Origin of the sequence: Cupriavidus numazuensis (assembly GCF_905397435.1) — a bacterium.
Classification (GTDB): domain Bacteria; phylum Pseudomonadota; class Gammaproteobacteria; order Burkholderiales; family Burkholderiaceae; genus Cupriavidus; species Cupriavidus numazuensis.
Window position 1 is genome coordinate 57,672 of the sequence record NZ_CAJPVI010000029.1, and the last position, 57,120, is coordinate 114,791.

The following is a 57,120-nucleotide window of genomic DNA, read 5'->3' on the forward strand; positions in this document are numbered from 1 at the left end:
TGGTAGCCCCGTCGGCCATTCAGTGCCGGTTGGGGCTCGGTGACGTAGCCGTAGTTGAACGGGCCTGCCTTTGGCACCGTCGAGGCGAATCCGATGGGGATGGTGATGGCGCGATTGAAGTCGCTTCCTCCGCACTCGAGCAGCGCGACCGTGCCCACTTTGCTGTCTGCCAGCCGTCCTGCCACCGCGCACCCGGCGGATCCCGCGCCGACCACGATGTAGTCGTATTCCTGTTTCATATTGTTGTCTCCTTCATGCTGACGAGTGTCGTCGCGGGACACCCGCTTTGTTCTATTGGGCGGTGTAGCCGCCATCCACCAGCAAGCTGGTACCTGCCACGAACGATGCGTCGTCGCTGGCAAGGAACCGGATCGCCTGCGCAATCTCCTCGGCGCGGCCCAGCCGCCCAATGGGATGTGCGGCGATATAGTGCTCGCGTGTCGGCGTGCCCGACGGGCCCAGCATGGGCGTATCGATGAAGCCGGGGCAGACCGCGTTCACGCGAATACCTTCGCGCGCATGCGAGACACCAAGCGACCTTGTGATATTGACCACGCCCCCCTTCGACGCGGTGTAATGCGCCGCGTTGGGGGCGCCCACGTGTCCGAGAACCGAGGCGACATTGACGATCGCGCCACCCTGCCCCTGTTGCTGCATCCGCGCGATCGCGTGCTTGTTGCTGAGAAAGACGCCGGTCAGATTGATGTCGATGGTGCGCCGCCAGTGTTCGAGCGGCATCTCGGCTATGTTCATGCCGGGCGCACCGATGCCGGCGTTGGCGACCATGATGTCGAGCCGGCCGAATCGCTGCGCGGCGAGCGCCACCATCTTGATGACCTGTGCTTCGTCACTCACATCTGCACGGGCGAATGCCGTGTCGAAGCCCGCGTCGTTCAGTTCCTGCGACAACTGTGCACCGGCATCCGACACATCCGCAATGACGACTCTTGCGCCCTCGCGCACGAATTCGCGTACCGTCGCCTCGCCAATGCCGCTGGCGCCGCCCGTGACAATGGCAACCTTGCCTTGAAGTTTCATGTTCCCTCCTGATCGCCTGGCGCGTCCCGCGCCAGGCGTCGATTATTCGTGCCGATCCTGCTTGACCGTAGCGCTATTGCGCGAATCGGCCGCCGTCGATCACCATCTCGGCACCAGTGATGTAGCTCGATTCGTCCGACGCGAGGAAAACCAGCATGGCCGTGACGTCGCCCACGTTGCCAAGCCGCCCCATCGGCAACCCCTGTGCGATGGCGGTCTTGTCACGGCCGAGGGTCTGCGCAGCGTAGTCCGCCATGCCTGTGTCGATCAGGCCGGGATGCACCGAGTTGACGCGTACGTGCCGCGCCGCGTACTCGATAGCCACATCCTTCGTCATCGTGCGTACCGCACCTTTGCTCGCGCCATAGAGCGTGTGCCCGGCGGCGCCGATCAGGCCGGCGAGCGACGACATGTTGATCACCGAGCCGCCGCCCCTCGCCGCCATGCGCGGTACGATCTCGCGCATGCCGAGGAACACACCGGTCGAGTTGACGGCCATCACGAGATTCCACTCGTCCAGCATCGTCTCGGCGAGCGGGCGAATCATGAAAATTCCGGCGTTGTTGAGCAGGACTTCGACGCGACCGTGCTCGCACACGGCTTCATCCGCCACCGCTTTCCAGTCTGCCTCGCTGCGCACATCGAGCTTGCGAGCCGTGCTGCGGCCACCTGCCTCGCGCACGGCAGCCGCGGTCGCCGCCGCTGCTTCGAGGCTGACATCCGTCGCGACGACGATGGCGCCTTCCTGCGCGAAGCGCAGCGCAGCGTCGCGTCCAATGCCGTTTCCGCTTCCCGTGATCAACACCACCTTGTCCATGAGTCGCATGTGTGGCTCTCCTTCCAGTGTTCGTCGTGTGATGGCGCGTCAGCGCATCGCAAAGGCTTCGCGCAGCGTATCGGCGCAAGCCTCGTAGGCGTCGCGCGCCTGCGCCAGCGCGCCGGGCATCCAGAAGAAGCCGTGGATCATGCTGTCATATCGGACATGGCGAACCCGCACGCCGCTCGCGTCGAGACGCTCGGCATAGGCGGCGCCTTCATCGCGCAGCGGGTCGAAGCCAGCGGTAATCACAAGCGCCGGCGGAAGCCCTGACAGGCTGTGGGCACGTAGAGGGGATGCGTAGGGATCATGGCCATCATTGCCCTCCGGCAAGTACTGGCGCCAGAACCAACGCATGTCGTCGCGCGCCAGCAGATAGCCCTCGGCATTCTCGCGATAGGAGCTGGTGCCGAAGTCATGGTCCGTGACCGGGTAGATCAGGAGCTGGCAGCACAGCGCCACGCCGCCCCGGTCGCGGTGCATCAGCGCACTAACCGCTGCAAGGTTCCCGCCCGCGCTGTCACCGCCGACGGCGATGCGAGCGGGATCGGCATGGAGTTCGTCCGCATGGTCGTGCACCCAACGCACCGCGGCGAATGCGTCCTCGGCGGCAGTCGGGAATTTTTGCTCGGGCGCCTTGCGGTATTGCACCGAGGCGACGATGCAGTCCGCACGGTTCGACAGGTGTCGGCATGGGATGTCGACAGCGTCGAGGTCGCCAAGCACCCAGCCGCCGCCGTGGAAGTAGACCAGCACCGGCAAACGCTGCCGGCCATCACCGCCGACTGGCGTATAGATGCGAACCGGAATGCTGCCATCCGCGACGGGAATGAACCGGTCTTCCACGCGCGCCACATCCGGCGCCGGCCCGGCCAGCGGCTTGAGATTGAAAGTCGCGCGCGCATCCTGCAGATCGCGCTGGTGTACGGGCGGATTGCCTGAGGCCGCAATCAAGTCGAGGATAGCCCTGGCTTGAGGATCGAGTGCCATGTCCGGTGAATCAGAAGAATGGTGAATTCGCAGGGCCGGACAGGGTGTCCGGCCGCCCCCGCCCCATCAGGCCGCCTTGGCAGCTTGCGGCGTCAGGATGAAACCCTCGTATCCGCGCGCGCTGACGCCGTCGCAGTGCTTGCGGAATGCGCCCACGCCACCGAGATAGATCGGGAATGAACGCTGCTTGCCCGGGATATTCGCGCCGGTGTACCAGGATTCCCCCTGCGGAAGCAGCGTGGTGTCCGCGACCTCCTTGCAATGGCGGCTCCACTCGGCTTCGGCCTGCGAGTCGGCCTCGACCGCCATACATCCGCGTTGTTCCGCATGCCGGATGCAGTCGGAAATCCATTCGACATGCTGCTCGATGGAGATCACCATATTGCTCAGCACCGACGGACTCTCCGGCCCCGTGATCATGAAGAAGTTCGGGAAACCGGCCGTGGCAACGCCAAGATAGGTGCGGATGGCGGCGCCGTCCTGCCACTTCTCGCGCAGCGAAATGCCGTCGCGCCCGCGCAGGTCGATGCGGAACAGCGCGCCGGTCATGGCATCGTAGCCGGTGGCGAACACGATCATGTCCAGGGGATACTCTCGGCTGCCCGTCTTGACCCCCGCTGCGGTGATGCCCTCGATCGGGTCCGACTTGACGTCGACCAGCGTGACGTTGTCACGGTTGAACGTCTCGTAGTACCCCGAATCCAGCACCGGTCGCTTGCAGCCATACATGTAGCGCGGCAGCAGCAGTTCCGCGACGGCCGGATCCTTGACGGTGTCGCGGATCTTCTCGCGGATAAACTCGCCGGCCGTGGCATTCGCATCAGCATTGGTCAGCAGATCGCCATAGGCGGCCAGCAGGGTGCCGCCGTCCTGCCAGGCCTGCTCGTACCGCGCCGCGCGTCCATCCTCAGTGTCCTTCAGGGCCGAATCGCGCCGGACTTCCTTGGCAACCCCGTTCGAGGACTCGCGCATGTGCTGCCGGATCTGCGGGTACCTCTCGCGTGTTTCGTCGAGAAACTCCGCGGCATGCGCGCGATTCCCGGCAGGGGTCGAGTAGTGTGGCGTGCGCTGGAAAACGTAGAGATGTCCGGCTTCCTTCGCAATCTCCGGTATCGCCTGGATGCCGCTGGAGCCGGTGCCGATCACACCGACACGCTTGCCGCGAAAATCCACCGGCTCATGCGGCCACTGACCGGTATGGAGTTGCGGACCCTTGAACTGGTCCTGGCCACTGAACGGTGGCGTATTGGTGGATGACAGGCAGCCCGCGCCGGAGATCAGGTACCGCGCTGCCACGGTCTGTCCATTGTCGGCGTGCACGACCCAGCGCGCGGTGGCTTCGTCGTAGTGCGCTGCGGTAATCCGCGTGCGGAACTGGATGTCGCGCCGCAGTTCGAAGCGGTCCGCGACGTGATTCAGGTATCGCAGAATGGAGGGCTGGTCCGCATAGCGTGTCGTCCACGTCCATTCCTTCAACAACGCTTCCGAGAACGTGTAGTTGTAGTAAATGCTTTCGACATCGCACTTGGCGCCCGGGTACCGGTTCCAGTACCACACGCCGCCGACATCGTCACCCACCTCATAGACGCGCGCGCGCAGGCCTTGTTCGCGCAAACGGTGCAGCATGTAAAGGCCGGAGAAGCCGGCGCCGATGATCACCGCGTCGAAGGAATTTTCCGGGGCGAACGAGGTCGCCGGCCCGAGGTGGGTCGATGATTGCATTTGTCTCTTCCTGTAGGAGCTGGTCGCCCGATAGTGCCCGCGGTGGTCCCGACTATCGAGGTGCCAGAGAAGGCGTCGCGACTGCGGCGCGGCTTGGAAACAAGCATCGCATCTCGCCCCACGCCTGTCTAATTCAATTCATTCCCTGACTATTCCTGCCAGTCATGGCTTCGGGGAAAGGCGTCGGATTCTCTTCGAGACATCAGGGCCCGCAGTAGCCTGTACGCCGCACGACGGTAGGCACGTGCATGGGGGGGCCGGCGGGGCTTTTCGTTGGGGGCTTGGTTATCGCTCTTCGCTGGCGCGGCTGTTTCGCCGGCGTAGCCGGCGACCTCCTTTTGTCCGAGCGACAAAAGGAGGCAAAAGCGCGTTTACGTGGTCAATCGAGAGCCCAATGCCATTGTTGCATCAGAGGACCGCTAGACTGCCTGCCGCGTAGATGATTAGGATGGGACAGCGCGTACGAGCGAACCCGGATTACGGAGTGGTCCCTTCTAATATCGCTCTCACGGGGACGCCTACGGCTGCGCTACGCGCGGCTCGGAGTAAGACCGCTGAGGTCTAGTCCTAACTTCGCCTCAGTGACGAAGCCTCGGGCGCATTGCATGCGCGTAGAGGCAGGACATCAGGAACGGGAACTGAGATCGGGATTCGTGCGCCAGCCACGTTGATGAGCTTGCGTCCAGACGACGACGTGCGCGCAGCGCAGCCGAAGGCGTCCCACCACTGACCGTATTGGAACGCTGTACCCGAGTCCGTCTTGGGGATCGTCCAAAAGTCGTGCCGCGTCAGGCACAGGTTCTGACTCACATAGCGTTAGCAGGTTGGAACGGCCGACCACCATCGCAGGCGTCCAAAGCCGTTTGAACCACTGCCACCGTGGAATTGATGGCCAGCGGCAACGACGCGCTTTTTGGTTACTTTTTGTCGCTCGGACAAAAAGTGACTCGCCGGCTACGCCGGCGAAACCGCGCCGCCAGCCAAGAACGACACCCCCACAATACGTCGAAGAACCAAAAAAAATGAGACCACCACAAGGTGGTCCCCAAAGCGGTTCCCGAGCCAGTTGTCTTTTAGCCAGGGAACCCATGGAGCCCATACCCCCTACACCATCCGCATTTCCGGCAGCACCGCAAGCTCCTGCGTATCCATTTCAAGTCTCCGGCCACCTCATTGCTTCGGACGCACCTTCATCAGCCCGGTACGGACGGCCACGCAAACCTCTTCGTCGCGCTGGTTCAGGCCGACATGGCGGAACGTCACGATGCCGGAGTCGGTGCGGCTCTTCGACAGACGCGCATTCACGATCTCAGTGCGCACGCGGATGGTATCGCCATGGAAAGTCGGCTTCGGGAACTTGATCTCCTGGAAGCCCAGGTTGCCCAGCGTGGTGCCCAGCGTGGTCTCGTACACCGTGACACCTGCCACCAGCGCCAGCAGGAACATGCTGTTGACCAGGCGCTGGCCGTAGATCGAGTCCTTGCTGTATTCCGCATCGATGTGCAGCGGCGCGCAGTTGTAGGTCAGGGCCGAGAACAGCACGTTGTCGGTTTCGGTCACCGTGCGACGGATCGCGTGTTCGACCACGAGGCCTTCGGTGCAATCCTCGAAATAGAGTCCAGCCATTTGATGTCTCCGGGAAAAAGTCAGGCGTTGAAAGATCTGGCGAGCGCGACGATCTCGCGCGCGGTCTTGACGTGGGCGATGTCGATGTGTTCGCCGTCATAGATGCAGGAGGCACGGCCGGTCGCCTGCGCCTGGTCGAGCGCCACGATCATGCCTTCGTAATAGGCAACGGCCTCGGGCGATGGGGTGTAGACCTCGTTGATCGTCGCGACATTCGAGGGATGGAGCGCCAGTTCGCCGGTCATCCCGAGATTGCGGTCGAGCAGCGACGATTGCTTCTGTCCTTCGAGGTCTCTCACCTGCTGCCAGACGCCGCCGATCGACAGCTTGCCGGCGGCGCGTGCGGCCATCACCGCGCGCGACTTGAAGGTCAGGCTTTCACGGCCGCCCGGCGTCCACTCGTAACCCAGTGCGCGCGCTACATCCGCGTTCTTTGCGGTAGCACCGCAGATGGCGCCCACACGGTCGCGCTTCGCGATCTCGTAGGCCAGTTCGAGCGAGCGCGCAGTTTCGAGCAGCGGGATCACCTTCGTCGTGCCCGCTTCCACGCCGTTGCGGTACTCGGCCTCGGACAGCATCATCGAGACGCAGTCGACGTCCTCGGGCCCGCATGGCTTCGAGATCACGATGCCCTCGACGTGCGGGCTGACCACCGCAAGGATGTCCTCGAAGTCGTACAGATGCGGCGAACGGTTGATCCGCACGTAGATGCGCTGGTTCTGCGCGGCAAGCCACGCGAGCTTCGCGCGCACGATGCCGCGCGCCTCCACCTTCAGGTCGGGCGGTACGCTGTCTTCGAGATCCAGGATCAGGGCATCCGCCTTGGCAGCGATCGACTTCTCGATCCAGTCAGGCTTATTGCCGGGCACGAACAACAGCGATCGTGCCGGCTTCATTGCGCGGTGGCTCATATTTGTCTCCTTCGATGATTCCATTCGTTTCGGCGGGGATTACTTCGCATACCGACGGAAATCCGGCGGCCGCTTCTCCAGAAATGCGCGCACACCCTCACGCGATTCCTCGGTGTCGTACATGTAGGAGACCGTCTGCATCCCCATCCAGCTGATGCCGCGGATGCTCTCGCTGTCGGCGTTGAACGAGCGCTTGGCGATCGCCAGCGCGGACGGGCTGTGTTCGAGAATGCGGCTGCACCAGTCGGCAACTTCCGCATCGAGCTTGTCATCGGGCACCACGGCATTGACGAGGCCCATGGCCTGCGCTTCGCGCGCGGGATACCGCTTGCACAGGTACCAGATCTCGCGCGCCTTCTTCTCGCCGACGATGCGCGCGAGATAGGCCGTGCCGAACCCCGGATCCACCGAGCCAACGCGCGGACCGACCTGCCCGAACGTCGCCGATTCGCCGGCGATGGTGAGATCGCAGATCGTCGCCAGCACATTGCCGCCGCCGATCGCATAGCCCTGCACGCGGGCGATCACTGGCTTTGGCACGTCGCGAATGGCGGACTGCAGCGCTTCGATCTGCATGCCGATGGTGCCGCGCCCGCTGTACTGGCCGTTGTGCGCGCTCTGGTCACCGCCGGTGCAGAACGCCTTGTCGCCGGCGCCCGTGAGCACGATCACGCCGATGGCGCGGTCCCACCCCGAGCTGCTGATGGCGTCGATCAGTTCGTCCACCGTCTGCGAACGCATCGCGTTCATGACCTTCGGCCGGTTGATGGTGATGGTGGCGACACGTCCGGAGACTTCGAGGAGGATGTCTTCGTATGGTTGTTTCATGGCTTCTCCACGGCATGCGCAAGGCCGGCGGTCCGGGCCGACTGTGCGATGACGTCCAGTGCTTCGGGATTGGCGAGCGAGGACAGGTCGCCCGCATCCAGCCCCAGGCAGGCCGCGCGCACGGCGCGGCGCATGATCTTCATGTTGCGGGTCTTGGGCAGGTCGGCGACGAACAGGACAGTAGTGGGGCGGAACGCAGTGCCCAAGCCGGCCACAACCGAGTCCGACAACACCTTGCGCGTCGTCTCGTCCGGTGCGGTGCCCGGCATCGGCGTGACCACGAGGCCCACCGTCTCGCCCTTGACCGGATCCGGCATGCCGATGGCCGCCACCTCCGCCACCTTGCCGGTGGCCATCACCAGCGTCTCGATCTCCGACGGCCCGGTGCGCTTGCCTGCCACCTTGAGCGTGTCGTCCGAGCGGCCCAGCACATACCAGTAGCCATCCTCGTCGATCGCGGCACGGTCGCCATGCATCCATACGCCTGGCACGCGGCTCCAGTAGCTGTCGAGATAGCGTTGGCGGTCGTGCCACAGGCCACGTGTGAGACCGATCGATGATGAACGCAGGGCCAGTTCACCCGTACCCCCGGGTCCGACCGATTTGCCGTGCTCGTCGACAATATCCGCGCCCATGCCCGGCACCGGCCCGGCGAACGCGCACGGCTTGAGCGGATGGATCACGGTGCCCGTGACGATGCCGCCACCGACTTCCGTGCCGCCCGAATAGTTAATGATCGGTCGCGTCCCGCCGCAGACGCGCTCGAACATCCAGCGCCACGCATCAATGGTCCACGCTTCGCCGGTCGACAGCGCAAGGCGCAGTGCCGACAGATCGTATTTCTCGATGTCCGCGCCGCCCACCGACATGAAGCTGCGCACAATGGTCGGTGCAATGCCAAGTACCGTGACGCGATGCTGTTCCATCAGGCGCCAGAAGCGCCCCTTGTCGGGAAAGTCATGCGCGCCCTCGGCCATCACCATGGTGCCGCCGAGCAGCGTGGTGCCGTAGATCAGCATCGGGCCCACCAGCCAGCCCATGTCGCTCAGCCACATCAAGCGATCCCCGGCGCGCACGTCGGCGCACAAACCCATGTCGAGCGCGAGCTTGGCGATGAAGCCGCAATGCGAGTGCACGGTGCCCTTGGGCTTGCCAGTGGTGCCCGAGGTGTACATCAGCATCATCGGTGCCTCGGCCGGCATCTCGGTAGTGGGCGCGTCGTCGGGTTGCCCTTCAGTCAGTTCATGCCACCAGTGGTCGACGCCATCCTGCCAGGCTACGTCGATACCGCGATTCCTCAGCACCACCACGTGCTTGAGCGTCGGCACCTCCGCGCGCGCGGCATCCACGGTCTGCTTCATCGGACTGGCCTTGCCGCGCCGCGTGCTCGCATCTGCCGTCAGGACCGCAACGGCGCCGCTGTCGCGCAGGCGGCCCGCAACAGCATGGGCGCCGAACCCCGAGAACAGCGGCAGCACCACACCGCCGATCTTGGCGATGGCCAGCAGCGCCGCGGCGGCTTCGGGCACCATCGGCATATAGACGCCGATCACGTCACCGGGCTGGCAGCCGATCTGGCGCAATCCGGCGGCAAGGCGGCTCGTCTGGGCGTCGAGTTCGGCATAGGTCCAGCGGCGCACATCGCCGTCTTCGCCTTCCCACACCACCGCTTCCTGTTGGTCGCGCGCCGTGCCGCTGTAGCGGTCCAGGCAGTTGAGGACGGCGTTGGTCGTGCCGCCTTTGCACCACTTCGTCCACTCGACGCCTTCGCTGGTGTCCATGACCGCGTCGTAGGGCTGGTAGAAGCGCAGATCCATGTGGCGGATCAGCGCGTTCCAGAAGTCTTGAGGCTGCGCGGCGGCGAAATCCAGTAGTTGCCGGTATCCATCCGGGTCGGCGCGCTCGATGCCGACGCTGCGCATGAAGGCCGCCAGTGTGCTGGCCTGCGCGGCCTCCGGGTCCGGGCGCCATGCCACGTCGTACGATTGCCATGCTGCTTCCATCGATGTCTCCGCCTTGAGTTGTGCTTTCGCTCCGAACCGATGCTAGAGGCCCGGCCCGCTTGCGCTCAAGCGGTCACTGGCGAACACGCGCGTCGTGTTCTGCGAACACACCGGATGGAAGGCCGGTGTTCTCCAATGGGGAACACGGCGGTCACGATTTGCCACTTGAGCCGGAACCCGCCGGACTCCTAGCATTTCTGCACAACCGGCCCCCCCCAATACCCCGAGGCGCCGGCAAGAATGCAATTCAGGAGGCAACGTTGAACGAGAAGGCAGGTACCGGCCCGCTGGCCGGTCTGAAAATCATCGAACTGGGCGGCATCGGTCCAGGCCCCTTCTGCGCCATGCTGCTGGCCGATATGGGGGCGGACGTGTTGCGCCTCGACCGCATCGTGCCGTCCGACAGCGGCGTCCATATGGACCATCGCTTCAACCTGCTGCATCGCGGCCGCCGTTCCGTGGCCATCGACCTGAAGCGGCCGGAAGCCATCGATCTCGTGCACCGACTGACCGCTTCGGCGGATGCAGCGCTGGAGGGTTTCCGCCCCGGCGTAGCGGAGCGGCTCGGCATCGGACCAGAGGATCTGCTCGCTCGCAATCCGCGGCTCGTGTACGGCCGCATGACGGGGTGGGGACAAGACGGGCCGTTGGCGCAGGCGCCGGGCCATGACATGAACTACATCTCCCTGAGCGGTGCGCTGCATGCCATCGGCGAACGCGACGGTCCGCCGCTGCCACCGCTAAACCTCGTCGGGGACTTCGGCGGCGGGGCGATGTACCTCGCCTTCGGCATGGTCTGCGCCATGCTCGAAGCCACGCGGTCGGGACGCGGCCAGGTTGTCGATGCCGCCATGGTCGACGGCTCCGCCCATCTGATGACGCTGATCTATGGCATGTTCGCGGCCGGTGCCTGGACCGACCGGCGCGGCGATAACCGGCTCGACTCCGGCGCCCCGTGGTACAGCGTCTATGAAACGAGCGACGGCCGCCATGTTTCGCTCGCCTCGAACGAGGCACGCTTCTACAAGCAGACGCTGGAACTGCTCGGCCTCACCGGTGAAACGCTGCCCGACCAGCACGACAAGGAAGGCTGGCCCGTTCTGCGCGCGAAGTTCACGCAAGCGTTCCGCGAGAGAACGCGCGACGAATGGTGCGAACTCGTCAAGGGCACCGACGTATGCCTGGCCCCGGTGCTGTCGCTGGCGGAGGCCCCCCATCACCCGCACAACGTCGCGCGCGGCACGTTCGTCGAACTCGACGGCATCGTGCAGCCCGCTCCGGCGCCGCGCTTCAGCCGCACGCGCCCGGCGTTGCGTCGGGGGCCGGCAGTACCCGGCGCGCACACGGCGGAGGCGCTGTGCGACTGGGGCATCGATGCCGGCGAGACCCGTGCGCTGACCCAGGCAGGAGTCGTGCAATGAATGCGGAGTCGAACATGTCCACAAACGGCTTGCGCCCGCTGGACGGCGTACGTGTGCTGGCCGTCGAGAACTTCATCGCCGGGCCGTTCGCCTCCATGTGGCTCGCGGACGCGGGCGCAGAAGTCGTCAAGGTCGAGTCGCGCGAAGGCGGCGACTTTTCGCGTAGCACCAGCCCGGTCAAGGTCACGGAGGACGGGACCGTGCATGGCCTGTCCTTCCTGCGCTCGAACCGGAACAAGAAGAGCGTTACGCTGGATCTCAAGCATCCCGAAGGCCAGCGCATTTTCACGGAGCTGGCTGCCGAAGCCGATATCGTCGTCGAAAACCTGCGCCCCGGCGTGATGGACCGGCTGGGCGTCGGCTATGACGCGCTGCGGGAACGCAATCCACGCCTGATCTACGTCGCCATCTCGGGCTTCGGTCACACCGACGTGAAGCCGAGCCCCTATACGGACTATCCCGCGTTCGACATCGTCGGACAGGCGCTGAGCGGGCTCATGTACCGGCCGGAACGGCAGGGCGATCGCCCGACCTACCTCGGCTTCTCGCTGGCCGACCTGCAAGGCGGCATTCTCGCCGTGCAGGGCGCCTTGCTGGCCCTGTACCAGCGCGAACGCACCGGTCTCGGCAAGAAGGTGGACATCTCGCTCTACGACGCTTCGCTGATCCAGAACGAGATCTCCATTGCCATGTTCTCGGCGTTTCGCGCGCCGACGCCGCCCGGCGTGCATGCGGTGACCGCACCGTTCGGGACTTACCGCGCCAGTGACGGCTATATCGTCATCGCCGTGCTTGGCGAGCATATCTGGAAGCGGTTTTGCGACGTCATCGGCAAACCCGAACTGCCGGACGATCCGCGCTTTGCCGACGGCGTGTCCCGGCGCAAGAACAGCGATGCGCTCAACCCGCATGTCGACACGTGGCTCGGCACGCGTACCCGCGCCGATGCGGTGAAGGCGCTGCGCGACGGCGGCGTGCCGGCGTCGGTGGTCAACGATATTGCGGACGTGTTCGAGTGTCCGCACGTTGCCGCCCGCGACATGCTGATGACGCTGGACGATCCGGTCTGGGGACCGGTCCATGTCGCCGGCAATCCGATCAAGATGTCAGACGTGCCGGAGCCGGAGGCAGGCTTGCCGCCGCGGCTCGGGCAGCACACGGATGCGGTGCTGAGCCACTGGCTGCGCATGGACGCAGAACAGCTCGACGCGCTCCGGACACAGGCCGTCATCTGACCACGCCGTTGGTCTTCGCGGTCCGCCAGCGTGGCGCCGCGACGGACATTGATACGCCACTCCACAGGATGACCCCATGCCTCGCATTTTCACCTTGCTTGCCTCCATTTCCATCGCCCTGGGCACCATCGCGCCAGGCTCGGCCGCGGCCCAGGCTTTCAAGTCCACCATCCGCATCGTGGTGCCGCAGGCACCGGGTGGCGGCACCGACCTCGTTGCCAGAATCGTGGCACCTGGCTTGTCCAGCGAACTGAAACAAACGGTAATCGTCGAGAACCGCCCCGGCGCCAGCGGACAGGTCGGCACGCAGCTCGTGAAGAACGCACCACCGGACGGAACGACAATCCTGCTCGCGGTCGACCATTCGCTGATCATCGTGCCCCTGACGGTGCCCGGTGTCCGCTACAACGTGCAAAGCGACTTCGTGCCATTGGGGCAGGCGGTGCGCACCTACTGGACCCTGATCATTCCCCCGAACGCCGACTACAAGGACTTCAAGGGCTACGTCGCGGCGATCAGGAAGGAGCCGAATGCGCGCTCCTACGGCGTTCCGCTGGCGGGCGGTGCAACCAAGGCGATCGGCGAAGCGGTCGGCAAGTACGCCGGCGTCGGCCTGGTGGAAGTGCCGTTCCACGGCTCCGCACCGCTGTTGCAGAACGTGCTGGCAGGACAGGTGCCAGCCGGCATGACCGGCATGCCGGAAGCCATCGCCGCCCACCGTTCCGGCAAGGCGAGGGTCATCGCGGTGTCCGGCTCCGCGCGGACGCAGCTGCTGCCCGACGTCCCGACCTTCAAGGAACTCGGCGTCGATGGCCTGGAGTTCCGGACCTTCGTCGGGTTCTTCGCGCCGAAGGGCCTGCCGTCGGCCATGGCACAGCAGTTCAACGCCGCCCTGCGGAAAACGCTGGCCGACCCTGCAGTGCAGCAGAAGATCACGCAACTCGCCTTGCAACCTGCGCCGACCACGCTCGAGGAAGCCAGCCGCGAAGTCGGCGAGATGGCGGCCTTCTGGAAAACCGCGCTCGCGAGCCCACAATAAGCCGCAGGCCATACCAAGATTACAAAGACGATTACAAGGAGACTCCATGCTTACCCGTCGTTCGATGCTCTGCCTGCTACCGGCGCTTGCCGCGCCGTGGGCGCGAGAGGGATTCGCGCAAGCCTACCCGGTCCGACCCGTCCGCTTCGTCGTCCCGGTGGCACCGAGCTCGGCAACGGACCTCGTGGCACGCCAGGTCTCGGTATCGTTGAGCAAACTGTGGGGCCAATCGGTGGTCGTCGAAAATCGTCCGGGCGCCGGTGGCGCGATCGGCACCGACGTGGTGGCAAAGGCAGCACCCGACGGATATACCGTGCTCTTCACATTCTCCGCGCACTACACCAACCCGTGGCTGGAGAAGACGCCGTACGATCCTGTCAAGGATTTCGAGCCCGTCGCCCGGCTGGCAAGCACGGCGCTGGTCATGGTGACAGGTGCGGATTCCCCATACAAGACGGTGCGCGACGTCATTGCGGCGACGAAGCGCGAACCGCGTTCGGTCAGCTATGCCTCGGCGGGCGATGGCTCCGCGTCGCATATGAGCGGTGCGCTGCTGAATGCGATTGGCGGTATCCAGATGACGCATGCCCCCTACAAGAACGGTGCGCAGGCGATGGTCGAAACGGCCAGTGGTCAGGTGCAGGTCGCCTTTGCCGGGCAGGCGGCACTGCCGCTGATTCGCGCCGGAAAGCTGCGCGTGCTGGCCGTGACCAGCGCGCAACCGTCCGCATTGATGCCCGATGCGCCGCCGATGAACAAGGCGGCCGGCATCGAAGGCTACGACCTGACGTCGCCGGTGTGGGCCTTTGCGCCGAAGGGCACGCCTGCGGCGCTCATCGGCAAGCTGTCCGACGCGTTCGGCGTCATCGTGGCATCGCAGGAATTCAAGGCGTTCTGCACTGCCCAGGCGCTCGACCCGGGCTTCATGCCGGCCGCCGCAGTGCGCGCGGACGTCGCGGCCGAAGCGGAGAAGTGGCATCGTCTGGTCCAGCTGACCCGTGCGTGAGCCCGGCTCGTGAATCCGGCCCGCCCATGCGGGCCGATTGACCTCAAGTGGGGCCGGCGATACCCTCTCCTGCACGAGCGGCACGAGATCGCCCGAACTACAGGAGACACTCATGAGCACGCTGAGCGTGCACGGCCTGACCCGCCGGGCAGACCTTTTCACATTGCGGCTGTTCCTGACCGTCGTCGAGGAACGCCAGATCCGGCGCGCCGCCGTACGCGAGAACATCGCACCTTCCGCAGCCACGAAACGCATCCAGGATCTCGAAGACATTGCCGGCGTACAGCTTTTTGAACGCCAGCCTACCGGCATGGTCACCAGCGCCGCGGGCGAGGTGCTGGCGCGCCACCTGCGGCTGCTGTTCGAGAACCTCGATGATATGCGGCGCGAACTGCAGGAGTTCTCGGAGGGTGTACGCGGATACATCACGATCGCGGTCACCGGCTCCATCATCGTGCAGTACCTGGCGCGCGAGATCGGCGAGTTCTCGCGCAGTTTTCCGCTGGTCGAGTTCGATATCCAGCAGGATCTGAACACCAACGTGGTCAAGGGCGTGGTCGCCGGCGATGCCGACCTGGCCGTCTACGTCGCCAGCAGCGAGATCGACGAAAGCGGGCTCGACGTTCTTCCGTATCGTACGAACCGACTGGTCGCGCTGGTCCCGCGCGGCCATCCGCTTGCGGAATTGCCGGAAGTGCCGTTCGCCGACCTGATGCGAGAGCCGTTCATCGGCATTCCATCTTCTACCACGTTGATGGCGGATCTCTATCGCGGGGCGCGCGACCTGGGGCGGCCATTCCAGCCAAAGCTGACAGTCGGTACGGTCGAGGCGGCACGTGCGCTGGTGGAAGCCGGCATGGGCGTCACGGTTCAACCGGACTGCATGTTCCCCGTCGAATCCGTCCCGCAGGTAGCGGTCGTGCCGCTCGCCGACCCGTGGGCGGTGCGGCCCGTGCATATCGGCACGCGCACCGGCCGCCCGATGACGGCGGCCACGCGAGCGTTTATTCGCCAGCTCACCGAGCAGCCCGCGCCGTCTGCGGAAAGCTGAAGCCGGAAACAGGGGTCGCGGACGGCGAACCCTCCGGTCGCGGATGAACACTTGGCGGCCATGCGGCGTGCGGAATAACCTTTCAGCACGGACCTGTGCCGCGAAGGCACGGGATCGCTGACTTCGCGGAGACAACACCATGCAAACGCCTGCGTCCGGCCGCTACTTCGAAGAGTTCTCGGTCGGAGATGCTTACCTGCACGACATCGAGAGAACACTGAGCGAAGCCGACAACCTGCTGTTCAGCACGCTCACCCACAACGCGGAGCCATGGCACCTGGACGACCTGCACGGCCAGCATTCCATGTATGGCAGCCGCGTCGTCAACAGCATCTTCACGCTGATGTGGGCCTGCAGCGTCGGCATCGATCGCCTGACGCACGGCACGATGCTCGGCAACCTTGGCTTCAGCGACGTCCGGTTTACGCGCCCGGTGTTCTTTGGCGACACGCTGCGCGCGGAGAGCGAAATTCTCGACAAGCGAACGGCGGCACCTGATTCAGATGCGGGCATCATCGAGCTGGAAAGTCGGGCGTACAACCAGCGGCGGGAGATGGTGACCCGGTTTCGATGTGTGCGGCTGGTGCGGAGGGTACCGCGGTAAAGCTGCAACGGATCTCACGCCGGTGGTGATTGCAACGTATTGGGGCCGCACAAAAACCACGTGTGCAACTCCCCAATGCCTTTCGCGACGATCCTGCCACGCTCCTCGAACACGAATGAGTCCCCAAGCAGCCGATGCGTTGCATCCGTGACCTGTATGCGTCCGGCAACACCGTGCGATTCCATTCGGCTTGCAGTATTCACTGCGTCGCCCCACAAGTCATAGATGAACTTGTGCTTGCCGACGACGCCCGCCACCACAGGCCCGCTATTGATGCCGATGCGCATCTTGAGATCGTGGCCCCGTCGCAGATTAAAGCGGTCCAGCGCCCCCATCATGTCCATGGCCATGTAGGCGGCGCGAACTGCATGATCTGCTACGGGATCCGGCAGGCCGGCCGCAGCCATATAGGCGTCCCCGATCGTCTTGATCTTCTCGAGGTGATAGTGATCGGCGATGACATCGAAGTCCGTGAAGATCTCGTTGAGGACGCCAACCAGTTGCTCCGGACTCATGCCGCCGGAGAACTGAGTAAAAGCCACAATGTCCGCAAACAACACGGTGACATCGGAGAGGCTGTCAGCGATGATCTCCGGAACGCTGCCTGGCGCAAAGTCGGGGCGTGCCTTCAGTCGCTCTGCAATGGGATACGGCAGCAGATTGAGCAATAGCCGCTCCGAGACTTTCTGCTCGTGGAGCAGCTTGTCATACAGGCTTTGCAGTTCATCGCGTTGCTGGCGGATCAACGCATGGCTGGACCGCAGTTCCTCGTTTTTCCTCGCGATTTCTGCCTCTGCCCGCTTCTTCTCCGTAATGTTGCGGCCCTCCGGCAGCAGGAAAACAACCTCGCCATGTTGATCTCGAATGGGCAGCAGCGAGAAATCGACACTGATCGTCTCCCCGGGTGACGTACGCGAAAACACTTCGAGATCGCAACGGACAAATTCACCGTGGCTGGCACGTTGGATGGCCTCATGGACCGTTGTGCGGGTCTCCTGCGAAACACCCCACCAATTGGCCTCCCAGAATGGCGTCCCCCTGACTTCCTCCACCGAAATGCCGACACCCTCTGCGGCCGCGCGGTTGATCTCCAGGATCGTGCCATTGACATCGAGCAGGCCGACGAACTGGTACATGTCGTCGACCATCACGCGAGCGAACTTGTCGCGCAAGGTCTCCCGATCGTCGGTCGCGGAGAGCGTCACACCGCGCACGCGGAACTCTGTGGCCTCGGAAAACATCTGGCTATTGGCAGGCATGCTGCACCTCACGCGCAAGATGTGTGCAGAGTTGTGCTCCCCTGCACGTACATGAACCTGCACCATTTTAGGCGGCTCTGTGGCTTGGGGAGCACGGGTTCCTTGAGCGTCTGCTGCGAGTACGCTAAAGGTTCGCCTCCGGTCAGTCGAAAATGGCACGCACGGCGCCTATGCCTTGTATGTGCGCCTCGAACGTGTCTCCCGGCCGGACCGGGACCATTGGGCCGAGCGCGCCGGACAGCACGATATCGCCGGCCTTCAGGGGCGCGCCACGAGCCGCCATGGTCCGGGCGAGCCAGAGCAGCGCATGGAGCGGATGCCCCATGCATGCCGCGCCGCACCCCAGCGAGACGATTTCGCCCTGTCGCTCCGTGACCATGCCGCACAGGCGCAAGTCCACGTCCGCCAGCCTGTGCGGGACGGACCCGAGCACGAATGCCGATGAAGAAGCGTTGTCGGCAATCGTGTCGGCGATGCCGATGTCCCAGTCCCGGATACGACTGCCGACGATCTCGAGCGCCGGCAAGACGTGATCCACAGCCTGTTCCAGCTCCCGATGCGTGACCGCATCGCCCGTCACATCCCTGCCCATCACGAATGCAACCTCGGCCTCGATTCTCGGCTGGGAAAGCGCAGACCACTTCAAGGGTTCGTCGTGCGCGTAGGCCATGTCGTCCAGCAGGATGCCGAAGTCCGGCTGGTCGACGCCAAGCTGTTTCTGGACCGCAGCGGACGTCAGGCCGATCTTGCTGCCGATCTTCCTGGCGCCGGCCGCGATGCGGCGCTCGATATTGAGCTGCTGGATCGCGTAGGCCTCATCGATACCGAGGCCTTCGTACGTGCGCCGCAATGGCTCGATCCATGTCGATGTCGCTTCGGCATGGTGGAGCAAGCCCGCTGCGGCCTTGATGTCCGCGGTGTTCATCTCGTTTCTACCTTTTCAAGGAACCGGGTCACGGCCTCGAACGTCTCGGCACGCTTTTCGACCTGCGGAATATGTCCGCAATCGTCGATGATCGTGACCTCGCTGTCTGCGATCAGGTCCTGGAACTTGGCTGCATAGGCTGCCGATATAAGCTTGTCGTCCCGTCCCCAGACGATCTGTGTGGGCGCATGAACGCGATGAAGCCGCCTGGCCAGGCCCCGCTCCGGAATCGGCCAGACGAACGAACCCGTGCAACCGAGCGTCCATACGCGCGCGGCCATCGCCTTGGCCAAAGCTTCCGGCTCCTCAGGCAACGCCAGGAATGCGCGCGCTTCCTCGCTGTCCGGGTTCGCGAACAGCAGGGACGGCATGTCCGCCGCGGGCACCGCATTCCAGTTCACGACTGGCATGTCGTCGCGCCACAGCCCGATCGGATCCAGCAGCACCACCGCGCTGAACAGATCCGGGAAGGTCGCTGCCAGCTCGGCCGCGAGCATGCCGCCAAAGCTCTGGCCGATCACGATCGGGCGGTCCAGGCCAAGGCGTCTCACAGCTTCTTCGTATGCAAGAACAATGTCGTGCAGATCCTGGAATTGCCGGACGGCGTAAGGATCCTCGGGGCTGGTGCCCGGAAACTCGGGAGCATGGATGCGATGGGAGGCGGCCAGGTCGAGCAGGAAGTCGTCCACGACCAATCCGCCGGAGGGGTGCAGGTAAAGGACATCGCGGCCCTTGCCGAATACCTTGACGCGCAGGTTGACACGATCACCCCAGACAAGGACTTGCCGCTCGTCGACGGCAGTGTCACCAGGATTCTGGGTCTGGCTCCGTGCGCGGAGCGTGGTGGTTTGCTGGTTCATGATTGTTCTTCCACAGTTGGGTTATTCGGCTGCGCGCAGCGGCACGCCGCCAAGACGCTCGGGCCACCAGTGGTGCTGATATCCATCGCTGGCCCAGAGCTTTTTGAGATCCGGCATGATGTGCCGCGCGAACATGTCGATGTTGTATTGCGCCAGTTCCTTCGGCATCGACCCGAACTGCAGCATCGCGTGCAGATTGCCGATGCCGAACTCGCGCGCGAACTCCAGCAGTTGCGCTTTCACCGTGCTGACGCTGCCGCAGACGAGTGCGCCCGAGGCGACCAGGTCCTTGAAGGTCGCTGTGCGCATCCGCTCGTACATGCCGAAGTCCTTCGGGTCGCGGAAGATGAACTCCAGCCCGCGGATATCGATGCCGCCCGGAAGTGCAAGGCGATGCATGCCGATGCCACCCAGCGCCTTGCGGAAGAAGTACTCGGCATGTTTGGCGTACAGTCTCTCCGCCTCGGCGTCGGTCTCCGCCACGGCAATCGACTGCATGAAGCCAATGCGATACGGGTTCGGCGTCTTGCCGGCCTGCTCCTCGATCTCGCGGAAGCGATCGAAGATCCGCTTGCCGGTTTCTTTCGCGCCGAACCAGCCGAAGTAGTTGAAGCCGTAGTCGCGGTCGACGATGAACTTCATCGTGTTCGGGTTGCCGATCGCGGTGATCCACACCGGCGGGTGTGGCTTGTTTTGCAGCGGACGCGGCCAGATATTGACCTCCGCATGCTGCGAGAACCTGCCGTTCCAGGCGAACGGCTTGGGGTCCTGCCACGCGCGCAGAATCAATTCGAGGTTCTCGTCGAACCTGGGGCGGGTTTCAAGCGGCGGGACGCCGTTGTTCACGTTGGCATCGTAGGCAAGCCCGATCGGGAAGCCGCAGACCAGGCGTCCGCCCGACATGCAGTCAAGCATCGCCTGTTCTTCGGCGACCCGCAGCGGTTCGCGCGTCTTGCCCAGCGAGCGGCCGATGGGGTAGATCGCGGTTTCAATCCCTTCGGCCTCGGTGATGTAGGCGAGCGCCGCCTCGAACAGATCGGGGTTCGGCATCATGTCGTACGCGCTTTGGCCGTGCTCGGTGATGGCGAGGCCATCGAAGCCGGCCCTTGCCGCATACAGCATCTCGTCCATGGCATCGCGATAGGCCGAGCGCACGCCGGCAGGCGTGGTGAGCGAATAGGGGGTCGTCACGACCGATTCGAAGCGGTCCTCGAAATCGTCGGGCAAGGACCGATAAGGGACCTGCTGGAAGTAGTTGATCTTCATTTCCGTACCTCTCTTGCGTTGCTACGTTGTTGCGTTGCTGCCTTTCAGCAGATCACTGGAACAGCTTGACCACGCGGAGGGTCAAGCCAAAGTCCTGGTTGAAGCCACCGGTCGTCGCGAAGGCGTGATTCACCTCGCCGAGGACCTGCCATGTCTTGTTGAGGAAATGGGATGCGTACAGCCGCACCTGCTGATAGTCGGTGCGAAGCCCGTTTGGCTGTCCATCCACCTTCTGCTGTCCGCCCTTGACGATCGTGTAGCCAATGCCGGCACCGGTGGCCGGCGTCAATTGCTTGCTCAGCCATAGCTGGAGCTGGTAGGTGTTCTTTTGCGAAAACGTCTTGCCGGTGGCGGCCGCGCCATAGTCGTTGTTGTCGCCGTAGAAGATCACGTCGCCCGCGACGTCCAGTTGCCAGCCCGACTTGAACTGCTGCACGAAAACCGCCTGCAGGTTTTCGGTCCAGGTATTGCGGCCTACCGATACGGGCCGGAAGCGGTCGTAGGAGCCAAGCGGAAACGAGGTAATGGAGGCGAGGCCCAGGTATCTGCCGTTCTGTGGATCATTCAGCGGCCAGACCACGGCACCGAACATCGGGTCACCGGCGCGCACGCCGTTGGTACTGGCACTGGCGCCTGCGACCTCGCTGTTGACCGAGGCAAATGGCATCAGCATTTGCAGGTTGTACGAGAGCGAGCTGGTTTTCGGATACCAGACCGCGCGCAGCAAACCCGAGTTCAGGTTCAGGCTCGTATCGTTCTTGATATCGCCAACGCCGTCCACGTTCAGCTTTTCGCTGTGCGCATAGTTGTAGTAACCAACGCCGATGAATGAACCACCGGGCAACGGGATATAGTCGCCCGGCTCGATCGGCACTCCGTGGGCTGCGAGCGATGCCGCGGCCAGCGTGCTGGTGGCCAACGTCTTGTTGAAGATGTGGATGCTTTTGTTCATGTCTGTCTCATCCAGAGAGGGAGCGCTCCCTTGTGTTGCGTACGAATCGCCGTCGTCAAGAGGCGAGGAAGTCTGTGACCAGCTGGTTGAATCGCGCTGCTTTTTCGATTTGCACCCAATGCCCGCAGCCCGGGAACATGTGGAGTTCGGCGTTCGGAATGAGGCTGAACAATCGCTCGCTCGTGCTCGTCGGGATGACCCGGTCTTCGCGGCCGTGGACGATCAGCGTCGGCTGCTGCAGCGCGGACAGCTTCCCGTCGGGCACGGCCAGCGCTTCGATGCTTCGCTGGCGAGGCGCCGGGAACATCTGGCTGAACGTCTCCTGGTAGCCCGGCCTGACGCTGGCCTGGAAGCGGGACTCAGCGAGCGTGTCGCTGAGAAGACTGTGGTCGTAGGCAAAGGTCCGGAGCAGGTCGTGCATGTTCTGCCGGGAGGGCTGATAGCCCCAGACGGCATCAAGACCTGCAGTCAGTTCGAAAGGCACGCCCACGCTGCCCATCAGGACCATCTTTCGGACCCGCTCCGGATGGTTCGTTGCGAGCCACAGTGCAAGCGCGCCGCCGAAGGAATTGCCGATGACGTCGACTTCGGAGAGGTCAAGGGCATCCATGAAGCCGACCAGGTGCTGCAGCCACAGCTCCCGCCCATAGCGGGCGCTGTCGGGACGCTCGGTGTAGCCGAATCCCACGATGTCGGGTGCGATGGGCCGGCAGGATTGCGCCAGCGCCGGCAGCGTGAGCCGCCAGTTTGCCCAGGCCGTGACACCGGGGCCTGAGCCGTGAATCAGCAGCACGGGCCGGCCACTGCCTTCATCGTGGTAGTTGGTGACAATGCCGGCGGCCCGCACGGAGCGTCCGATTTCCGGATCCTTCGATGTTGCTGTTGCGTCTTGCATTTCGTCCTCTTCAAGGCGAAGTTGTCCCTTGCGACGCACGCACGGTGCTCGCTACGGGTGGGTGATGCTGGGATGGCGCAGTGCTGACTGACGCCGGCTAAGCCTCAGCCCTTCAGGAAAGGGCTCGCGTCAGGCGCACCGTGAACGGGGCGCGCGTCAGGTATAGACCTCGATGAAATCGGGCCTGGGTTCTCCGTGGTGGAAGAAGATGCCGCGCCAGAGTTCTTCGGCATGCCAGGTGATCGTCGGCATGTCGGGCTGGGCGTAGTAACCGAGGCTCGCGAACATCTCGTTGCGGTTCCCCGAGGGATCGAAGAAGTAGGTGGTCTGTCCCCGCGTGATGCCGTGGCGCTGCGGCGTGACGTCCATCTTCACGCGATGCTTGCCGAGGATGTCCGTCGCGCGAAGCAGGTCGTGCCAGCTGTCGAGGTAGAAGGCGATATGGTGCAAACCCGCGACCGGTCCGCCAGCCATCGCCAGGTCGTGGGGCTTGTTGCCGCGGAACAGCCATGCCGCCGCCTGCACGGAGTGATCAGGGCCTGCGAGAACCTGCTCCGCGAGATAGAAGTCCAGCGCCTCCTTCAGGAAGCGTACGTTGTCGGCCACCGTATTGACGCCGGCGTCGAGGTCGACCGGGCACATCAGCATCACGTGGTCCAGCCAATGCACGCCCGCGCCCTGCAAGCCGTCTGGCCATGGCTCCGGATCGATGGTTCCGACACTCTTGCCCCGGAATTCCTTCTCGGCGTAGAGGACCATCAGGTGCCCGCTCGGCAGTGCGAAGCTGATGGTCCGGCCGCAGCCCTCCAGATCTCCGGCAGCATGCCGCGACACCGCAATCCCCCACGCTTCAACGCGCGCGGCGAGCGTCTCGAGATCGGCCTCGTGATGCACCTTGTAGGCGATGTGCTCCACGCCGGCGCGATCCGACTCGGTCAGCTTGAGCGAATAGAGATCCCATTCGTCCCAGCCTTTCAGGTAGACCGACCCGTTGTCGTCGACGTAGCTTTGCAGCAGGCCGAGTACCTTCGTGTAGTGATGGATGGCGCGGTCGATGTCGAGGACGCGCAGGGCCACATGGCCGATTCGCAGAATGCCCATTTGTTGTCTCCTGGTGTTCTTCGCCACAGTCAGTGGCGTGCGGGAGCGACGCGCCGTCCGGCGTCGCCCAGTAGTTCGATGACGAGATTCGATTGCGGGTACACCTGGCACGCGAGCACGTCGTTGCGCTGCCTCGATGCCGGATCCACATGCGCGCGGCTCATGGCGCCGCACGCATAGCTTCCCGAGACGATCCGCACCTTGCACACCCCGCAACCGCCGCCATGGCAGCCGGAGCGGATGGCGAGCGACCCCGATGCGAGGGCCGACCGCAGCAACGGCCGGTCGGACGAACAAGCGAAGGCTTCACCCGTGTCGGCAATCAGCGCCTGATGCGTGTGCTTGCCGGTTTGCTGGCAGCCCGGCAATGCCCGAGCGTCCGTCGCGTGCGGATTCCACACGACAGGGATGCGCACGAACCCGGCCCGTTCCTCCTCGATGCCGAGGCGATGCAGGTTCTCCATCAGGCGGCCGAAGCGCCGGCTGCTCTCACGCCGCTCCCCCTGGCAGCAGATCGCCTTCTTCAGGCAGGCAGTCGAGAGCAGCGCCGATGCTTCGGTGACTTCGATTGCGATGCCGTCCAGCGCAGCACGCATGTGCGGCAACGCGCTCGGCGGATGGTGAACCAGGATCGCGCACTGGCGGATATCCGACGGTTCGGCGGTCGTGATCCGCCACTGCTTGTCCACTACCAGATACATCGCTGTCTCCTGCGCCATGCATCGCCGGTCTTGGCCCGGCGTGCGTTCTTTTTTTGACTGATGATTTCATCAGTTGTGATTGAATAATCAGAACAGACCGGCGTCAAAGGGGGTTTACCCTCATCCCCGAAGGTTGTTACTGATGAATTCATCAACTATGATTTATTCATCAGGCTACGGTGAAAGCGCGGGCCTGTAGACCGGACAGCGGCGACAGGAGACGAAAAATGGTTGTGGCGAAAGAGTTTCGGGAGGCGATGGCGCGCCTCGGTGCGGCGGTGAATGTGATCACCACTGACGGCCCTGCGGGCAGGGGCGGATTCACGGCGTCGGCGGTATGCAGCGTGACGGATAGCCCGCCCACGCTTCTGGTCTGCATGAATCAGGGCAGCTTCCAGTACGAACGGTTTGCATCCAACGGCGTCCTGTGCGTCAACGTGCTGGGGGCCGAGCAGGAACATCTGTCCCGCCTGTTCAGCGGGCAGTTGGAGGCGGGCATTGACGAGCGTTTCGCCCAGACGCCGTACGGGTCACTGGCGACAGGGTCGCCCGCCGTGGCGGGCAGCACGGTGTCGTTCGACTGTGAGATCGATCGCGTCGAGACCGTGGGAACGCATGGCGTCTTTCTGTGCCGGGTGGTCGGCATCAGCAAGGGGGCGCAGGCGGCTGGGCTGCTCTATTTCAACCGCGAATACCACCGGGTATGCAGCGCTCAGGCGCAGGGCCATGACACCAATGGTTCCCGGGCAAGCTGATTGGCAGCCTGACCAGGCGTCCCGTGACCCGGTGCGACGGCCGCGACATGGCCGATCAGGCTCTCCTGCCAATACAATGGGAGATCCTCTTCGCCAGAAAACGCATCTTCTGCGGTCCCCGCTTTGCTGAGGGACCGCCGATCCGGACAAACTGAGATGGACCAACCGAGAAAACAACAAGCATCGTCGCGCGGAGACGCTGGCAAGGAAAAGGCAGCTGGAAAGACAGCAACACGCGGACGCAAGCCCAAAGCGATGCGTGCCGATGTGCCGGTTGCTCCGGATGCCCCCTTGACGCGTGGGGCGCGTTCACGCCTCGCCACGCGAGGCAAGCTGATCGAGGCTGCGCATTCCCTGATGGCGGAAAAGGGCTTCGAGCAATGCACCATCGAAGAGATCACGCGGCGGGCCGATGTGGGCTTCGGCAGCTTCTATAACCACTTCGAATCCAAGGACGATATCGCCCGGGCGGTATATTCCGCGCGCGCCGGGGAGATCGGGCTCATTACCGACGAGATCTCCAGCCGGGAGCCCGACAAGGCGGTGGCGATCAGCTACGTCCAGCGAATGTTCCTCACCAGGGCGGTGCATGACCCGGTGTGGGGACGCTTCATCGTCCGGGCCCAGGATTCGCAGCGGCAAATGAACGAGACATTCGTGGTACGCGCCGCCGATGACATCGGCGCGGGTGTCGAACAGAAGCGCTTCAGCATCCGGTGTGTCGAGACGGCTGCGAACATCACCATCGCTGCGCTGATCAGCGGCATGAGCAGGATCCTCGATGGCGGGCCAAGCGAACAGATCACCGCCGAAACCATCGATTGCCTGATGCGGCTCTATGGCATCGAGCCGCAGGAGGCAGCAAGGCTGGCGAATCTCCCGCTGCCCGACTACGTCTCTGCCAACTTCTCGCTACCAGCTGCCTGAGCGCCTACATGAATCGCGCCGCAGTGTCGTAGCAGCCACGCCAGCGGACCACCTTGCCGCCGACGACCGTGAACACGTGAATCCACTCGGTTTCGACCAGCCGCCCCTCTGGCCGGGACACGAATCTCTCGGCGCCGAGCACGGTAACGTGGTCGCCCGCTTCGATGAATTCGCGTGGCTCGAACATCTGCATGTCATCCGCCTGCACGACCTCGGCAAAGAATCGCGCCACCTCCTCCTTGTTGTTGCGCTGCCCGGCGTAGGGGATGGAGGGAGGCCCCAGCATCTTCCAGTCCACCTTGTCGGCAACGAGATCAAGAATCGCGGGAACATCGCCTCGCCCAAAGGCATCGTAGGCAGCCTTGACGACAGAAAGTGCGTTGGCCATGACAGATCCTGCAGAAGTGTTGGAAAGTGTTGGAGACTGCGACAGCAGCGATTCAAAGTTAATCCCAATCGGGCATGTGTCAAGTCAGGGGACCCGTGTCATCAAGCTCAGGGCTGCACCGTGACGATCGTCACACGGCGATTTTCCGGCGCGGTCGGATTCTGCACGTTCAGGGGTTCGGCCGAGCCTTTCCCCACCGGCGTCAGGCGGCTCGCGGGTACGCCGCCCTCCTCGCTCAGGTACGCCACCACCGCCTCGGCCCTGCTTTCCGAGAGCTTCAGGTTAGCCGGCGCGGGGCCGCGCGGATCGGCGTGGCCTTCCACGCGGAACCGATAGGGCGATAGCTGGTTCGACTTCAAGGCGCGCGCCACCTTGTCGAGCGCCACGCGTGCGCTGTGCGTGAGCTTCGCCGAATTGCTGGTGAACGTGATGAGCAGGTTTGCAGACCCGGCCATGGACGGCGCTGCGCTGCTGTCCGTCATGGCGGGGCTGTCGCGGTAGCGGATGCCCAGCGTCTCGGTCCGGTCGGCGGGCTCGTTCGCGGCGGGTTCGTTTGGCAAGCCCGCATGCGGCACCAGTGCGTTGGTGATCGCCTGCTCGTTGATGTCGTCCTCTTTCAGCAGCAGGTTGCCGGCCGCGCGGGATACCGGCGCTGCAGAGAGAAGGCAAAGGGCCACCAGCAGCATGCGGGGCCGGAGTGTCCAGGTGACGTGTGCCATGTCGATGCTCTCCTGTCATGGCGTCCTGCGCGACCGACGCCGCGCGGGCCGTCCGATTGAGTGTAGGTGCGGGCGCCCCTCGGCGCTCCCCCTGTCCCCCTGTTATTTAACGCACTGGACCAGCGCCGACACCTGTCGCAACGCCGCGTCCGGCTCCATCTCGGCTGCGTGCGTTGCCGGCTCGCCCTCGATGGCATGCGAAGCAAGAAACTGCGCAAGATCCGCCGCAGGCACCGCGACGCCGAGATCGGGCTGCTTGTCGTACCGGCCCACGACCATGCCGAGCAGCCCGCCCCTGGCATCGACAACCGGCCCGCCGCTATTGCCTTCGTGCAGCGCAGCACGCAGTACGAGCAGCCGGTAACCCTTCGGCTGCGCATGGCCGTGCAGGTGGCCGTGCGTCATCACCGGCACGAGCGGCGTCGTGGGCGTTAGGCCGAAGCCGATCGTGTAGACCGGCGCACCCTGACGCGCGCTCCGCGCGACTGGCCGCGCGGCAGTTGCCACGCCATGCCGCGTAGCGAGCAGCGCCAGGTCGCGGCGATCGTCCGTCGCGACAAGCGATGCCGGCAGGCGCTTTCCGTCGCTTGCCCAGACCTCGATCCGGCCGCATCCGCGAACGACGTGCGCGCTGGTGAGCATTTCGCCCGCGCGCGTGACAAAGAACGCCGTGCCGCTGCGCAACATGCCGTCCCGTCCTCTTTCACTGGCTGGCCCGCCGCCCTGCCCCGCCGCCATGCCGACGGCGGCGCCGCCGCCGAGTCCGAGCACCACGCACGACAGCAGCACTCGCCGCCTGCATTCCATGACCGACGTCCCAGACGTTCACTTCTGGCTGGCCAGTTCCCACTCGCCATTCGCGTTGCGGCAGGCCCGCGACGTCTGTTCGTACGACTTGCCTTCCTTCACGTACGTCTCCGTGAAGTCGCGGCACGTCTTCGCGCTCGGCGACTTCGAATACCCGCTGAGCGGCTTGATCGAGCCGGAGTTGCCGGTCTTCGCGTTGTGCCAGGCGTGGGGCTTGTTGTTCTCGGACGTCTGCAGAGCCTGCTTCAGCGCGGCTTCCCGCGCCGCGCGGTCGCGGTCGTCCATGACCTTGCCGATGATGCCGCCAAGCAGCGCGCCGGCCAGTCCGCCCACGACAATGGCCCCGGCATTCCCCTTGCCTGCCACGCCGCCGACCAGCGCGCCGGTGCCTGCACCGATCAGCGCGCCCGACGTGGTCTTGTCCATGCCGCCCATGCTCATCGAGCCATCCTGCGCACATCCCGCGACCAGCGCACCTGCCACGCTCAGGCAGGCTATTGACGATGTCCACGCTTTCATTGGAATCTCCCTCGCATTGTCAGGATTGTCAGGCGGCATCACCCATTCCCACTACGTTGCCCACACGCCGAGCCGCGCGCGCCGCGCTTCCTGCTCCGCGGCGGAATACGGCGCGGGCGCCCCGGCCCGCGTGCGGGCCCAGCCGCTGCGCAGCGCGTGCTCCGCAATGTCCTCGCCGTCGGCGAAGCACTGGAACGCCTTGCCCTTCGCGAAGCACTGGAGCCGGTTGCCCTTGTCCTTCAGATAGCGCTGCATCGCTTTCGCCGGCCTGCCGTCCTCGCCGACGATGGAGAACAGGTTGACGATCTTTCCCGATACGATCAGCGCCCCGGAATCGAGCACCTGCGCGACGCTGCCTTCGAGGTCGGGCGGCGGGGCATTGGCGGGCGGCGTCGGCGCGGGCGGCGGGGGCTGCGGGACCAGCGCGATCGGCGGGAGATTGACGGGCGTCTCTTCCACAGGCGGTTGGGGCTGCGGAGCCGGCTTGACCGGGACGGTTGCCACGGTCGGCTTCGGCGCGGATTCGGGTTGACGCATCAGCGCCCACGCCAGCACACCGGCTGCGACGACGAGACCGGTGCCAGCCGCACCGATTACCACGAGGCGCGAGCGGGCAGGCGCGTGCGGCGGACGGGTTGTGGTACGTCCGGTATCCGGGCGAACGGCGGTGGGTGATGACGGCGCTTCGACTGTTGCAGTCGCCGTGTGGGACATCGGCGCCGTGGCAGGCGATAGCGTGGTGGGGCGCGAAAACAACGGCGTCGCATGATGGTCCGCCTCACGCGATGCGGTCTGGGCCGCGTCCGCTCCCGCATCGCCTTGCCCGGTCGCTCGCACCGTCGTATGCGGCGGTGCGACGCGAGTGGTCTGCAATGCATGCGCGAGGAATGCCTGCCAGATGCCGTCGCGCACAATGTCGGGCGCATCGGCCAGCAACGCTGACGCACCCAGCGCGCGGCCAAATTCCTCCACCGTCTCGAACCGCTCCTGCGGAGACTTGGACAGCGCCTGCATCAGCGCGCCTTCCACCTGCGGATCGAGATCTCCGCACAACGGCGCCAGCGGCGGCGGCACGGTCTCCACCTGCGCGCGGATCAGTTCGTAGTCGCTTGTCGCGCTGAACGGGAGCCGTCCGGACAGCATTTCATAGAGCACCGTCGCCAGGCTGTACTGGTCGCTGCGGCCATCGCCCTCATTGCCGCGCAACTGTTCTGGCGAGGCGTAGGCGAGCGTGCCGACCACATCACCCTGCCGCGTCAGGCGTTGCGAGCCCTGGATGCGGGCGATGCCGAAATCCATGATCTTCAGCGTGCCGCCGTCGGTGAGCATGAGGTTCGACGGTTTGATGTCGCGGTGGATCACCCCCGCGCGGTGCGCGTAGCGCAGGCCCATCACTGCCTGGATGATGACGGCGAGGCTGTCGCGTACCGGGAACTTGCCGAGGCGCTGGAGCATCGTCTCCAGCGTTTGGCCGCGCACGAGTTCCATCACCATGCACACGGTGTCGCCATCGCGGAACAGCGCGTACAGGGTCGTGATGTTCGGGTGGTTCAGCCGGGCGAGACTGGTTGCCTCGGCGCGGAAGCGCTCGAGAAAGCCCTTGTCGAGGCTCAGTTCCGGGCGCAGCGTCTTGATGGCGACTTCGCGCTCGAGTTCGGTATCGAATGCGCCATATACCTCGCCAATGCCGCCACGTCCCAGCAGGGTGCGGATCTCGTAGTGGCCGATTTGCCGTGGCGACATGGCGACTCCACCTTGCGCGTGATCGTCAGTGGGCGCGCGTTTCGCGCGTGGTGCGGATCGACGGGTCCGGCTGCGCGGCGAGCGGTTCGGCCTGCAGGCTGCAGATGGCGACCGTGGCGTTGTCCGCACCGCCTGCCTCGCGGGCCAGCTCGACCAGTTTCGTGCAGGCATCGACGGGCGCATGCGAACGGACCACCGACGCCAGCGTCGCATCGTCGATCTGGTCGGTGATGCCATCGGTACACAGCACGAGCAGGTCGCCATGCTGCAGCGGCATGCCCCGCGGCGCCACGGCCGGCCGGAATTCCTTCGTGCCCAGCACGCGCACCAGCACATGCCGCTCGGGATGCCGGCGTGCTTCCGCTTCCGTCAGCAGCCCGTCGCGCACCATCCTGGCGACCACCGAATCGTCCTGCGTCAGTTGCCGGAAAGCCGTTCCACGCAGCAGGTAGATGCGGCTGTCGCCCACATGCGCCACGTAAGCCCTGTCGTCGACAATTGCCACCACGCTGCACGTGGTACCCATGCCTTTGCAGGCGGGATCAGCGCCGGCCCGCTCGCAGATGGCGTCATTGGCGGCGACCAGCGCGGCGGCCAGTGCTTGCGGCGGCGGCCCCGCGCTGGCGTAGTACACATGGAGCATCGACCGCAGCGCGATGTGGCTCGCGACCTCGCCGGCCGCATGCCCGCCCATGCCGTCAGCCACGACGGCGAGCGCGCCGGCGAGCGCGAGCGGGTCATCGTCGCGCGGGATCATGCAGCCGACGGCGTCCTCGTTGTGCTGGCGCACGCAGCCAGTGTCGCTCTGCATCGCGCAGGCCACCCGCAGGCGCGGGACACGCGGCAAGGCTAGCGGCGTGGGGTCGTCCGAGGCGTCCGGGGCATTCATGTCGGTGCCGGCGTCAGTTCAGCAGCAATTCGAGCCCGTACTTGATCGGGACCGCGAACGTGACGCGCTCGTCACCGATGGAACGGGAATACGTGAACAGGCCGATCACCTTGCCATCGCGGTCGAACACAGGGCCGCCACTGTTGCCGTGACCGGTGGCGGTCACCGTGAGCTGGTAGACGTCGCCAAGCGTGTCGAAGGTCTGCACGTTGTTCTCCGTCTTCACCGTGTCACCCACCTTGGCGATGATGCCCTCGGTCACGGTCGGTTGGGGAATGAGCTCGACGAGGCTCGAGATGTTGCCGCCTTCACTCGACTGGATGACCGCATGCTTCTCCTCCGAAATCCCCGGATAGCCGAGCACCGTCACGCGCTCGCCCACGCTCGGGCGCGAGCCGACCGACGCGAGGTTGATGGTCGGCAACTTGCGAGAGGTATCGATCTTGATCTGCGCGACATCTGCCTCGGCGGATGACTTCACGAGGCGTGCCTCGACGCTCTCGCGCGTATCCGGGAATCGCACCGACAGCGTCTCGTTGCGCCCGTCCAGCATCGCGAGCGACATCGTCCCGATGCCCATCCCGCCCGGCGCCGCAAAGTTCGGCCGGATCATCCGTACAGGACGCTCGAAGTCCCATCCGCGCAGGCTGCGGAAGGCCCGCGGATTGATGCGGGACATGCTGAAGTCGCCCTGCCCCGCGGTCGAAATCTTGATGAGGATGCCACCCTTCGCGTCGAAGTCCATGAAGTCCGGCACCTTCCAACCCTGGGCGACGTGCTTGTTGGTCAGGATGAAACCCTGCTCCTTCACCACGAACCCGCTGCCGCGCCCGCCCACTTCGATCGGAATGCCGCGGTGGTCGTCGTCATCGGTGGTGAGCCAGCGCTGGACCGGACCATTGTCGATCTGCAGGAAACAGGGCAGGCGCAGGTTGTCCACGATGCAGATGCGCTGGTAGACCTGCCGCCCCGTGTTCTTGTCGACGATATGCCAGCGCGCTTCCACTACCACGGTGGCGGGACCGAACTCCGCGACGATGGCCTGCGGGCTCTTGCCCATGAACCCGCCGAAATGCACGAGGGCCGCGATCGCGATCGCTACGATGGCGACCGCCACGCCCGCGCCGATCAGCACCTTGTGGCTGATCGAGCGCCGCTCCGTCTCCATCATCCGCAAGACGGTTTCCTTGCCCACGTGATGGTCGTCGTGGTTGCGGGCCGTGGTGTCCGTCTCCGGCTCCCTCGCAATCACACGCGTGCCGGCCAGTTCTTTCGCGTTGACGAGCCGCGTCTCGGCGGGAACCGGCGCGGGCCGCGGTTCGAGGTCGAAGGTCAGGCGCGGGCCGCCCTCGCCCAGTTCGATGGTGTCGCCCGGCGCCAGCAGCGTTTCGCCATTGGCGGGGTGGCCGTTGTGGAACGTGCCGTTGCTGCTGCCGAGATCGACCAGCAGGAAGCGCGGCGGGGTTTCCTTCCCGATGCGGATGGCCGCATGCCGGCGGCTCACCAGATCGTCGCGCTGCGGATCAAAGACGACGGCGGCCGCGGGATCGCGGCCGAGAATCAGCTCGTCAAAGGCGCCCGTCTCGAACTGCTCGATCTGGTGCGCCTTGGATCCGGAGAGATGCGTGAGGACAATGCGAGTCATGCCGGTCTCCCACGAGGTTGCGGGTCAGGAGACGCGGGAACGCCATCCCCTCCGGGCAGCGCCGGATGAAGGCATGGCGTGGACAATATGGACGATGGCCAATGCATTGCACCCCCCTGCACTGAAGCAGGTTCCCCCGGGTGCCCGAACCGCGCGAGGTTTGCGCGAGATGTGATGCCGAGGTGGTTATTCTGCAAAAAAGTATAGGTAATGTCTCTGGGGACTGCGAGGCACAGCAGCGCGCGGGGTATTACCTCTTACTCCAGACCTCTTACCCCAAGATGGCCGTCAGATTCGACGCGCTCGAATCGCCGCTTCGGGAATCGTCAGTTGTTGTGCGGGGCACCAAGGCTTACGCTCGGACCGGATTCCGTATTCCGCCCGCCCTATCGCCATGAAATCCACCACAGCCATTGCAGACCACGTTGCGCGAGTCGCGAACACCCCGCTCGAGCCCGCCGACGCCGAAGCGCTGCGCCGCCTCTTTCTCGATAACTTCGTCGTGTCCCTGTGGGGCGCCACGCAGCCCTGGACACAACAGATCGCTGCATGGACACGCCGGTTTGCGGGCTCCGGCCAAAGTCCGGTGCTGACTGGCGACTGGTCGGCCGACGCGTCCGTCGCTGCACTGGTGCACGGCACGGCATCGCACAGTTACGAACTCGACGACACGCACAACGCGACACTGAGTCACCCTGGCGCGGTCATCATTCCTGCCGCCCTGGCCACAGGCGCTGCCACCGACGCCTCGCAGGAAGAACTCTTCCGCGCCGTGGCAGCTGGCTACGAGGCGATGGCGCTGGTCGGCATGACGGCGGGTGGCCTGGAAACCGTGCACAGAGGGTTCCATCCGACATCGGTGTTCGGCACGTTCGGGGCGGCTGCATCGTGCGTGGCGTTGCACGCGTATCGCCGTGGAGAGCCTGTCACCTCCGACATGCTGATCGCCGCGTGGGGCCATTCCCTCTCCCAGGCTTGCGGCGCCATGCAATTCTCCGCCGAGCCATCCGGCGGCGAAGTGAAGCGGGTACATGCCGGCTTCGGCGCGCGCAACGGCGTACTGGCTGCCGAGTTCGCGCTGATGGATGCGGTGACGGCACCGCGTCTGTCCATCGAGGGCACATACGGGCTAGCCGCCCTGTTCGGCGGCGACCTGCGTCCGGCCACGCCATCACACCGGCTGCAGATTCACGACATCAGCCTGAAGCCCTACGCGTGTTGCCGCCTGTTCCATTCGACCATCGATGCGCTGGCCGAACTGACCAACGATTTCCAATTGCCTGTCGACAGCATCCGCGAGATCGTGATTCGCGGCCCTCAGCTCATTGCCGACCAGCACATGCTTGCGCATCCTTCGTCGACCATGGCGGCGCAATACAGTTGCCCCTACATCGTCGGGGCCACGCTCGCCTATGGCCCGCACCGCTATGACGCTTACGCCGATGGGTTCCTTGACGACTCACGCATCCGCGCCATCGCCGCCAAGGTTCGCTTCGAATTCAGTGAGGAGCTGACGGCGTACTATCCGACGCGATTCGCCACCGGCGTCAGTTTTCGCTTCGGCGACGACACGACCCGCTCCGCCGTGGTCATCGACAGCGTGGGAACGCCCGGCAAGCCACTGACCATCGATCAGATCATTGCGAAAGGCAAGGGACTCGAACGTAGTGCTGCGGTAATGGAATCGAAGGAGCCGGTTGGCCGACGCTGCGCCATGCAGATATGGGACGATAACCGAGGTGCCCGCGCACTGGCACAAACGCTCATGGATGCATGGCGTTCGCTTGGAGCGGAGGCGTCATGACCATTGCGCATTCAGATGACGCCAAGCCCGGTGATATCACGCGCGAACCGATCCACGCACGCCGGATCGACTTCCAGGGCTTTCGCCGCAGCGATGGCCTGTTCGAAGTCGAAGGCTGCGTGACCGACCGCAAGCCACATGACTTTACGCCGCCAGGGAGCCAGCGGACCATACCGGCGAACGCACTGATCCACGATATCCGCATTCGCGTGGTATTCGGTCTGGACATGATCATCCGCGAGGTGATCACCTCGCTTGACGCGTATCCCTATCGCGAGTGCCCGGGCGGTGGTGATTCACTGCAGGCCCTTGTGGGGCTGTGCATCGGCGCAGGCTGGAGCAGCGAAGTCCGCAAGCGGCTGCCACCCGGGGAAACCTGCGCACACCTGCGCGAAATACTGGCTCCGCTCGCGACCGCAGCCATTCAGGCAGTCAATCCGCTACGGTCGCAGGTTCTCCTTGACGCGGTCGATGCCGATGGCAAGCCTCGCAAGATCGATAGTTGCTTCGCCTACGGCGCTTCAAGGGAATTGGTACTGCAGCACTGGCCGGCGTTTCACCGGCCAGGGGTAAAGCGTTGATCAGCTCTTGAGCGCGCCAAGCGCCTCGTCCAGCATCTTCTTGGCATCGCCGAACAGCATGCGGTTGTTCTCCTTGTAGAACAGCGGGTTGTCCACGCCTGCATAGCCCGAGGCCATCGAGCGCTTCATCACGATCGAATGCCTGGCTTTCCACACCTCGAGCACCGGCATGCCGGCGATGGGGCTCGCCGGGTCCTCCAGGGCGCTGGGGTTCACGATGTCATTGGCGCCAATCACCATCGCCACGTCGGCACCAGGGAAGTCCTCGTTGATCTCGTCCATCTCCATCACGATGTCGTAGGGCACCTTGGCCTCGGCCAGCAGCACGTTCATATGGCCCGGCATGCGGCCGGCCACCGGGTGGATGGCAAAACGTACCTCCACGCCCTTGTCGCGCAGGGCCCTGGTGATCTCGTACACGGTGTGCTGGGCCTGCGCCACGGCCATGCCATAGCCGGGCACGATGATCACGCTCCTCGCTTCGCGCAGCATCTCGGCAGTCTCCTGGGCGCTCACGGACACCACCTCGCCTTGCGGCTCCGCGGCTTCGCCCGCTCCAGCAGGTTTGCTGACCGGTGCGCCTGAGCCGAAGCCACCCGCGATCACGCTGATGAAGTTGCGGTTCATCGCGTTGCACATGATGTACGACAGGATCGCACCCGACGAACCCACGAGCGCACCCGTGACGATCAGCAGGTCGTTGTTCAGCATGAAGCCCGTGGCCGCGGCAGCCCAGCCCGAGTAGCTGTTGAGCATGGACACCACCACCGGCATGTCGGCGCCGCCAATGGCCATGACCATGTGCACGCCGAACACCAGCGCGATCGCCGTCATCACAAGCAGCGGCGTCATGCCGGCTTCCACATCGTGAGCGCCAACAAACGCATGGCCGAACCAGATCACCATCAGCAGCGCTATCAGGTTGAGCCAATGGCGCGCAGGCAGCAGCAGCGGCTTGCCGCCGATGCGGCCGGCGAGCTTGCCGAAGGCGATCAGCGAGCCCGAGAAGGTGACTGCGCCGATCAGAATGCCGACGTAGATCTCCACCTCGTGGATCAGCTTCTCCGCCCCCTGAAACTGCACCGACGTGTCGACGTAGCTGGCAAAGCCCACCAGGCAGGCCGCCAGGCCCACCAGGCTATGCATGAGCGCGACCAGCTCAGGCATCTGCGTCATCTTCACGACCTTGGCGGCATACAGGCCGACGCCGCCGCCGATGACCAGCGCGATGACGATCCAGGCAAAGCCCGAGGCGCTGACGCGTGGGCCGAATACCGTGGCCAGCACAGCCAGCGCCATGCCGACCATGCCGAGCAGGTTGCCGCGACGCGAGGTTTCCGGGTTGGACAGGCCACCCAGGCTGAGGATGAAAAGAATCGCGGCGCCGAGATAGGCCACCGTGGCGAGACTTTGAGACATGGTTCGGTTCTCCTCGTTCTTCTTATTTGCGGAACATGGCAAGCATGCGGCGTGTCACGGCAAAGCCGCCAAACATGTTGACGGCCGTGAGCACCAGCGCGGCAAAGGCCAGCCAGCGGATCAGCCCGTCGGGCCTGCCGTCCATGCCGGCTTCCGGAGACGCGATCTGCACCAGCGCGCCGATGGCGATGATGCTGGAGATGGCATTGGTGACGCTCATCAGCGGCGTGTGAAGGGCTGGCGTGACGTTCCACACCACCATGTAGCCGATGAAGCAGGCGAGCACGAACACCGTGAAGTGGCCCAGGAAAGCCGCAGGCGCAAAGGCACCGATGCACCAGAACAACACGGCGGCGACGGTAAAGGTGATGATGAGCCCCTTGGCGGACATGGGCGCTCCGCTGCCATGGCCGTGACCCGATTTCTTCTCGGGCACGGGGGCAGCCGCTGCCTTTGGCGCCGGCGCGGGAGCGGCCTTGAGCGGCGGGGCCGGCCAGGTGATGGCGCCGTCCTTGATCACGGTAAGGCCGCGGATCGCGTCGTCCTCCATGTTGACGACCGCCTGGCCATCCTTGGCCTTGCACAGTTCCTCGGTCAGTCGCAGCAGATTGGTCGCGTACAGCGTGGACGATTGCCTGGCCAGGCGCGATGGCAGGTCGGTGTAGCCGATGATGGTCACGCCATGGCTCACCACCGCTTCGCCAGGCACGGTCAGCTCGCAGTTGCCGCCTTGCTCGGCGGCCATGTCCACGATCACGCTGCCGGGCTTCATGCTCTGCACCATCTCGGCGGTGATGAGCCTGGGCGCAGGCTTGCCGGGGATCAGCGCGGTGGTGATGATGATGTCCGCGTCCCTGGCTTGCTCCGCATACATCTGCCGCTGCGCGGCCTGGAAGCCCTCGCTCATGACCCTGGCGTAGCCGCCGCCGCCCGAGCCGTCTTCCTCGTAGTCGACTTTGACGAACTCGCCGCCCAGCGACTTCACCTGGTCGGCCACCTCGGCACGCGTGTCGTTGGCGCGCACGATGGCGCCCAGGCTGGCCGCCGTGCCGATGGCGGCCAGGCCCGCCACGCCGGCGCCCGCGATGAAGACCCTGGCCGGAGGCACCTTCCCCGCAGCCGTGATCTGGCCGTTGAAGTAGCGGCCGAAGGCACTGGCAGCTTCGATGACGGCACGGTAGCCGCTGACACCGGCGGTGGAAGTCAGCGCGTCCATCTTCTGGGCGCGCGAGAGCGTGCGCGGCAGGCAGTCGATGGCCAGCACCGTGGCGTTCCTCGTGGCCAGCTGCTGCATCAGCTCGGGGTTCTGGGCAGGCCAGATGAAGTCGATCAACGTGCCGCCTTCTCGCATCAGCGCCACTTCGTCAGCGCTGGGCGGGCGTACCTTGAGCACAATGTCGGACGCAGCCCAAAGCTGCGCGGCGCCGCCGATAATCTCAGCCCCGGCCGCACGGTAAGCGTCGTCGCTGAAGTTGGCGTCTTCGCCGGCGCCGGATTCAACCGCCACCCGGAAGCCGAGCTTGACGAGCTTTTCCACCACATCGGGCACCGTGGCGACACGCTTTTCGCCGGGAAAGGTTTCCCGCGGCACGCCGATGCGCTGCGGCGCCAAACTGAGATTGGACTGCATCAGTGATTTCCTGGACTGGGGTATTTAATAGGAGACACCACAGAATGCCGTCCCTACATGACAGGCGCTTGTCAGCGCGCGCGCCGCTTCCATCAGTTGTCTGCGCGGAAAATCGTCGGTTGGACATTAGTGAAGTTCGGTACATCACCGACCACCTCGGCTGTCCTGGCAGAAGACAGTGCGGCATCGATTCCAGCCTGATCGCTGAAACGCAGTACGGTGACGCATGCAAAGGGCTGCGGGCCTGGTGCCGGAAACAGAATCTCCGCTGATTGCAGGCCAAACTCGCCCCAGGCAGCGCTCACCAGCGAGGCATGGGTCGAAAGATAGTACTCACGATCGAATGTCAGATCGTCGACTGCGGGATAGCTCACGATCAAAGTAGCCATATCTACTCTCCTGTTGAAGTGCTAAAGGCATTTCAGCGAGTGCGTAACAATCACTGCGGAGTTCGTTCCAGACCGCGAAGGGTATAACCTCGATTGTGACTACGTTCCTTTTCCTGCGCGCGCTCCAACGCACAATAGGCGTAATACAACGAAACGCTCTGATAAGACCAGGTAAGCAACGCGAATATATAGAAGATCATGTGATCGTCGTCACCAGGTATACGATAGAAGTCATAAGTGCTCGCAATAATCTGCGCGGATACCAGTGCCAAGATCACACTCACAGCGTTCAGCGTCTCTCCGATGCTCAGCAACCGCTTGACGACGTACGCGAGGTAAACCGAGAACAAGGACCACATCACCAGATAGAAGTAGGGCTTGGGTTCAACCATAAAGTCTGCTGCCCACACAATAACGGTTCCCGCCAATGCGCCCACCACATACACGACATCAACAACAAGCGATGGCTTGTATCGATGCGTTACAGCCATCATTCCAGCGACGGCGATAACCGGTACGCCGAAGGCTCTGGAAAATGCATCGCAAAATAGAGAGATGCTATAAAAGACGTTCTCGCCAGTTAAAGCATTGATCATTAGATTGGTCGCCGAGAACGTAACAACCAGCCACTCGATCCCGAGGAGGTAGTTTCGCTTCCTGAGCAACTTCACGCCATAGACGACGGAAGTCGCTATCAATGCAAGATCGGCAAGACAATAAAGATAAAATTTGAGTTCCATAACAATTTCCAATGGTCGTTAAGCGTTTGAAGATGTGGGCTTCGCACTGGTATGTCAGGCTGCCGGTGCCATCCCGGCGCTCACGAGGGCCGGAGCGCGTTCACACAGCAGGCTGATACCGAACAAGAACAACCACAGAGGATGAATGACGAGGGTAAGCTGCAGCGCCATTTCGGCGAGATCCCGCATGCCGAGGAGATTGAGAACGAACTCAACGCCGAACACGCAAAGATCGAACGTGAGCAGGCGGCCAAAGCCCCATTTCTCGGCGCGCAGGAAACGTGCTGCCACGATTCCCCACAGCAGAAAAACTGGTGCTTCCGCGCTCCAGATCCCTTGCGCGGCATTCTGCAGCGTGGGCCAGATGCCTTCGGCTGCGGTCTTGGCCACGGGGTCGTTGCCCGCATGCAGGCCGGCCAGCGGTGCGAGCGTGAAGTTCAGCATGCCAGCGCCGACGATCCCCAGGATGGCATACGCGACGATCCCGGTCAGGGCAATGTCGGCCAGTACGCCCACGCGCTGGCGCATCCGCCCCCAGAGATAGCCGCCAACGGCCAGGAACGGCACATACCAGCCGAGGATGTCGGCCCACATCGACAATCGATAGAGGTTCTGCGACCCCGGAGAGAATCCGAGCATCGCGACGGGGCGCTCAAGGGCCTCCACATCGAAATTGGCTGCGGCAGCGTACAGCACCGCCATGCCCCAGCCGAGCACTGCGCCGGTCACGGCCAGCCAGCCGACGAAGCGGCGCGGGTCGTTCACTGTCATGGGTTGCGTCATGGTCTGACTCCTTCTTATCGGCTGGCGATGAACTGCGCCAGGTCTTCGATATCCCGTTGCGACAACGGGCCGGCCATCGCCACCATCGCCCCGGTGGCATCGCGGCGCGTGCCGTTCTTGAAATTCGTGAGTTGATCGATCACGTAGTCGTGGCCTTGGCCGGCCAATCGCGGATACGCGTCCTTCCCCTCCAGCTGCTGTCCGTGGCAGGCGGCGCAATTGTTGGCCTTGGCCAGCGCCTCGCCGCGTGCCACGCGCACCGCATCGGTATGGAAGGTCGTGTTCGGCAACGGCGCCATCTGCGAGAAATGCGTCACCAGCGACTCGAACTCGTGCTCCGACAGGCTGAGCGCAAATGACGTCATGGTCGGGTCACTGCGCTCGCCACTGGCGAATGCCTTGAGCTGCTTCCTGAGATACGCCTCTTTCTGACCCGCCAGGCGCGGATAGGACTGGTTGACCGCGTTGCCTTCGAAGCCGTGGCAGTAGACGCAGGAATCGCCGGCGCGCGGCCATGGTCCGTTCACGCGCGCGTTGTCGGCCGAGATCTTGTCGATCTCATTGCTCACGCGCAGCAGGCCATAGACTTCCGGTCCGTAGAGGATGCCGGCGACCACGGCAGCGGCTAAGACCAGCCAGCCGGACAGGATGAGCATCCGCTTGCTGCGGCTGCGTGGTTTCGTTGTGGTATGCATCATGCCTTCCCCCCGGCCACGGCCTGCAACGCTTGCAAGGCGGCCTTGTGGCCGGAACGCACCGCGCCATCCATGTAGCCCGCCCAGATTTCCGCCGTTTCGGTGCCCGACCAGATCAGCCTGCCGACAGACGGATGCAAGGCTTCACCGTATCTGGTGAGAAAACCGGGCGGCATTGGCGAGACGCAACTCAGCGTCCATTTATCCGCCTTGAGCCAGTCGCGCTGGTGGAACGCGATGGGATGCAGCGCCTCGTCGCCAAACGCCTCGGCATAGATGCGCGAGAGCTGGGCCTCGGCTGCCTTCGGGTCGGTCGGCAACATGCTGATGTGCACGAACGCGTTGATCACGCCAAACGAGACGTCCTCCGGCGAGTTGTCGTAGGCCCATAACAGCGGCCCCTTCGGTTGAAAGATCCAGCCGTTCAAGCCCTTGTCGCGCCAGAATGCCTTCTTGTAGACATGCGTCGTCTTGCGTCCAGGCGCAAACGCAGGCCAGCGGCGCTGCATTTCGCGGCGCTTTTCCGGCAGCGGCGGGTCGAAGGCGATCTGGTTGCACAGCATCGGCGAGAGCGCGACGATCACGTTGCGCGCACGGACCACGCCGTTCTCGGTATGGATGGTGACCGGTCCGTTCTGCCAGTTCTCGATGCGCAGCACGGGGGTCGACAGCTTCACCTTGTCGCCCAGGGCCTGCGCCATCTTGATTGACAGGATCTGCGAACCGCCCGAGATGCGGGTCTCCTGCGCGCCGCCCTTGACCGCTTCGAGCCGGTCGTAATTGCATTCGGCCGAATTGACCATCGACAACCAGTGCAGCAGCGACAGTCTCGCCGGCGAAGCGCCGCCCGTGATTGACAAGCCGGTCGACCAACCGATCTGGTCTGCCGGTGCAATGTTCTTTGTTGCCAGCCAGTCGCCGACCGACATCGCGTCGAACTCGGCGGCGCGCGGCGACTTCCACGGCGCGCCGGACGGCACGCTCCTGGCCAGTTCCTCGAGTTCATGCGCAATCTTCGGATCCGTGCCGAACCCGCCCTCGGTATCGACAGCGGCACGCGCGCCACCGGCCAGCATCATGGACTTGCCCTGCCAGTAGGTGGGAAACGTGCCAACATCCAGCTCACGGGCCAGATCGGCGACCGCGGTCTGACCCGGCCCGATCCATTGGCCACCCGATTCAGAGAAGTAGCCGTTGCCGAGGTCGTGGTTGAGGGTACGTCCGCCCACGCGGTCGCGCGCCTCCAGCACCACGAAGGATTCGCATCCCGCACGTTTCAGGTCACGTGCAGCGGTCAGGCCGGCCAACCCGGCGCCGATGATGGCCACCTCGAGCACGTCACGCTCATCGCTCACGGCACTCGCAGCGCTCGCCACCTTCGGCAGTACTGCAGCCGTCGCCGCTGCCGTCACCGACGCGGCTATACCGAGAAAGCCGCGACGGGTGAGCGCGGCCGCCTCCGGCGCCTCATCGCGCTTCTTTGCAATATCGTCCATCTTGTCACCTGCTTAACTTGAAAAATCGGCGGCTCTATCGGCTTGCGATGAATTGCGCCAGGTCCTCGATATCCTGTTGCGACAACGCTCCAACCACCGCCAGCATCGCGCCGGTGGCATCACGACGCGTACCGCTCTTGAAGCGCGTAAGCTGATCGATCAGGTAGTCATGGCCTTGACCGGCCAATCGCGGATATACGTCTTTTCCTTCGAGTTGCTGCCCATGGCAGGCGGCGCAGTTGTTGGCCTTGACCAGCGCTTCGCCACGCGCCACGCGGGCCGCATCGGCATGGAACGTCGTGTTCGGCAGCGGCACCGTTTTCGAGAAGTGCGCCACCAGGCTTTCCAGCTCGCGCTGCGACATGCTCAGCGCCATTGGCGTCATGATCGGATCGCCGCGTTCGCCGCTGGCGAATGCCATGAGTTGCTTCCTGAGATAGCGCTCCGGTTGACCCGCCAGGTGCGGATAGGTCTGGCTGCCTGCATTGCCTCCGTAGCCATGACAGCCAATGCACGCTTCGCCGGGACGCGGCCACGCGCCGCCGGCGCGCGTGTCATCCTGCGAAATCTGGTTGACCTGCTGCCCCAGCTGCAGCAGCCCGTAGAGTTCGGGCCCGTAGGCGATGCCTGCGAGCACGGCCATCGCCGCCAGCAGCCAACCCGACAGGACGAAGATTTTTCTGGAACGGCTGCGCGTCTTTACGGTATCCATCATGCCCTCCGTGCACCCGCGGCTTGCAGCGCCTGCAATGCCGCCTTGTGGCCGGAGCGCACTGCGCCATCCATGTAACCCGCCCAGATATCGGCCGTTTCCGTGCCCGACCAGATCAGCCGGCCGACAGACGGATGCAAGGCTTCACCGTACGCGGTGATAAAACCGGGTGGCATCGGTGAGACGCAGGTCAGTGTCCATGGATCTGCCTTGCCCCAATCATGGTCGTGATACGCGACGGGATGCAGCGCATCGTCGCCGAGTGCCTGCGCATAGATGCGCGTAAGCTCCGCCTCGGCCGCCTTCGGGTCGGATGGCAGCAAGCCGTTGTGCACGAACGCGTTGATCACACCGAACGAGAGATCCTCCGGCGAGTTGTCGTATGCCCATAAAACAGGACCCTTGATTTGAAAGATCCAGCCACTCCGACCCTTGTCGCGCCAGAACGGCTTCTTGTAGACATGGGCGGTCTTGCGCATCGGCGCATAGGCAGGCCAGCGCCGTTGCATTTCGCGGCGTTTCTCCGGCAGTGGCGGATCGAAGGCGATCTGGTTGCACAGAGGCGGCGAGAGCGCGACGATCACGTTGCGCGCACGGACCACGCCGTTCGGGGTGTGGATGGCGACTGGGCCGTTCTGCCAGTTCTCGATGCGCAGCACGGGGGTCGACAATCGGACTTTGTCGCCCAGCGCCTGTGCCATCTTGATCGACAGGATCTGCGAACCGCCCGAGAGGCGGGCCCGCTGCGCACCACCGCTGGTGCCTTCGAGCCGCTCGTACTTGCAATCGGCCGAATTGATCATCGACAGGTAGTACAGCAGCGATAGTTTCGTCGGCGAGGTGCCGCTCGTCAGCCGCAAGCTCGCTGACCAATCGATCTGGTTCTCCGGTGCGATGTTCTTTTTCGCCAGCCAGTCCCCGACCGATATTGCATCCAGCTCGGCGGCGCGCGGCGACGTCCACGGCGCGCCGGACGGCACGCTCCTGGCCATCTCCTCGAGTTCGCGCTGAAACTTCAGATCCGTGCCGGGTACGCCACCGAGCTCCAACGCAGCGCGTGCGCCGCCGGCCAGCATCATGGACTTGCCCTGCCAGTACGTGAGAAACGTGCCGACGCCGAGTTCGCGGGCCAGGTCGGCGACAGCGGTCTGGCCCGGCCCGATCCACTGGCCGCCCGCTTCCGAGAAATAGCCTTTTCCGAGGTCGTGGTTGAGGGTACGTCCGCCGACACGGTCGCGCGCCTCCAGCACCACGAAGGACTCGCATCCGGCACGCTGCAGGTCGCGTGCTGCGGTCAGGCCGGCCAGCCCGGCGCCGATGATGACAACCTCCCGCACATCGCGTTCAACGCTTGCACCGCTCGCAGCGCTCGCCACGTTAGGCAGTAGGGATGCTGTCGCTGCGGCCGACGCCACCGCAGCCAGGCCGAGAAAATCACGGCGGCATAACGCTGTGCTCCTCGGCGCTTGCTCCACCGCTTCCAATTCGCTTTCCATTTTGTTTTCCCGGTCCCGGATTTCTGCGGGTGTTGTTACGTGCGCGCCTTCCCGCGCCGCCCGTGGGAAGGATGCGTTAGTCGAAGTAGCCGACTTCGACAAAGCCATCCTGCTTGAGCAGCGCATGCGGGTCGGACATCACCCCGTTGCGCTCGACAAATCCCGCATAGGTCGTGCTGCACGACCATCCAAGCAGCCGCTGCATTTCCTCGGGAAAGCGCTTGACGCGCTCGATAGGCAGCGTCAGGTAATGGTTCTCTTCCTGTCGCAAGATCGCGAGGTCATACGACATGGTCAGGCCCGTGCGCGGGGCATTGCTACGGTTCTGACCCCCTCCGTGGTACGTCGAACCAATGAAGATCAGTGCATCGCCAGCATCCATCGAGGTCGGGATCGCCTCCTCCTGCTTTGGCATGCGTTCGTCATCCCACTTGTGGCTGCCCGGGATGACCAGGGTCCCACCGTTCTCTTCTGAGAAATCGGTGATGGCGATCATGATCTGCACGCGAGCCTCCCGGTTGTAGCCCGGGTGCCGCCAAAGCCAGACCGAATCGTCGCGGTGCAGGGGCTGCACGCCTTGACCAGGCAGAATCTGAATGGCTTGCGTCACGCCCACCTGAATATCGGGCGCCACATCGACCTGGTTCTCGCCGCTCCAGACCTTGATGGGGGTCTGCAGGATCAGGCGCGCCGTTTCGAGATACAGCGGATTCAGCGCGACGTCGACCATATGGTCGGTTCGCGCAAACAGGCGTGACAGCCTGCGCGTTTGCGCACCTGCGAAGTACTCGTCCACCCCGTTCGGGGTAGTCTCGAGCATGGGAAGAAGATCCTTCTTCAGGTTCTCGAGCAGGCTCGCGCTGAGGAACCCCTTTACGATCGCGCCACCGTCCTCTTTGATGACGGACGCGAGTTCTGAGGGCGTCGTTGAATTGGGCAAACGCTTGACGGACATGGTGCTACCTCACAATGATGTTGACGACGGAGCGAAGCGATCCCGCTCCGTTCGCGTTGAGATCGAAATTCCTCACATCCAGCTCAATACCTGGCCACCGTCGACCACAATCACCGAGCCGGTCATGTAACTGCCCGCATCGGACGCCAGCAACAGCGTCGCCCCGTCGAGCTGTTCAACCTCGCCGATCCTGCGCATCGGGATACGCTTGATCAGGTTCTCCTCCAGCCCTTTCTCTTCGAAGGACGCATGCATATCCGTCCTGAAGTTTCCGGGGCAAAGTGCATTGACCCGAACCCCCTTTCCTGCAAGTTCGAGCGCCATGGATTGCGTCAAACTGATCAGAGCCGCTTTGGAGGCGCCATAACTGGTCATGTAGCCACCTGCACGCAGGCCGGAAGTCGAAACGACATTGATGATCGAGCCATTACGCCGCTCCGCCATTCCCTTGGCCGCCTGCTGCCCCAGAAGAAACGCGCCGCGAAAATTGATATCGAAAACCCGATCGATATCCTCTGCTTGCTGAGAGAGAAAGCGTTCGGTGTAGATGACACCTGCGTTGTTGAACAGGATGTCGATCGGCCCGCCAACCTGGCTCTCAGCCTGGCTCCACGCCTGTGCAATCGAAGCGGGATCCGTCACGTCCAGCGGCACGCAGGAGGCATCGTGCCCATCAGCGCGCAGGCGCTCGACATGGGCCTCCAGCAGACTGGCGCGTCTGGCGGCAAGAACAACTTTTGCGCCCGCCGCGGCCATCAACTCGGCAACGTGCAAGCCAATGCCACTGGAAGCCCCGCTGATGAAAGCCGCCTTGCCATGCAAACTGAACAAGGATTGAATGTTGCTCATTGATGTCTCTTCGCGAATCGTTCTAACGTCAGCGTGGCTGTACGGCTGCGCCTAGGCAGCAGCCCCTGGAGGCCGCCTATTCCCACGCGCGACGCTTACTCCTTCGTCCACCCGTTCTGATAGAGCTGGCTTGCCAGCCCACCCAGGCGTGCCGTGAGGATGTAGTTCTCGCCATCCTCGATCAACGCAGACCGGACATCGCGGAAGATCTTTTCGATCGGATACTCGCGCGTGGTGCCGTTGCCGCCAAAGAGCTGGAACGCTTCGTGCACGATCTTCATCGCCTCTTCCGTCACGCTGACCTTGGCCTGCGCACTCGCGTAGGGATGGGTCTGCGGCGACATCCGCGCAAACGCAAGGCTGCGGCGAGCCACGGCACGCGCCATCTCCAGCCGGCGCAGCATGTCGCCCAGGCGCAGTTGCGTCATCTGATGCTCGATCAGCAAGCCCCCGCCCTGCTTGCGCTCATGGCAATAAGCCAGCGCCAGTTCAAAAGCAGCGCGGGCGGCGCCGGTGAACGCCTGGCACATACCCACGCCGACATGCGACCACATCGCAGCCAGGTTGCCGGCAAATTCATCTTTCAGCGCAACGGCGAAGCGCTTCGGCACCTTGACGTTGTCAAAGAAGATCTCGCCTTGAGGCAGCGCACGCTGGCCGATCTTGTCCAGGGGCTTGCCGCGAGAGATGCCCGGCAGATCGAGCGGAACGATCAGCACGATGCCGTTCGTCTGGGTACCGTTTTCATCGGTGCGGTAGAAGCCGTCACCGTAATCCGCCGCCATATAAGCGAGTGCAACCTGCGCCACCGAGCCGTTCGACACCCACGACGAATACTGCCCGTTGATGACGATTTCGTCGGCACCCACCTTCGCGCTGATGTTCCCCACCGGCTGCTTGCCGTGCGGAAGGATTTCCTGGCGGTAGAACGTCACAGCGTCAGAACCGCGGTCGGGCTGCGTGCTGGCCCAGCAGCCGACCTTGCCCATACACATGTCGATCAGCTCCTGGTTGCCGACTGACTGCGCCATCATCAGTGGCGCACTCGCAACGCCAAGCGAACACGCCAGGCCAGCATCGCCCCACCCCAGCTCCTCGCCGATGATCGATTCGATACGCACGGCCATTTCGGGCGGAAACTGCGCGATCAGTTGCGGGTCGAGCCCGAGCTTGGCGGCCTCCATCATGGCCACCCAGTACGGAGACCCGGGAGCAATCACCTCCTCCGGCGTCATGCGATCGAGTTCACGGCCAATCGGGCGCAGTACGTCACGCGCAAAGCGATGGACGGAACCCTGGATCGCGCGCTCTTCTTCGCTCAACGGCGTTTCGAAGCCGGTCGGCGAGATCGACGGCAGTTCCACATTTTTCTTCAGGCGAAGCATGTTGTCTCCTTTTGCTTTTGCAGTTAAAGCGCTCGCCGTCAGGCTGCAGCGTCGCGCACCTTGCGGTTCACTCGATCGTCCAATGTGTTTGCCCCGGCCAGCAGCCCATTGATGAGACACCACCGGAACGGCTCAGGCGGTAGCGAGGGCGTGTTGTGCTGCAACGCTGCAAGCAGAGGCGGCTCGGTACCACCAATCTGCTGGGCAATCATGTGTCCGACCATGGATTGACTGGCTACGCCATGCCCCGAACACCCGGCGGTGTAGTAAATATTCTTGTTTTCCCCGGTTGCACCCACGACGGGAAGTGCGTCACCGGCGGCGCTGACATAGCCGGTCCAGCAATGGCGCAATGCGACGTCCTTCAAGATCGGCAAGCGCTCATGGAGATTCGTTCTCAACTCGCGATACTGATCGTAGACGGGCACATTCGGCGTCTTTGACCCGTAGGGATAGTGGATACGCTTGACGGTCGAGATGATGGTGTTGCGTGCCGTCAGGCGGAAGCTTTCCATGCTGTAGTGGCCGGTGATGATGCCTTCGCGCCTCGGCCAACCGAGCGAAGCCAGTTGCGCTTTGGACAGCGGTTCGGTCTCGATCGCCGAGATCTGCAATGGCACCACCTTGTTTGCAAGCAAACCGAGCTGCGGGGTGTAGGCATTGGTGGCAAACATCAGCACCGGGGCGCTGACACTACCGCGCGGCGTTTTCACCTGGATGACCGGGCCTTCGGTGTAAGACAGCAGGGGCGTGTTCTCGTAAAGCTTCACGCCAGCCCGCAGTGCGGCACGCCGCAGGCCCATCACGTATTTTCCGGGGTGGAGCGTGCCGCCAGTCGGTGTGTATTCGCCAAACAGAAACGCTGGTGGAAGCCCGCGGGCGCGCATCTGCGCCTGATCCAGAAACTCCGACTTGTGGCCGTGTTCGGCACCGATCTGCATCTCCTCGCGGATCTTCTTTTCCTGCGACGGATGGACGCCCGCACGGATCCACCCGGACTGGACGTATTCGCAGTCGATATCGTGTTCCTTGAACTTGCCTTCGACGAAGCCGACGGCGTCGTCGTAATAGCGGACGATCTGCGTCGCCTGCTCCTTGCCGATGCCCTTGAACATGAGGTCGTATTCCAGCCCCATGGCGCCGGCCAGATAGCCGGCGTTGCGTCCGCTTGCACCGAAGCCCGGGAACTCACGCTCAATGACAACCACTTTCGCGCCCTGCCTGGCGAGCTCCAGTGCCGCGGAAAGGCCCGCAAAACCGGCACCTGCAATCACCACGTCCGCGCTGACATCGCCCTCGAGCGCCGGCTGCATGTCATCGGGCTTTTCCACCCATCCGCCCAGCGTCCGGTATTTTTCCAGGTCGGCTCGCTCCTTGCCGTCCTCCACCGGTTCCGTGCGCGCGCTTTGCATCGCCACCGCGGCTGGGACGACAACCGCCGCAGCGGCGGCACCTTTCACGAAAGTGCGGCGGGTCATTCCCGCACGTTCACCCTGCTCTTCCTGCTTTGTATCCAGAACGGTGCTCATTTCAGGCGCTCCCTCAATCCCTGCTCAAGATGTGGACGGCCAGTGCCGCCTCTTCGATGCCTTGCATCCCGCCGCCGTTCTCCTGAATCGCATGGCGGGCGCCCTGCACCTGACGCGCACCGGCCTCGCCACGCAGTTGCGTGACCAGTTCGTAGAGCTGGCCGATGCCCGTGGCACCCAGCGGATGCCCTTTCGACTCCAGTCCACCAGAGGTATTGATGGGAATGCGGCCGCCGATCGTGAATTCGCCGCGCTCGGCGGCAGGCCCACCCTGGCCCAACGGCACCAGCCCGAGGTTTTCGGCCTGGATGATTTCCCCCATGGCCGATGCGTCGTGCACCTCGGCAACATCCATGTCTTCGGGGCTCAAACCGGCTTGCTCATAGGCTTGCAGGGCAGTCAGGCGCCCGATGTTCTTCTCGGGTTCGTCGATGCGCCGATGCGTGAAACTGCGCATCACGCTTGCTGCAACGCGGATGCAACGCTTGCGATTCGCACCGATGCGCTGCAACCCGTCTTCGGTGCAGAGAATCACGGCGGCCGCACCGTCCGTGACCGGCGCGCACATCGGCAGCGTGATCGGGTACGTGATCGGCGGCGCCGCGAGCACCTCGTCGATGGTGAACGGCTTGCGAAACTGCGAAAGCGGGTTGTGCACCGAGTGCCCGTGGTTCTTTGCAGAAACCGCCGCGATCTGGCGCTGCGTCGTGCCGTATGTCTTCATGTGATAGCGGCACATCGCGGCATAGATCGACATGAAGCGGCTGTAGGGCCGATCGGATTCCGAGCCGGGCGGCGGCTCGACGCCCTCGCCCAGCCTCACCAGGTTCGCGAAGTTTTCGTCGATGCGCGACACATCCCACCCGCCCTCGAACACCGCGAAGGACTTCGCCTTGTCCGGCACGTTCATCTTTTCCGCACCAAGCGCCAGTGCCACATCGCATGCGCCGGCCCTCAGGCTTTGCACCGCGAGATGCACAGCGGTACTGCCTGACGCGCACGCATTCTCGACGTTGAATACCGGGATGCCTTCCAGCCCGATCTTGCTGAAAACCACCTGACCCGGAATCGCCGTCTGGCCCTGAAGCGAGCCATTCGTGATGCCGGCGTAGAATGCCGTGCCAATGGCATCGGCACTGCAACCGGCGTCGTGCAGCGCACCGCGCAGCGCCTCGCCCGCCAGGTCCTCGATGCCGCGTTCGAGGTGCCGGCCAAACACCGTCATGGCGATACCGGCAATGTAGATGTTGCTCATGGTTGCCGCTCGCCTCAGATCCTGCGTTGCTGGCCCTGCCAGTACTGCTCGCGCAGATCTTTCTTCAGCACCTTGCCGACCAGGCTGCGCGGCAATGCTGCGACGAAGTCCACGGTCTTCGGCGCTTTGACGGAGCCGAGCTTGTCCTTGCACAACGCGACGAGTTCTTCCGCGCTCACGTTCTGGCCGACGTTGAGTTCCACAACCGCCTTCACGGCTTCGCCCCACGTGTCGTCGGGCACGCCGATCACCGCGCAATCCTGCACCGCCGGGTGCGCCCAGATGACCTGTTCGACTTCGCTCGGGTACACGTTGAAGCCGCCGCTGATGATCATGTCCTTCTTGCGGTCGGTGATGTGCAGATAGCCCTCGGCATCCAGGTGGCCGATGTCGCCGGTGTGCAGCCAGCCGTCGACAATGGTCTCCGCAGTCTTTTCGGGCGCCTTGAAGTAGCCCTTCATGATGAGATCGCCACGCACGCAGATCTCGCCAGTTGCCCCTTGCGGCAGCACCTCGCCCTGATCGTTCATGATCTCGACGCGAATCAGCGGGTTCGGTCGGCCCACCGAAGACAGCCGTTCATCCGGCGCGATCTTCCCGTCCACAAAATGCTCGGCTGGCGTCAGGTAGGAAATCGACGCTGCAGCTTCGGTCTGCCCGTAACCGCCGGACATGATCGGACCGAACACCTCGATCGCGCGCTTGAGTTTCTCTACCGACATCGGCGCCGCACCATACATGAAGTACTTGACCGACGAAAAGTCACGCTGCTCGATGCCCGGAATATCGAGCAGGCGGTAGATGACCGTTGGCGGCAGGAAGAATTCCGTGACGCGGTGCTTCTCGATGGCGGACAACAGCAGACCGGGATCGGGCTTGGGCAGCACAACCACCGTGCCGCCGCGTGCGGTACACGGCAGAGACAACATGCCCGCCGTATGCGTCATCGGTGCTGCGGCAAGGTTCACCGGGCGCTGCGTGCCATATTGGAGCGCGATCATGAACTGCGCGAAATACGTCTGAAACGCGCGGTGCGAATTCATCACGCCCTTCGGTACGCCTGTCGTGCCGCCGGTCGCCGACAGCGTGACGATGTCGTCCATGTCGTAATCGACGCGCGGCATGGTCGTCGGCTGGCCAGCGCTCCACGTTTCCAGCGACGGTGCCCACGGCAGTTCGGCATCGATACACACCCACAGCTTGACCTTCGGCAGGCTGGCGCGCAGTCCTTCGATGATCGACGCGAAAGCCTGGGTAAAGAAGAGTGCCTCGCAATCGAAAGCGTCGAGCACGTACTGGTTCTCCGCAGGGGCATTGCGTCCGTTGACAGGGATGTACACCATCCCGGCGCGCCACATGCCGAGCGTGCAGCCCCAGCCAATCACGTCGTTGTCCGCCCATACCGCGGCCTTGGCTTCCTTCTCCAACCCGACCGCAAGCAGGCCGTGGGCGACGCGGCACGAAAGCTCCCCGATCTCCTGGAACGAGAAGCTGTGCTCATCCTGGATATAGGCGACACCGTGGGGATTGATGCGCCAGCCACGGTCAAAAAAGTCGATGATTGCCATTTACGTATTCCTTTGGGTCAACAGCAGGTCGACGGCGTGGCGGGCCGCGCCCTCCGTGTACGGGTCGAAACGACCGGTGCGTCGGCCTTGCGTGTAGGGGTCGAAGCTGCCGGGCCGGGCGCTGTCGTTGTCGGTGTCGTTGTCGGCGTAAGCGTTCGAATCCCGTGCCGTGACTTCCGGCATGTCGATGTGGTCGGTGCGCATCCATTGGAAGCCGTCGGTTGACAGCGCGCTTCCCACCATCACGACGGCGATTCCCACATGTTTGAGTTGCATGGTGAACTCCTTGCTTCACTGATTCCTGGCGCCCCGGGAAGACATCCGGGGCGCTCCTGTCCACGTTTTGCCGCGGCCTGACGACTCGATCAGTGCCGCGTGGCGGCTACAGCTGCGAGATCGTGGCGCGCGCCAGACCGCGTTGTTCCAGGAAGCCAAGCAGGTAACGGTGCCCGAACGCCTTGGAGCCCGAGGCAAAGCCAACCTTGGCGGTATCCCCGTCGAGGAGCTTGATCGCGCCGGCAGCCTGGAGAGCACCGGTCGAGATATACGCCGTGATGCCGTGCAGGGTTGCCCGTACCGCAGCAAGTTGGCCACGGCCGATTGCGAAGTCCACCGTGCGATGCACCGCGGTCCGCTCGCGCGGCGGCATGGCCGGCGTGGTCGAATCGACAAACTGTTTGAGGACCATGTCCTGCTGCTCGCGCGGCAAGTGCGCGTACTCCGCCTCCCACTTGTGGCCGAGCCCGTGCACCATTTGCATCACGTTGCTGTCGTAGAAGCCCACGCACGAGACGCAGCTGCGCACGCGTGGATCGTGCTCGAAGTACACCGGCAGCGACGTGCCACTCCACGGCAGCGCAAACACAGGCTGCAGGAAGTCGGGCGAAGAGACGTTGAACGAAGCGTGCTTGTCATGCGGCACCAGCTTCTTTTCCCACAGGTAGCAAGCTTCCTGACGATAGGTATCGAAGATGGTCGCCGTGGAACCCACGCTCACGCCGGCGCCACCGCCCCGTGGCCCGCGCGCCAGGGTTGCCGTTTCCAGCGCGTCGACGCCCGGCGTCTCCAGCGCCAGCTCCGCTGCGATCTCTGCGAACGAGTACATGTACGCATTCGACGGCGACACGAGCAGCCCGGCCTGCCGATAGAGCTCGCCGAACTGGTCGCGCACATTGCGCACGTAGCGCTGCTCCCCGGTGGTGTCGAGGTAATGGCATCCCGCCTTGAGCGCCGCCTCCACCGCCACGAGCCCGAAGTTGGAGAACGGCCCGACGGTGTTGCACACGACCTTGGCGCCGCGGAACGCATTCACGAGCGCGTCGACGTTGTGCTCTGCCTCGATGATTTCGTAGTCGGCCGATTCAAGACGCACAACGCGCTGCGCCATCATTTCCTTCGTGCGGCCAGCGTTGCGTGCCACCGCCGTGAACGGGATGCTCTGGTCGATCAGCCAGTCCATGATCAACATGCCGGTGTAACCGCTTGCGCCATAAACGACGACGGGGTGCTTTGCCATGGTTGTCTCCTGCTACTTCTGTTGTTGAGGGTTGGGTAATCAAACGTGAATCGATGCAGGGCGCGGCCTTGCGCGTCTGTCGATCCAAGCCGGCTTGTCATGTTTTGGCGAACGGAAAACGGCAATGACCTTCTTCCGTTTCCCCCCCCGAACTGCCGGTTCGTTCATCGCGCCTCAGCGAGGCATTGCGCATCCGAACCAGCACCGAGCAGATGAATTCATCGCCCTTATTGCGCAGTCGAGATTGACCACACAAACGTATGACTGGCCTACTACTTACGTTTTGTTGGCCTAATATTAGCGGTGAGACGGCCTACAATCAAGGAAGGGGAAGTTAGGGAAAACACTAGGCAGGCCGGCGTAATCGATACCGGGTTGATCCCATTTTGCGTATGGCAAGGCACAAGGCGGCGCGGTAGCGGACGCGATTTCAATGTGCAATCCGGCGCCGCAGGGGGGATCTGGAGCGATTGGCAGCAAAAGCAGGCGCAGGCGGTATCCCCTGTCCGCCCGAGTCGGAGATCGAGACAGGCGCTCCGCACATTCAAGCGTTCACTGCTCGCGCTCTCAGGCATGGAAGAGCCCGGCGGGGTTTTGCTCTTCCATCGAATAGGCCTATAATTTGCGGAAGTCTTGTGCTAGCTATAGGAGAGCCAACGTGCAAAATGGCGCGGTCAAGCAGGGAACCCCTGCCCATTCCGAGGGAGCGAAACCCGAAGCGCAGCCGTCAACGCGACGAAATCGGGAACAGCGCATTCGGGAGATCATTGAAACCGCGCGCCAGGTGTTTCAGGAGGATGGGTATGCGGGGTTCGCGATACGTCGGGTCGCGGATCGCATGGGTATCACCCACGGCAATCTCCAGTACTACTTTCGAACGACAGAGGAATTGCTTCGCACGGCGCTCCCGGCCTATATGAGCCAGGTCATGGAGGACTACACGGCGATCGCGAATCGTCCGGGCATGGGCGCGGCGCAACGTTGCGCCGCGCTGATCAATCGTATTTTCGAGAACATCAACGAGTCCGATCTGCCGAAGTTCATGGTGGAGATCTGGGCTTTCGCCTCGCATGAAGCCTATGTCGCGGAACTGGTGAGCGATATGCAGGCGCGGTTTCGAGGCATCTTTGCGAAGTTGTTGTCGGAACTGCACCCGACGTTGAGTAGCGAAGAGTGCCTGGTGCGTGCCGCCGTGATCATCGCGCAGATGGACGGCATGACGATATTCGCGTCCCACGGCGATTACCCGGGACGAGACTATGTCGAGTCAGTCCGCGTGGCGAAGCGCACCGTAAAAATGCTGGTGAACGCGTCGACAAAGGTGCTGGAAAGCCAAATGCCACTGCGTCGTCCACGCATTCCTCACGGCAGTAGTGATGCCCCGGTCAGCGTCTTCGGATCTCATGGCGACACCCAGCCAGGGCTGTTGGATCTGCGGGTGCAGCCGTCGGCTCAGGACGCCTTCCATTACCGGCCAACAGCCCAGGGAAAGCGCAGGGAAATCAAGATCAACGAGATCGTCTCCATTGCTGCCAACCTGCTGGCGACGGAAGGCTATGCAAACTTCACCTTGGCACGGGTGGCGAGAGAGCTCGGCATCCTCCCATCAGCGCTTCAGAACTATTTCCCGACCCACGATGACCTGCTTCGCTCGACACTCGACGCGGTCGGGCGGGCTTATCTGGACCGCTACTCGGAGATTGGCAGACCGAGCGGCAAATCGCCGCTGGAACGCCTGTGCGAAATCGCCGCGGACGTCTTCGAGGAAGTCTGTATTCCCGGGGTGCAACAACTCTGGATCGAGATGTTCGCGCTGGCTCAGCATTCGGATATCACGCGCGAACTTGTGGGAAGCGGCTACGCCGCCTACAGGGTGGTCTGCGCCAATCTCATCCGGGAGATCGATGCGTCGGCGACGGCGCGCGAATGCCTCGCTCGCGCGACCCTTATCGCAGCCTTGGTTGACGGCGTAACGGTGCTGAGGTTTGGTGCGCAGAATCAGCCGGTGAGCGCGGACCGCGCGTTCGAGCTGATGATGGCGATGACGGTACTCATCGCGCAGGGACGCATGGCTACAAGCGACATGGTGTAGAGCAAAAAAGAAATGCCGTACTGACACGGCATCGAAGGATCCCGGAGGAGATCAATCCGGGATCTGGGAGACGTAGCCAGCGCACGTCGCGCAATGGCATCGCATCGCAACGGGCACTGGTTTAAAGCGCCTCGGCGATGGCACACCAGCGCCGAGGCAACAACTTCGCTCGGTTCAGCGTACCTGCGTGAAATAAGCGGGCCGGTATGGCTCGCCTGGCGTCAGCGACGGATCGTTGAGTTCGCTAATGTCATAACCGAAGTTGCACCCACCAGTCGGCAGGGGCCGATAGAACAGATTGTCGCCGTGGAACCGGTAGACCAGCGTATGGCGGTCGGGACAGTCGGGGGTCACGGGAGCACCACCGTGCAGAGAGCCTGAGTGGAACAACAGCGCATCGCCCGGCTCCAGATCCCAGGAAAGGACATCCCACGACGCAGGATCCTTCGCGCGCTCGGCTTCAATGTTGGGCAGTTGGGGCCAATCGGTATTGGCCCACAACGGCTTGGTGTGGTTGCTCGGGTCGTCGTAGGAGGTGCCGTTGTACTGAATGCCGAGATGGGAACCTCGCACGATCTCGAGCGCATTCTTGCGAGGGATCTTCTCGAAACAGGTCCAGATGTTGAGCATCTGCGGCCCGCTCATCGGATAGTACGAGGTGTCCTGGTGCCACGGCGACCGGCCGGCCCTGCCGCCCTTCTTGATGAAAATTTCCTCGCCGATCAACCACACATGCTCGGTGTCCCAGAGCGAAGCCACAAGTTCATCGAGTGCCAACGCCTTGACCGTCGCGACATGCACATCGCGGTTGTCAAAGTTGCCGTAGTCGTTGAAATGCTCATCTGGCGTGCCTGCGAATGCGTAGCCGTGCTGCGCGCTCGGATGGGCGACGCCGTAGTCGAACGCCTCGCGCATCCGCTTGAGTTGCTCTGGGGAAAACAGGCCTCGTGCGATAGTGGCACCATCACGCGCCAATTCCAGCTTCATCTGCTCAGTCACTTGCATGTGAATCTCCTCTCACTTCATTGGTTACAACAGTCGCGAATATGTCGGCAGGAACGTTAGATCCCCGCCAGCACGCCATCTTTCGAGAACAAGATCGGCTTGCCACCGGCATCGATCAGCGTTGCGGTCAAGGCTGCCCGATCCGGACGCTGAGCGACTTCGAACGATGCGCCGTCGGCGCGCTGCTGCATGACCAGTCCATCCAGTCCGACAGCAATCAGCCCGCTACCGGCGGCGATGAGACTGGTGATCGAACTCTTCGTCCCTGCCTTCAACGGCGACCAGGTCGCCCCGCCATCGCTGCTCTGGAACAGGCTGCCGAGCAGGCCGCCCACCACAATCCGGCCATCTGGCATCGCCACGCCCGACCACAGCGATCCCTTGCCGCCCGTGGCGAGGTAGTCCCAGTTGGCACCGCCATCGGTCGACTTGAGCACGATCCCCTGCTCTGCAGAGATGTAGAGCGCCCCCTTCTGATCCGCGAACACGTGGTACAGGTTGCGGTCGGCCTTGCCGCCATCCGGCGGCTTCGGCAGCGTCGTTTTGGTCCACGTCTTGCCGCCGTCATGGGTCTGCAGC

Annotated in this window: 54 protein-coding genes (2 of these 54 running past the window's edge); 11 read left to right on the forward strand and 43 right to left on the reverse strand. The window is 63.7% G+C overall.

The window, feature by feature from the left end:
* The 9 genes from KHO41_RS22270 to KHO41_RS22310 all read right to left on the reverse strand — a co-directional run.
* Positions 1-239, reverse strand: the start of a protein-coding gene (locus KHO41_RS22270) for a GMC family oxidoreductase (RefSeq protein WP_211955457.1). The gene continues 1,495 nt to the left of window position 1, outside the view; 239 of the gene's 1,734 nt are visible here — the first part of the coding sequence; it begins with the start codon at positions 237-239; its stop codon lies beyond the left edge, outside the window.
* A gap of 52 nt (positions 240-291) precedes the next feature.
* Positions 292-1,038, reverse strand: coding sequence for an SDR family NAD(P)-dependent oxidoreductase (locus KHO41_RS22275; protein ID WP_211955458.1), 747 nt, complete (start codon positions 1,036-1,038; stop codon positions 292-294).
* 73 nt (positions 1,039-1,111) lie between these two features.
* Positions 1,112-1,864: an SDR family NAD(P)-dependent oxidoreductase gene (locus tag KHO41_RS22280; RefSeq protein ID WP_211955459.1), complete on the reverse strand. Its 753-nt coding sequence runs from the start codon at positions 1,862-1,864 to the stop codon at positions 1,112-1,114.
* A 39-nt stretch (positions 1,865-1,903) separates the two neighbouring features.
* Entirely contained in the window at positions 1,904-2,845 is a 942-nt protein-coding gene (locus tag KHO41_RS22285) for an alpha/beta hydrolase (RefSeq protein WP_211955460.1), read from the reverse strand.
* 66 nt (positions 2,846-2,911) lie between these two features.
* Positions 2,912-4,567 carry a flavin-containing monooxygenase gene (locus tag KHO41_RS22290; RefSeq protein ID WP_211955461.1) on the reverse strand — a complete coding sequence of 552 codons (1,656 nt, stop codon included), beginning with the start codon at positions 4,565-4,567 and terminating at the stop codon, positions 2,912-2,914.
* A 1,170-nt stretch (positions 4,568-5,737) separates the two neighbouring features.
* Complete coding sequence (locus tag KHO41_RS22295; protein ID WP_211955462.1) at positions 5,738-6,193, reverse strand: MaoC family dehydratase; 456 nt, start codon at positions 6,191-6,193, stop codon at positions 5,738-5,740.
* A gap of 20 nt (positions 6,194-6,213) precedes the next feature.
* Positions 6,214-7,104: an HpcH/HpaI aldolase/citrate lyase family protein gene (locus KHO41_RS22300; RefSeq protein WP_244873962.1), complete on the reverse strand. Its 891-nt coding sequence runs from the start codon at positions 7,102-7,104 to the stop codon at positions 6,214-6,216.
* A gap of 39 nt (positions 7,105-7,143) precedes the next feature.
* Positions 7,144-7,932: an enoyl-CoA hydratase-related protein gene (locus KHO41_RS22305; RefSeq protein ID WP_211955463.1), complete on the reverse strand. Its 789-nt coding sequence runs from the start codon at positions 7,930-7,932 to the stop codon at positions 7,144-7,146.
* Entirely contained in the window at positions 7,929-9,935 is a 2,007-nt protein-coding gene (locus KHO41_RS22310; protein ID WP_211955464.1) for an AMP-binding protein, read from the reverse strand. Before KHO41_RS22310 ends, KHO41_RS22305 begins: the two co-directional genes overlap by 4 nt.
* A gap of 260 nt (positions 9,936-10,195) precedes the next feature.
* On the opposite strand from KHO41_RS22310, the gene KHO41_RS22315 reads away from it, so the two are divergent.
* The 6 genes from KHO41_RS22315 (at position 10,196) to KHO41_RS22340 (ending at position 16,291) form a co-directional block, all read left to right on the forward strand.
* Entirely contained in the window at positions 10,196-11,356 is a 1,161-nt protein-coding gene (locus KHO41_RS22315) for a CaiB/BaiF CoA transferase family protein (protein WP_211955465.1), read from the forward strand.
* Positions 11,357-11,370: 14 nt separating this feature from the next.
* Entirely contained in the window at positions 11,371-12,591 is a 1,221-nt protein-coding gene (locus KHO41_RS22320) for a CaiB/BaiF CoA transferase family protein (protein WP_244873963.1), read from the forward strand.
* A gap of 76 nt (positions 12,592-12,667) precedes the next feature.
* A complete protein-coding gene (locus KHO41_RS22325) occupies positions 12,668-13,630 on the forward strand; it encodes a tripartite tricarboxylate transporter substrate-binding protein (protein WP_211955467.1) in 963 nt (320 codons plus the stop codon).
* A gap of 46 nt (positions 13,631-13,676) precedes the next feature.
* Positions 13,677-14,636: a tripartite tricarboxylate transporter substrate binding protein gene (locus tag KHO41_RS22330; RefSeq protein WP_211955468.1), complete on the forward strand. Its 960-nt coding sequence runs from the start codon at positions 13,677-13,679 to the stop codon at positions 14,634-14,636.
* 112 nt (positions 14,637-14,748) lie between these two features.
* Positions 14,749-15,687, forward strand: a complete 939-nt coding sequence (locus tag KHO41_RS22335) for a LysR family transcriptional regulator (RefSeq protein WP_211955469.1) — start codon at positions 14,749-14,751, stop codon at positions 15,685-15,687.
* A gap of 139 nt (positions 15,688-15,826) precedes the next feature.
* Positions 15,827-16,291: a MaoC family dehydratase gene (locus tag KHO41_RS22340; protein WP_211955470.1), complete on the forward strand. Its 465-nt coding sequence runs from the start codon at positions 15,827-15,829 to the stop codon at positions 16,289-16,291.
* A 14-nt stretch (positions 16,292-16,305) separates the two neighbouring features.
* On the opposite strand, the gene KHO41_RS22345 is transcribed toward KHO41_RS22340, so the two are convergent.
* The 8 genes from KHO41_RS22345 to KHO41_RS41310 form a co-directional block, all read right to left on the reverse strand.
* On the reverse strand, positions 16,306-17,550 hold the full coding sequence (locus KHO41_RS22345; protein WP_211955471.1) for an adenylate/guanylate cyclase domain-containing protein: 1,245 nt from the start codon (positions 17,548-17,550) through the stop codon (positions 16,306-16,308).
* Positions 17,551-17,692: 142 nt separating this feature from the next.
* Positions 17,693-18,475, reverse strand: coding sequence for a 2-keto-4-pentenoate hydratase (locus KHO41_RS22350; protein ID WP_211955472.1), 783 nt, complete (start codon positions 18,473-18,475; stop codon positions 17,693-17,695).
* The gene (locus tag KHO41_RS22355; RefSeq protein ID WP_211955473.1) at positions 18,472-19,335 is read right to left on the reverse strand and encodes an alpha/beta fold hydrolase; all 864 of its coding nucleotides are present in this window, start codon (positions 19,333-19,335) and stop codon (positions 18,472-18,474) included. Before KHO41_RS22355 ends, KHO41_RS22350 begins: the two co-directional genes overlap by 4 nt.
* Positions 19,336-19,356: 21 nt before the next feature.
* A complete protein-coding gene (locus KHO41_RS22360) occupies positions 19,357-20,601 on the reverse strand; it encodes an LLM class flavin-dependent oxidoreductase (protein WP_211955474.1) in 1,245 nt (414 codons plus the stop codon).
* Positions 20,602-20,653: 52 nt separating this feature from the next.
* Positions 20,654-21,553 (reverse strand): transporter, encoded by a 900-nt coding sequence (locus tag KHO41_RS22365; protein WP_211955475.1) that lies wholly within the window; start codon positions 21,551-21,553, stop codon positions 20,654-20,656.
* A 55-nt stretch (positions 21,554-21,608) separates the two neighbouring features.
* Positions 21,609-22,448 carry an alpha/beta fold hydrolase gene (locus tag KHO41_RS22370; RefSeq protein WP_211955476.1) on the reverse strand — a complete coding sequence of 280 codons (840 nt, stop codon included), beginning with the start codon at positions 22,446-22,448 and terminating at the stop codon, positions 21,609-21,611.
* A gap of 156 nt (positions 22,449-22,604) precedes the next feature.
* A complete protein-coding gene (locus KHO41_RS22375; protein WP_211955477.1) occupies positions 22,605-23,549 on the reverse strand; it encodes a catechol 2,3-dioxygenase in 945 nt (314 codons plus the stop codon).
* A gap of 29 nt (positions 23,550-23,578) precedes the next feature.
* Complete coding sequence (locus tag KHO41_RS41310; RefSeq protein WP_244873964.1) at positions 23,579-24,268, reverse strand: 2Fe-2S iron-sulfur cluster-binding protein; 690 nt, start codon at positions 24,266-24,268, stop codon at positions 23,579-23,581.
* A gap of 209 nt (positions 24,269-24,477) precedes the next feature.
* Here KHO41_RS41310 and KHO41_RS22385 point away from each other — a divergent pair, with 209 nt between their 5' ends.
* Together KHO41_RS22385 and KHO41_RS22390 are read left to right on the forward strand one after the other, a co-directional pair.
* Complete coding sequence (locus KHO41_RS22385; RefSeq protein ID WP_211955478.1) at positions 24,478-25,005, forward strand: flavin reductase; 528 nt, start codon at positions 24,478-24,480, stop codon at positions 25,003-25,005.
* A gap of 255 nt (positions 25,006-25,260) precedes the next feature.
* The gene (locus tag KHO41_RS22390; RefSeq protein WP_211955479.1) at positions 25,261-25,932 is read left to right on the forward strand and encodes a TetR/AcrR family transcriptional regulator; all 672 of its coding nucleotides are present in this window, start codon (positions 25,261-25,263) and stop codon (positions 25,930-25,932) included.
* 4 nt (positions 25,933-25,936) lie between these two features.
* Here KHO41_RS22390 and KHO41_RS22395 read toward each other — a convergent pair whose 3' ends face one another.
* From KHO41_RS22395 to KHO41_RS22425, 7 genes are all read right to left on the reverse strand, one after another.
* Complete coding sequence (locus KHO41_RS22395) at positions 25,937-26,320, reverse strand: nuclear transport factor 2 family protein (RefSeq protein WP_211955480.1); 384 nt, start codon at positions 26,318-26,320, stop codon at positions 25,937-25,939.
* 107 nt (positions 26,321-26,427) lie between these two features.
* Entirely contained in the window at positions 26,428-27,039 is a 612-nt protein-coding gene (locus tag KHO41_RS22400; protein WP_244873965.1) for an OmpA family protein, read from the reverse strand.
* Positions 27,040-27,141: 102 nt separating this feature from the next.
* The gene (locus tag KHO41_RS22405) at positions 27,142-27,846 is read right to left on the reverse strand and encodes a S1 family peptidase (protein WP_211955481.1); all 705 of its coding nucleotides are present in this window, start codon (positions 27,844-27,846) and stop codon (positions 27,142-27,144) included.
* An 18-nt stretch (positions 27,847-27,864) separates the two neighbouring features.
* Positions 27,865-28,365: an RT0821/Lpp0805 family surface protein gene (locus KHO41_RS22410; protein ID WP_211955482.1), complete on the reverse strand. Its 501-nt coding sequence runs from the start codon at positions 28,363-28,365 to the stop codon at positions 27,865-27,867.
* Between the two features lie 51 nt (positions 28,366-28,416).
* Positions 28,417-30,108, reverse strand: coding sequence for a serine/threonine-protein kinase (locus KHO41_RS22415; protein ID WP_211955483.1), 1,692 nt, complete (start codon positions 30,106-30,108; stop codon positions 28,417-28,419).
* 25 nt (positions 30,109-30,133) lie between these two features.
* Positions 30,134-30,997, reverse strand: coding sequence for a PP2C family protein-serine/threonine phosphatase (locus tag KHO41_RS22420; protein WP_211955484.1), 864 nt, complete (start codon positions 30,995-30,997; stop codon positions 30,134-30,136).
* A 13-nt stretch (positions 30,998-31,010) separates the two neighbouring features.
* Positions 31,011-32,642 (reverse strand): trypsin-like peptidase domain-containing protein, encoded by a 1,632-nt coding sequence (locus KHO41_RS22425; protein WP_211955485.1) that lies wholly within the window; start codon positions 32,640-32,642, stop codon positions 31,011-31,013.
* A gap of 394 nt (positions 32,643-33,036) precedes the next feature.
* Between KHO41_RS22425 and KHO41_RS22430 the strand changes: the two genes are divergently transcribed.
* Positions 33,037-34,446: an MmgE/PrpD family protein gene (locus KHO41_RS22430; RefSeq protein WP_211955486.1), complete on the forward strand. Its 1,410-nt coding sequence runs from the start codon at positions 33,037-33,039 to the stop codon at positions 34,444-34,446.
* A gap of 2 nt (positions 34,447-34,448) precedes the next feature.
* Positions 34,449-35,027, forward strand: coding sequence for a DUF2889 domain-containing protein (locus KHO41_RS22435; protein ID WP_376989543.1), 579 nt, complete (start codon positions 34,449-34,451; stop codon positions 35,025-35,027).
* Here KHO41_RS22435 and pntB read toward each other — a convergent pair whose 3' ends face one another.
* The 17 genes from pntB to KHO41_RS22520 form a co-directional block, all read right to left on the reverse strand.
* Positions 35,028-36,446, reverse strand: a complete 1,419-nt coding sequence (gene pntB, locus KHO41_RS22440; protein WP_211955488.1) for a Re/Si-specific NAD(P)(+) transhydrogenase subunit beta — start codon at positions 36,444-36,446, stop codon at positions 35,028-35,030.
* A gap of 22 nt (positions 36,447-36,468) precedes the next feature.
* Positions 36,469-38,076, reverse strand: coding sequence for a Re/Si-specific NAD(P)(+) transhydrogenase subunit alpha (locus KHO41_RS22445; protein ID WP_211955489.1), 1,608 nt, complete (start codon positions 38,074-38,076; stop codon positions 36,469-36,471).
* 92 nt (positions 38,077-38,168) lie between these two features.
* The gene (locus KHO41_RS22450; RefSeq protein WP_211955490.1) at positions 38,169-38,465 is read right to left on the reverse strand and encodes an EthD family reductase; all 297 of its coding nucleotides are present in this window, start codon (positions 38,463-38,465) and stop codon (positions 38,169-38,171) included.
* A 50-nt stretch (positions 38,466-38,515) separates the two neighbouring features.
* Positions 38,516-39,205 (reverse strand): hypothetical protein, encoded by a 690-nt coding sequence (locus tag KHO41_RS22455; RefSeq protein WP_211955491.1) that lies wholly within the window; start codon positions 39,203-39,205, stop codon positions 38,516-38,518.
* 54 nt (positions 39,206-39,259) lie between these two features.
* Positions 39,260-39,988 carry a hypothetical protein gene (locus KHO41_RS22460; protein ID WP_211955492.1) on the reverse strand — a complete coding sequence of 243 codons (729 nt, stop codon included), beginning with the start codon at positions 39,986-39,988 and terminating at the stop codon, positions 39,260-39,262.
* Between the two features lie 14 nt (positions 39,989-40,002).
* Positions 40,003-40,686 (reverse strand): c-type cytochrome, encoded by a 684-nt coding sequence (locus KHO41_RS22465; RefSeq protein ID WP_211955493.1) that lies wholly within the window; start codon positions 40,684-40,686, stop codon positions 40,003-40,005.
* Entirely contained in the window at positions 40,683-42,179 is a 1,497-nt protein-coding gene (locus tag KHO41_RS22470; RefSeq protein ID WP_211955494.1) for a flavin monoamine oxidase family protein, read from the reverse strand. The genes KHO41_RS22465 and KHO41_RS22470 overlap by 4 nt, the downstream gene beginning before the upstream one ends.
* Before the next feature lie 34 nt (positions 42,180-42,213).
* Complete coding sequence (locus tag KHO41_RS22475) at positions 42,214-42,894, reverse strand: c-type cytochrome (protein ID WP_211955495.1); 681 nt, start codon at positions 42,892-42,894, stop codon at positions 42,214-42,216.
* Entirely contained in the window at positions 42,891-44,387 is a 1,497-nt protein-coding gene (locus KHO41_RS22480; RefSeq protein WP_211955515.1) for a flavin monoamine oxidase family protein, read from the reverse strand. The genes KHO41_RS22475 and KHO41_RS22480 overlap by 4 nt, the downstream gene beginning before the upstream one ends.
* A 76-nt stretch (positions 44,388-44,463) precedes the next feature.
* A complete protein-coding gene (locus KHO41_RS22485) occupies positions 44,464-45,342 on the reverse strand; it encodes a phytanoyl-CoA dioxygenase family protein (protein ID WP_211955496.1) in 879 nt (292 codons plus the stop codon).
* A gap of 72 nt (positions 45,343-45,414) precedes the next feature.
* Complete coding sequence (locus tag KHO41_RS22490; RefSeq protein ID WP_211955497.1) at positions 45,415-46,191, reverse strand: SDR family NAD(P)-dependent oxidoreductase; 777 nt, start codon at positions 46,189-46,191, stop codon at positions 45,415-45,417.
* Between the two features lie 95 nt (positions 46,192-46,286).
* Positions 46,287-47,576: an acyl-CoA dehydrogenase family protein gene (locus KHO41_RS22495; protein WP_211955498.1), complete on the reverse strand. Its 1,290-nt coding sequence runs from the start codon at positions 47,574-47,576 to the stop codon at positions 46,287-46,289.
* Positions 47,577-47,614: 38 nt separating this feature from the next.
* Positions 47,615-49,105: an NAD(P)/FAD-dependent oxidoreductase gene (locus KHO41_RS22500; RefSeq protein ID WP_376989538.1), complete on the reverse strand. Its 1,491-nt coding sequence runs from the start codon at positions 49,103-49,105 to the stop codon at positions 47,615-47,617.
* A gap of 13 nt (positions 49,106-49,118) precedes the next feature.
* Positions 49,119-50,360: a thiolase family protein gene (locus KHO41_RS22505; RefSeq protein ID WP_211955499.1), complete on the reverse strand. Its 1,242-nt coding sequence runs from the start codon at positions 50,358-50,360 to the stop codon at positions 49,119-49,121.
* A gap of 14 nt (positions 50,361-50,374) precedes the next feature.
* Positions 50,375-51,928 carry a class I adenylate-forming enzyme family protein gene (locus tag KHO41_RS22510; RefSeq protein ID WP_211955500.1) on the reverse strand — a complete coding sequence of 518 codons (1,554 nt, stop codon included), beginning with the start codon at positions 51,926-51,928 and terminating at the stop codon, positions 50,375-50,377.
* Positions 51,929-52,204 (reverse strand): hypothetical protein, encoded by a 276-nt coding sequence (locus KHO41_RS22515; protein ID WP_211955501.1) that lies wholly within the window; start codon positions 52,202-52,204, stop codon positions 51,929-51,931.
* A 106-nt stretch (positions 52,205-52,310) separates the two neighbouring features.
* Positions 52,311-53,444, reverse strand: coding sequence for a saccharopine dehydrogenase family protein (locus KHO41_RS22520; RefSeq protein WP_211955502.1), 1,134 nt, complete (start codon positions 53,442-53,444; stop codon positions 52,311-52,313).
* A gap of 658 nt (positions 53,445-54,102) precedes the next feature.
* Here KHO41_RS22520 and KHO41_RS22525 point away from each other — a divergent pair.
* The gene (locus tag KHO41_RS22525; RefSeq protein ID WP_211955503.1) at positions 54,103-55,536 is read left to right on the forward strand and encodes a TetR/AcrR family transcriptional regulator; all 1,434 of its coding nucleotides are present in this window, start codon (positions 54,103-54,105) and stop codon (positions 55,534-55,536) included.
* A gap of 174 nt (positions 55,537-55,710) precedes the next feature.
* Here the strand turns inward: KHO41_RS22525 and KHO41_RS22530 are convergent, their stop codons facing one another.
* Both KHO41_RS22530 and KHO41_RS22535 read right to left on the reverse strand, forming a co-directional pair.
* Entirely contained in the window at positions 55,711-56,541 is an 831-nt protein-coding gene (locus tag KHO41_RS22530) for a phytanoyl-CoA dioxygenase family protein (RefSeq protein WP_211955504.1), read from the reverse strand.
* 56 nt (positions 56,542-56,597) lie between these two features.
* A protein-coding gene (locus KHO41_RS22535; RefSeq protein WP_211955505.1) for a WD40/YVTN/BNR-like repeat-containing protein crosses the window boundary here: on the reverse strand, positions 56,598-57,120 show its 3' portion. The gene runs 449 nt beyond the window's last position; only the last 523 of its 972 coding nucleotides appear in the window; its start codon lies off the right edge, out of view; its stop codon occupies positions 56,598-56,600.

Bases quoted from the DNA above. Each gene is read 5' to 3' on its own strand.
- KHO41_RS22345 (WP_211955471.1), bottom strand. From the start codon at position 17,550: ATGCCTGCCAATAGCCAGATGTTTTCCGAGGCCACAGAGTTCCGCGTG.
- KHO41_RS22515 (WP_211955501.1), bottom strand. From the start codon at position 52,204: ATGCAACTCAAACATGTGGGAATCGCCGTCGTGATGGTGGGAAGCGCG.
- KHO41_RS22495 (WP_211955498.1), bottom strand. From the start codon at position 47,576: ATGCTTCGCCTGAAGAAAAATGTGGAACTGCCGTCGATCTCGCCGACC.
- KHO41_RS22390 (WP_211955479.1), top strand. From the start codon at position 25,261: ATGCGTGCCGATGTGCCGGTTGCTCCGGATGCCCCCTTGACGCGTGGG.
- KHO41_RS22285 (WP_211955460.1), bottom strand. From the start codon at position 2,845: ATGGCACTCGATCCTCAAGCCAGGGCTATCCTCGACTTGATTGCGGCC.
- KHO41_RS22485 (WP_211955496.1), bottom strand. From the start codon at position 45,342: ATGTCCGTCAAGCGTTTGCCCAATTCAACGACGCCCTCAGAACTCGCG.
- KHO41_RS22310 (WP_211955464.1), bottom strand. From the start codon at position 9,935: ATGGAAGCAGCATGGCAATCGTACGACGTGGCATGGCGCCCGGACCCG.
- KHO41_RS22480 (WP_211955515.1), bottom strand. From the start codon at position 44,387: ATGGAAAGCGAATTGGAAGCGGTGGAGCAAGCGCCGAGGAGCACAGCG.
- KHO41_RS22490 (WP_211955497.1), bottom strand. From the start codon at position 46,191: ATGAGCAACATTCAATCCTTGTTCAGTTTGCATGGCAAGGCGGCTTTC.
- KHO41_RS22410 (WP_211955482.1), bottom strand. From the start codon at position 28,365: ATGAAAGCGTGGACATCGTCAATAGCCTGCCTGAGCGTGGCAGGTGCG.
- KHO41_RS22420 (WP_211955484.1), bottom strand. From the start codon at position 30,997: ATGAATGCCCCGGACGCCTCGGACGACCCCACGCCGCTAGCCTTGCCG.
- KHO41_RS22340 (WP_211955470.1), top strand. From the start codon at position 15,827: ATGCAAACGCCTGCGTCCGGCCGCTACTTCGAAGAGTTCTCGGTCGGA.
- KHO41_RS22280 (WP_211955459.1), bottom strand. From the start codon at position 1,864: ATGCGACTCATGGACAAGGTGGTGTTGATCACGGGAAGCGGAAACGGC.
- KHO41_RS22360 (WP_211955474.1), bottom strand. From the start codon at position 20,601: ATGAAGATCAACTACTTCCAGCAGGTCCCTTATCGGTCCTTGCCCGAC.
- KHO41_RS22290 (WP_211955461.1), bottom strand. From the start codon at position 4,567: ATGCAATCATCGACCCACCTCGGGCCGGCGACCTCGTTCGCCCCGGAA.
- KHO41_RS22470 (WP_211955494.1), bottom strand. From the start codon at position 42,179: ATGGACGATATTGCAAAGAAGCGCGATGAGGCGCCGGAGGCGGCCGCG.
- KHO41_RS22430 (WP_211955486.1), top strand. From the start codon at position 33,037: ATGAAATCCACCACAGCCATTGCAGACCACGTTGCGCGAGTCGCGAAC.
- KHO41_RS22465 (WP_211955493.1), bottom strand. From the start codon at position 40,686: ATGATGCATACCACAACGAAACCACGCAGCCGCAGCAAGCGGATGCTC.
- KHO41_RS22500 (WP_376989538.1), bottom strand. From the start codon at position 49,105: ATGAGCACCGTTCTGGATACAAAGCAGGAAGAGCAGGGTGAACGTGCG.
- KHO41_RS22455 (WP_211955491.1), bottom strand. From the start codon at position 39,205: ATGGAACTCAAATTTTATCTTTATTGTCTTGCCGATCTTGCATTGATA.
- KHO41_RS22305 (WP_211955463.1), bottom strand. From the start codon at position 7,932: ATGAAACAACCATACGAAGACATCCTCCTCGAAGTCTCCGGACGTGTC.
- KHO41_RS22400 (WP_244873965.1), bottom strand. From the start codon at position 27,039: ATGGCACACGTCACCTGGACACTCCGGCCCCGCATGCTGCTGGTGGCC.
- KHO41_RS22320 (WP_244873963.1), top strand. From the start codon at position 11,371: ATGTCCACAAACGGCTTGCGCCCGCTGGACGGCGTACGTGTGCTGGCC.
- KHO41_RS22335 (WP_211955469.1), top strand. From the start codon at position 14,749: ATGAGCACGCTGAGCGTGCACGGCCTGACCCGCCGGGCAGACCTTTTC.
- KHO41_RS22300 (WP_244873962.1), bottom strand. From the start codon at position 7,104: ATGAGCCACCGCGCAATGAAGCCGGCACGATCGCTGTTGTTCGTGCCC.
- KHO41_RS22350 (WP_211955472.1), bottom strand. From the start codon at position 18,475: ATGAACACCGCGGACATCAAGGCCGCAGCGGGCTTGCTCCACCATGCC.
- KHO41_RS22355 (WP_211955473.1), bottom strand. From the start codon at position 19,335: ATGAACCAGCAAACCACCACGCTCCGCGCACGGAGCCAGACCCAGAAT.
- KHO41_RS22405 (WP_211955481.1), bottom strand. From the start codon at position 27,846: ATGGAATGCAGGCGGCGAGTGCTGCTGTCGTGCGTGGTGCTCGGACTC.
- KHO41_RS22450 (WP_211955490.1), bottom strand. From the start codon at position 38,465: ATGGCTACTTTGATCGTGAGCTATCCCGCAGTCGACGATCTGACATTC.
- KHO41_RS22505 (WP_211955499.1), bottom strand. From the start codon at position 50,360: ATGAGCAACATCTACATTGCCGGTATCGCCATGACGGTGTTTGGCCGG.
- KHO41_RS22510 (WP_211955500.1), bottom strand. From the start codon at position 51,928: ATGGCAATCATCGACTTTTTTGACCGTGGCTGGCGCATCAATCCCCAC.
- KHO41_RS22275 (WP_211955458.1), bottom strand. From the start codon at position 1,038: ATGAAACTTCAAGGCAAGGTTGCCATTGTCACGGGCGGCGCCAGCGGC.
- KHO41_RS22370 (WP_211955476.1), bottom strand. From the start codon at position 22,448: ATGCAAGACGCAACAGCAACATCGAAGGATCCGGAAATCGGACGCTCC.
- KHO41_RS22530 (WP_211955504.1), bottom strand. From the start codon at position 56,541: ATGCAAGTGACTGAGCAGATGAAGCTGGAATTGGCGCGTGATGGTGCC.
- KHO41_RS22520 (WP_211955502.1), bottom strand. From the start codon at position 53,444: ATGGCAAAGCACCCCGTCGTCGTTTATGGCGCAAGCGGTTACACCGGC.
- KHO41_RS41310 (WP_244873964.1), bottom strand. From the start codon at position 24,268: ATGGCGCAGGAGACAGCGATGTATCTGGTAGTGGACAAGCAGTGGCGG.
- KHO41_RS22295 (WP_211955462.1), bottom strand. From the start codon at position 6,193: ATGGCTGGACTCTATTTCGAGGATTGCACCGAAGGCCTCGTGGTCGAA.
- KHO41_RS22330 (WP_211955468.1), top strand. From the start codon at position 13,677: ATGCTTACCCGTCGTTCGATGCTCTGCCTGCTACCGGCGCTTGCCGCG.
- KHO41_RS22475 (WP_211955495.1), bottom strand. From the start codon at position 42,894: ATGATGGATACCGTAAAGACGCGCAGCCGTTCCAGAAAAATCTTCGTC.
- KHO41_RS22460 (WP_211955492.1), bottom strand. From the start codon at position 39,988: ATGACGCAACCCATGACAGTGAACGACCCGCGCCGCTTCGTCGGCTGG.
- KHO41_RS22385 (WP_211955478.1), top strand. From the start codon at position 24,478: ATGGTTGTGGCGAAAGAGTTTCGGGAGGCGATGGCGCGCCTCGGTGCG.
- KHO41_RS22415 (WP_211955483.1), bottom strand. From the start codon at position 30,108: ATGTCGCCACGGCAAATCGGCCACTACGAGATCCGCACCCTGCTGGGA.
- KHO41_RS22325 (WP_211955467.1), top strand. From the start codon at position 12,668: ATGCCTCGCATTTTCACCTTGCTTGCCTCCATTTCCATCGCCCTGGGC.
- pntB (WP_211955488.1), bottom strand. From the start codon at position 36,446: ATGTCTCAAAGTCTCGCCACGGTGGCCTATCTCGGCGCCGCGATTCTT.
- KHO41_RS22395 (WP_211955480.1), bottom strand. From the start codon at position 26,320: ATGGCCAACGCACTTTCTGTCGTCAAGGCTGCCTACGATGCCTTTGGG.
- KHO41_RS22365 (WP_211955475.1), bottom strand. From the start codon at position 21,553: ATGAACAAAAGCATCCACATCTTCAACAAGACGTTGGCCACCAGCACG.
- KHO41_RS22425 (WP_211955485.1), bottom strand. From the start codon at position 32,642: ATGACTCGCATTGTCCTCACGCATCTCTCCGGATCCAAGGCGCACCAG.
- KHO41_RS22375 (WP_211955477.1), bottom strand. From the start codon at position 23,549: ATGGGCATTCTGCGAATCGGCCATGTGGCCCTGCGCGTCCTCGACATC.
- KHO41_RS22445 (WP_211955489.1), bottom strand. From the start codon at position 38,076: ATGCAGTCCAATCTCAGTTTGGCGCCGCAGCGCATCGGCGTGCCGCGG.